General features: G+C 68.7%; 49 protein-coding genes and 1 pseudogene (2 of these 50 only partly in view). 24 read left to right on the top strand and 26 right to left on the bottom strand.

The genetic code is table 11. The features are described 5' to 3' along the window. Positions 1-1,224, bottom strand: partial view of an NAD(P)/FAD-dependent oxidoreductase gene (locus N7I30_RS12995; RefSeq protein ID WP_498639364.1) — the 5' portion only. 45 nt of this gene lie to the left of the window's left edge; the window shows 1,224 of its 1,269 coding nt (coding positions 1-1,224); its start codon is at positions 1,222-1,224; the stop codon falls past the left edge of the window. A gap of 114 nt (positions 1,225-1,338) precedes the next feature. Continuing rightward, on the bottom strand, positions 1,339-1,632 hold the full coding sequence (locus tag N7I30_RS12990) for a hypothetical protein (protein ID WP_498639362.1): 294 nt from the start codon (positions 1,630-1,632) through the stop codon (positions 1,339-1,341). A 161-nt stretch (positions 1,633-1,793) separates the two neighbouring features. Here N7I30_RS12990 and pabB point away from each other — a divergent pair, with 161 nt between their 5' ends. From pabB to N7I30_RS12975, 3 genes are read left to right on the top strand one after another with little or no spacing between them, the layout of a single operon-like run. Beyond that, a complete protein-coding gene (gene pabB / locus N7I30_RS12985) occupies positions 1,794-3,197 on the top strand; it encodes an aminodeoxychorismate synthase component I (RefSeq protein ID WP_498639360.1) in 1,404 nt (467 codons plus the stop codon). Beyond that, entirely contained in the window at positions 3,194-3,790 is a 597-nt protein-coding gene (locus tag N7I30_RS12980) for an anthranilate synthase component II (protein ID WP_498639358.1), read from the top strand. Before pabB ends, N7I30_RS12980 begins: the two co-directional genes overlap by 4 nt. Beyond that, positions 3,771-4,625, top strand: coding sequence for an aminotransferase class IV (locus N7I30_RS12975; RefSeq protein WP_498639356.1), 855 nt, complete (start codon positions 3,771-3,773; stop codon positions 4,623-4,625). Before N7I30_RS12980 ends, N7I30_RS12975 begins: the two co-directional genes overlap by 20 nt. 15 nt (positions 4,626-4,640) lie before the next feature. Here the strand turns inward: N7I30_RS12975 and N7I30_RS12970 are convergent, their stop codons facing one another. After that, positions 4,641-5,051: a dihydrofolate reductase gene (locus tag N7I30_RS12970; protein WP_228239159.1), complete on the bottom strand. Its 411-nt coding sequence runs from the start codon at positions 5,049-5,051 to the stop codon at positions 4,641-4,643. A 280-nt stretch (positions 5,052-5,331) separates the two neighbouring features. On the opposite strand from N7I30_RS12970, the gene N7I30_RS12965 reads away from it, so the two are divergent. The 6 genes from N7I30_RS12965 to N7I30_RS12940 all read left to right on the top strand — a co-directional run bounded on the left by N7I30_RS12965 (position 5,332) and on the right by N7I30_RS12940 (position 12,018). Beyond that, a complete protein-coding gene (locus N7I30_RS12965) occupies positions 5,332-5,820 on the top strand; it encodes a MarR family winged helix-turn-helix transcriptional regulator (RefSeq protein WP_029702777.1) in 489 nt (162 codons plus the stop codon). Positions 5,821-5,908: 88 nt separating this feature from the next. After that, positions 5,909-6,877 carry an aldose epimerase family protein gene (locus N7I30_RS12960; protein ID WP_498639353.1) on the top strand — a complete coding sequence of 323 codons (969 nt, stop codon included), beginning with the start codon at positions 5,909-5,911 and terminating at the stop codon, positions 6,875-6,877. Between the two features lie 178 nt (positions 6,878-7,055). Continuing rightward, positions 7,056-8,618: an OpgD/OpgG family glucan biosynthesis protein gene (locus tag N7I30_RS12955; protein WP_228239162.1), complete on the top strand. Its 1,563-nt coding sequence runs from the start codon at positions 7,056-7,058 to the stop codon at positions 8,616-8,618. Beyond that, positions 8,615-8,932, top strand: a complete 318-nt coding sequence (locus N7I30_RS12950; protein ID WP_498639350.1) for a hypothetical protein — start codon at positions 8,615-8,617, stop codon at positions 8,930-8,932. Before N7I30_RS12955 ends, N7I30_RS12950 begins: the two co-directional genes overlap by 4 nt. Positions 8,933-8,996: 64 nt before the next feature. Next, on the top strand, positions 8,997-10,790 hold the full coding sequence (mdoH, locus tag N7I30_RS12945; protein ID WP_277024637.1) for a glucans biosynthesis glucosyltransferase MdoH: 1,794 nt from the start codon (positions 8,997-8,999) through the stop codon (positions 10,788-10,790). Positions 10,791-10,854: 64 nt separating this feature from the next. Beyond that, entirely contained in the window at positions 10,855-12,018 is a 1,164-nt protein-coding gene (locus N7I30_RS12940; RefSeq protein ID WP_498639347.1) for an OpgC family protein, read from the top strand. Between the two features lie 70 nt (positions 12,019-12,088). On the opposite strand, the gene N7I30_RS12935 is transcribed toward N7I30_RS12940, so the two are convergent. After that, a complete protein-coding gene (locus N7I30_RS12935) occupies positions 12,089-13,588 on the bottom strand; it encodes a CoA-acylating methylmalonate-semialdehyde dehydrogenase (protein ID WP_188075211.1) in 1,500 nt (499 codons plus the stop codon). Positions 13,589-13,715: 127 nt separating this feature from the next. Between N7I30_RS12935 and N7I30_RS12930 the strand changes: the two genes are divergently transcribed. The 3 genes from N7I30_RS12930 to N7I30_RS12920 all read left to right on the top strand — a co-directional run bounded on the left by N7I30_RS12930 (position 13,716) and on the right by N7I30_RS12920 (position 17,885). Then, positions 13,716-14,603 (top strand): LysR family transcriptional regulator, encoded by an 888-nt coding sequence (locus tag N7I30_RS12930; protein ID WP_187389968.1) that lies wholly within the window; start codon positions 13,716-13,718, stop codon positions 14,601-14,603. Positions 14,604-14,781: 178 nt separating this feature from the next. Then, complete coding sequence (locus tag N7I30_RS12925) at positions 14,782-15,195, top strand: universal stress protein (protein ID WP_498639344.1); 414 nt, start codon at positions 14,782-14,784, stop codon at positions 15,193-15,195. Between the two features lie 263 nt (positions 15,196-15,458). Next, complete coding sequence (locus N7I30_RS12920; protein WP_498639342.1) at positions 15,459-17,885, top strand: EAL domain-containing protein; 2,427 nt, start codon at positions 15,459-15,461, stop codon at positions 17,883-17,885. Here the strand turns inward: N7I30_RS12920 and cobT are convergent. After that, entirely contained in the window at positions 17,882-18,898 is a 1,017-nt protein-coding gene (gene cobT, locus N7I30_RS12915) for a nicotinate-nucleotide--dimethylbenzimidazole phosphoribosyltransferase (protein ID WP_498639340.1), read from the bottom strand. The two genes, N7I30_RS12920 and cobT, sit on opposite strands and share 4 nt — an antisense overlap. 108 nt (positions 18,899-19,006) lie before the next feature. Here cobT and N7I30_RS12910 point away from each other — a divergent pair, with 108 nt between their 5' ends. After that, positions 19,007-19,783: an adenosylcobinamide-GDP ribazoletransferase gene (locus N7I30_RS12910; protein WP_498639338.1), complete on the top strand. Its 777-nt coding sequence runs from the start codon at positions 19,007-19,009 to the stop codon at positions 19,781-19,783. Positions 19,784-19,788: 5 nt separating this feature from the next. On the opposite strand, the gene cbiB is transcribed toward N7I30_RS12910, so the two are convergent. Genes cbiB through N7I30_RS12895 form a run of 3 tightly spaced genes read right to left on the bottom strand, consistent with a single transcriptional unit; the run spans position 19,789 to position 23,104 of the window. Beyond that, positions 19,789-20,778, bottom strand: a complete 990-nt coding sequence (cbiB, locus tag N7I30_RS12905; RefSeq protein WP_498639337.1) for an adenosylcobinamide-phosphate synthase CbiB — start codon at positions 20,776-20,778, stop codon at positions 19,789-19,791. Then, complete coding sequence (cobD, locus tag N7I30_RS12900; RefSeq protein ID WP_498639335.1) at positions 20,775-21,809, bottom strand: threonine-phosphate decarboxylase CobD; 1,035 nt, start codon at positions 21,807-21,809, stop codon at positions 20,775-20,777. Before cobD ends, cbiB begins: the two co-directional genes overlap by 4 nt. Continuing rightward, positions 21,809-23,104, bottom strand: coding sequence for a cobyrinic acid a,c-diamide synthase CobB (locus N7I30_RS12895; protein ID WP_498639333.1), 1,296 nt, complete (start codon positions 23,102-23,104; stop codon positions 21,809-21,811). Before N7I30_RS12895 ends, cobD begins: the two co-directional genes overlap by 1 nt. A 71-nt stretch (positions 23,105-23,175) precedes the next feature. Between N7I30_RS12895 and N7I30_RS12890 the strand changes: the two genes are divergently transcribed. Both N7I30_RS12890 and N7I30_RS12885 read left to right on the top strand, forming a co-directional pair. Beyond that, the gene (locus N7I30_RS12890; protein ID WP_498639331.1) at positions 23,176-24,303 is read left to right on the top strand and encodes a cobalt-precorrin-5B (C(1))-methyltransferase; all 1,128 of its coding nucleotides are present in this window, start codon (positions 23,176-23,178) and stop codon (positions 24,301-24,303) included. Further along, the gene (locus tag N7I30_RS12885; protein ID WP_498639329.1) at positions 24,287-25,039 is read left to right on the top strand and encodes a cobalt-precorrin-6A reductase; all 753 of its coding nucleotides are present in this window, start codon (positions 24,287-24,289) and stop codon (positions 25,037-25,039) included. The genes N7I30_RS12890 and N7I30_RS12885 overlap by 17 nt, the downstream gene beginning before the upstream one ends. Here N7I30_RS12885 and cobM read toward each other — a convergent pair. Genes cobM through N7I30_RS12855 form a run of 6 tightly spaced genes read right to left on the bottom strand, consistent with a single transcriptional unit; the run spans position 25,036 to position 32,409 of the window. Beyond that, the gene (cobM, locus tag N7I30_RS12880; protein WP_498639327.1) at positions 25,036-25,815 is read right to left on the bottom strand and encodes a precorrin-4 C(11)-methyltransferase; all 780 of its coding nucleotides are present in this window, start codon (positions 25,813-25,815) and stop codon (positions 25,036-25,038) included. The genes N7I30_RS12885 and cobM overlap by 4 nt on opposite strands. After that, a complete protein-coding gene (gene cobJ / locus N7I30_RS12875) occupies positions 25,812-27,656 on the bottom strand; it encodes a precorrin-3B C(17)-methyltransferase (RefSeq protein WP_498639325.1) in 1,845 nt (614 codons plus the stop codon). The genes cobM and cobJ overlap by 4 nt, the downstream gene beginning before the upstream one ends. Then, positions 27,653-28,396: a precorrin-2 C(20)-methyltransferase gene (gene cobI / locus N7I30_RS12870; protein WP_498639322.1), complete on the bottom strand. Its 744-nt coding sequence runs from the start codon at positions 28,394-28,396 to the stop codon at positions 27,653-27,655. The genes cobJ and cobI overlap by 4 nt, the downstream gene beginning before the upstream one ends. After that, positions 28,393-29,616, bottom strand: coding sequence for a precorrin-6y C5,15-methyltransferase (decarboxylating) subunit CbiE (gene cbiE, locus N7I30_RS12865; protein WP_498639320.1), 1,224 nt, complete (start codon positions 29,614-29,616; stop codon positions 28,393-28,395). Before cbiE ends, cobI begins: the two co-directional genes overlap by 4 nt. A gap of 3 nt (positions 29,617-29,619) precedes the next feature. After that, positions 29,620-31,182, bottom strand: coding sequence for a precorrin-8X methylmutase (locus N7I30_RS12860; protein WP_323133085.1), 1,563 nt, complete (start codon positions 31,180-31,182; stop codon positions 29,620-29,622). Between the two features lie 33 nt (positions 31,183-31,215). Continuing rightward, on the bottom strand, positions 31,216-32,409 hold the full coding sequence (locus tag N7I30_RS12855) for a sirohydrochlorin chelatase (protein ID WP_498639317.1): 1,194 nt from the start codon (positions 32,407-32,409) through the stop codon (positions 31,216-31,218). A 314-nt stretch (positions 32,410-32,723) separates the two neighbouring features. On the opposite strand from N7I30_RS12855, the gene N7I30_RS12850 reads away from it, so the two are divergent. After that, the gene (locus tag N7I30_RS12850; RefSeq protein ID WP_498639315.1) at positions 32,724-34,208 is read left to right on the top strand and encodes a cobyric acid synthase; all 1,485 of its coding nucleotides are present in this window, start codon (positions 32,724-32,726) and stop codon (positions 34,206-34,208) included. A gap of 10 nt (positions 34,209-34,218) precedes the next feature. Here the strand turns inward: N7I30_RS12850 and N7I30_RS12845 are convergent, their stop codons facing one another. From N7I30_RS12845 to N7I30_RS12805, 9 genes and pseudogenes are all read right to left on the bottom strand, one after another. Continuing rightward, positions 34,219-35,064 (bottom strand): SDR family NAD(P)-dependent oxidoreductase, encoded by an 846-nt coding sequence (locus N7I30_RS12845; RefSeq protein WP_498639313.1) that lies wholly within the window; start codon positions 35,062-35,064, stop codon positions 34,219-34,221. A 142-nt stretch (positions 35,065-35,206) separates the two neighbouring features. Beyond that, positions 35,207-36,490, bottom strand: a complete 1,284-nt coding sequence (locus tag N7I30_RS12840; protein WP_498639311.1) for an NAD(P)/FAD-dependent oxidoreductase — start codon at positions 36,488-36,490, stop codon at positions 35,207-35,209. 1 nt (position 36,491) lies between these two features. Then, on the bottom strand, positions 36,492-36,647 hold the full coding sequence (locus N7I30_RS12835) for a DUF3096 domain-containing protein (RefSeq protein WP_081451439.1): 156 nt from the start codon (positions 36,645-36,647) through the stop codon (positions 36,492-36,494). A 56-nt stretch (positions 36,648-36,703) separates the two neighbouring features. Next, complete coding sequence (locus N7I30_RS12830) at positions 36,704-37,483, bottom strand: 3-hydroxybutyrate dehydrogenase (protein ID WP_498639308.1); 780 nt, start codon at positions 37,481-37,483, stop codon at positions 36,704-36,706. Positions 37,484-37,679: 196 nt separating this feature from the next. Then, a pseudogene (locus N7I30_RS12825) lies at positions 37,680-38,810 on the bottom strand (methyl-accepting chemotaxis protein); the annotation flags it as partial. Positions 38,811-39,322: 512 nt separating this feature from the next. Beyond that, positions 39,323-39,643, bottom strand: a complete 321-nt coding sequence (locus N7I30_RS12820; RefSeq protein WP_155898396.1) for a hypothetical protein — start codon at positions 39,641-39,643, stop codon at positions 39,323-39,325. 278 nt (positions 39,644-39,921) lie between these two features. Next, a complete protein-coding gene (locus N7I30_RS12815; protein ID WP_024349410.1) occupies positions 39,922-41,793 on the bottom strand; it encodes a methyl-accepting chemotaxis protein in 1,872 nt (623 codons plus the stop codon). Between the two features lie 460 nt (positions 41,794-42,253). Then, positions 42,254-44,173 (bottom strand): methyl-accepting chemotaxis protein, encoded by a 1,920-nt coding sequence (locus tag N7I30_RS12810; protein ID WP_188075230.1) that lies wholly within the window; start codon positions 44,171-44,173, stop codon positions 42,254-42,256. A 198-nt stretch (positions 44,174-44,371) separates the two neighbouring features. Further along, positions 44,372-48,031, bottom strand: a complete 3,660-nt coding sequence (locus tag N7I30_RS12805; protein WP_498639306.1) for a hydantoinase B/oxoprolinase family protein — start codon at positions 48,029-48,031, stop codon at positions 44,372-44,374. Positions 48,032-48,139: 108 nt separating this feature from the next. Between N7I30_RS12805 and N7I30_RS12800 the strand changes: the two genes are divergently transcribed. The 5 genes from N7I30_RS12800 (at position 48,140) to folD (ending at position 52,710) form a co-directional block, all read left to right on the top strand. Further along, positions 48,140-49,120 (top strand): TRAP transporter substrate-binding protein, encoded by a 981-nt coding sequence (locus tag N7I30_RS12800; protein WP_051141514.1) that lies wholly within the window; start codon positions 48,140-48,142, stop codon positions 49,118-49,120. 82 nt (positions 49,121-49,202) lie between these two features. Then, positions 49,203-49,739, top strand: a complete 537-nt coding sequence (locus N7I30_RS12795; protein WP_188075233.1) for a TRAP transporter small permease — start codon at positions 49,203-49,205, stop codon at positions 49,737-49,739. After that, positions 49,739-51,046: a TRAP transporter large permease gene (locus N7I30_RS12790; protein WP_024349405.1), complete on the top strand. Its 1,308-nt coding sequence runs from the start codon at positions 49,739-49,741 to the stop codon at positions 51,044-51,046. Before N7I30_RS12795 ends, N7I30_RS12790 begins: the two co-directional genes overlap by 1 nt. A 2-nt stretch (positions 51,047-51,048) precedes the next feature. Next, a complete protein-coding gene (locus N7I30_RS12785; RefSeq protein WP_498639303.1) occupies positions 51,049-51,609 on the top strand; it encodes a winged helix DNA-binding protein in 561 nt (186 codons plus the stop codon). Between the two features lie 180 nt (positions 51,610-51,789). Then, complete coding sequence (gene folD, locus N7I30_RS12780) at positions 51,790-52,710, top strand: bifunctional methylenetetrahydrofolate dehydrogenase/methenyltetrahydrofolate cyclohydrolase FolD (protein WP_498639301.1); 921 nt, start codon at positions 51,790-51,792, stop codon at positions 52,708-52,710. 55 nt (positions 52,711-52,765) lie between these two features. Here folD and N7I30_RS12775 read toward each other — a convergent pair whose 3' ends face one another. The 3 genes from N7I30_RS12775 to hrcA all read right to left on the bottom strand — a co-directional run bounded on the left by N7I30_RS12775 (position 52,766) and on the right by hrcA (position 55,264). Continuing rightward, positions 52,766-53,224, bottom strand: a complete 459-nt coding sequence (locus N7I30_RS12775; RefSeq protein WP_024349402.1) for a DUF411 domain-containing protein — start codon at positions 53,222-53,224, stop codon at positions 52,766-52,768. 80 nt (positions 53,225-53,304) lie between these two features. After that, positions 53,305-54,033 (bottom strand): nucleotide exchange factor GrpE, encoded by a 729-nt coding sequence (gene grpE, locus N7I30_RS12770; RefSeq protein ID WP_024349401.1) that lies wholly within the window; start codon positions 54,031-54,033, stop codon positions 53,305-53,307. A 121-nt stretch (positions 54,034-54,154) separates the two neighbouring features. Further along, the gene (gene hrcA, locus N7I30_RS12765) at positions 54,155-55,264 is read right to left on the bottom strand and encodes a heat-inducible transcriptional repressor HrcA (RefSeq protein ID WP_024349400.1); all 1,110 of its coding nucleotides are present in this window, start codon (positions 55,262-55,264) and stop codon (positions 54,155-54,157) included. Positions 55,265-55,502: 238 nt separating this feature from the next. Here hrcA and rph point away from each other — a divergent pair, with 238 nt between their 5' ends. The 3 genes in view from rph to hemW are tightly spaced (each overlapping or abutting the next) and all read left to right on the top strand, a layout consistent with a single transcriptional unit that may run on beyond the window. Further along, positions 55,503-56,228, top strand: coding sequence for a ribonuclease PH (gene rph, locus N7I30_RS12760; protein WP_187389996.1), 726 nt, complete (start codon positions 55,503-55,505; stop codon positions 56,226-56,228). Further along, positions 56,225-56,869 (top strand): RdgB/HAM1 family non-canonical purine NTP pyrophosphatase, encoded by a 645-nt coding sequence (gene rdgB / locus N7I30_RS12755; protein WP_024349398.1) that lies wholly within the window; start codon positions 56,225-56,227, stop codon positions 56,867-56,869. Before rph ends, rdgB begins: the two co-directional genes overlap by 4 nt. Continuing rightward, on the top strand, positions 56,866-57,340 hold the 5' portion of the coding sequence (gene hemW, locus N7I30_RS12750; RefSeq protein ID WP_024349397.1) for a radical SAM family heme chaperone HemW. 722 nt of this gene lie beyond the right edge of the window; 475 of the gene's 1,197 nt are visible here — the first part of the coding sequence; the start codon lies at positions 56,866-56,868; the stop codon falls past the right edge of the window. Before rdgB ends, hemW begins: the two co-directional genes overlap by 4 nt.

Genomic DNA, 57,340 nt, shown 5'->3' with positions numbered 1-57,340 from the left:
CGGCGTGCCGGTGACGAGATCGGCGAGAATGCGCGCCGTCGCCGCCGACTGGGTCAGGCCGAGATGGCCGTGGCCGAAGGCATAGAACATGCGGTCGGTCGCGGACGCGGGCCCGATGACCGGGAGCGAGTCCGGCATGGACGGCCGAAACCCCATCCACTGCCGCCCGCCCGTGATGTCGAGTGCGGGCAGGAAGCGCTTCGCCTTCTCCAGCATGGTCGCCGACCGACGATAGTCCGGCGGGCGGTGCAGGCCGCCGAGCTCGACGGCGCCGCCCACCCGGATGCCGGATGTCAGCCGGCTTACCACGAAGCCGTGGCCGGGAAAGGTCAGTTGCCGCTTCAGGTCGAAGGCGCCCGGCGGCAGCGTGGTGTTGTAGCCGCGCTCGGTCTCCAGCGGCAGCCTGTCGCCGAGGGCGGCCGCCAGCGGCTTCGACCATGCGCCGCCCGCAACGATGGCGTGTCGTGCCAGGAGGTCCGCCCCGTCCGCCAGCTTCAGGCACACCCTGTCGGCGGCCGGCGTGAGGCCGCGCACCTCGGCGCGGACGATCCGCCCGCCCCGTTCGACGACGCGGTCGGCCAGCGCCCTGGCATAATCATAGGGATCGGCAATCGACTGCCAGCCGGGCACGAAGGTCCCGTGGGTGAAGCGCGGCGACAGGCCCGGCTGCAATTGCGCGATGCCGGCGGCGTCCAGATGGCGACAGGCGATGCCGGCGGCCTCGCGCGCCTGCCAGGCCCCCAGCGACGCCTCGAACTCGGCGCGGCTTTCGTAGAGTTCCAGCGCCCCGTCGAAGCGCAGCATCGCGTCGAGCCCTGCCGCCGCGATCAGCCGCCGGGTCTCGGTGCTCGCCAGTTCCATCATCGCCACCTGCGCCGCGAAGCTGGTCGCGAAGGCGGCGGGGCGGCTGGCGCGCCAGAAGCGGAACAGCCACGGCGCAATGGTCGGCAGATAGGCCGGCGGCACGCTCAAGGGACCCAGCGGATCGAGCAGCCAGCGCGGTGCCTTGCGCAGGATGCCCGGCGAGGCCAGCGGCATGACATCGCTGAACGCGAAGGCCCCGGCATTGCCGAAGCTTGCGCCGTGGGCGACCTCGCCCCGCTCGATCAGGACGACGCTTTGCCCGCGCTCCTGCAGGGCGAAGGCAGCGGTGATGCCGACGATGCCCGCGCCGACGATCGCGACATCCGCGTCGATTGTCCTGCCGTCACTGGTGGACGCCATCGCCTGTCCCCGCCACTGGTTCCTCGCAGCGATGCCGCAAGAACGACCGATGCACAAGGGGCGCGGCGGACGGCCTCCACGCGCCGTTCCGCCGGGACGTCCGTGCGGGCGGCGTCAGTCCGTGCGGCCGGCCCGGCAGCGGCGATAGGCGGCCTCGCCCTGGTCGAGCGCCCGCTGGCGGGTCAGCGCGCGCACACCGAACCCGTCCTCCCCGCGGTCGATGCGGTTCTCGTAGCTGTTGCCGGCGGTCTGGCGGGCATACTGGCGGCAGAAGGCATCGGAACCGCGGGGGTTCTCATTGGCCGACACCCGCGCGCCGACGATCGGCGAGCCGTTGGGATAGGGGGCGGTGCTGTTGCAGCCGGCAATGCCGGCAAGGACGGCAACCAGAAGAAGGGTGGATCGCATCCTGGATCTCCGAATCAGAGGCAAGCTGGCCGGATAGATGGCACCGATGGGCCGCCGCGCCAGTGGCCCGGTCCGAAGCCGGACGAGCTGCGACAGGGCGGCCGGGCCGAGGCGGCGAAACCGGTTTGACGAGGCCCCGGAGATCAGGGCATCTGCCGGGGATGGTGTATGACGAGATCGCTCCCCTTGCGCCGCAGATCGCAGCGGCCCGGCTGAGGTCCCTCGGCGGCCTGGCGTTTCTCGACAGCGCCATGCGCCACGAAACGCTGGGGCGCTATTCCTATGTCGCCGCCGCGCCCTTCGCCGCGTTCACGGTGGATGCCGACGGTGCGATGCTCGATGGACACCGCCTCGACGGCCCGCCGCTGGCGGCGCTCGACGCGGTCCTTGCCGCCCATCGCCAAGAAGCGCATCCCGATCTGCCGCCCTTTCAGGGCGGCGCCGTCGGCTTCATCGGCTACGAATTCGCCCGGCATCTGGAAACGTTCGCCGCGCCGGCTGATCTCGATCCGGCCAAGCCCAGCCTGCGCTTCGATCTCTACGACACGGTTCTCGCCTTCGATCACGAAGCCGACCGCGCCTTCGTGGTCGGCGCGCGCCGGGCCGGCGAAAGCGACGACGTGCCAGCCCGGGCGCGCATCGCACGCTTCCGTGCCGCGCTGGAGACTGAGGCGCCGGCGCTGGGTACTGGTGCCCGGCCGGGGGGCCTCGACTGGCGCTCCAATTTCTTTGCCGACGACTACCGGGCGGCGATCCAGAAGGTGCGCGACTACATTCTGGCCGGCGACATCTACCAGGCCAATGTCGCCCAGACCTTCACCGCCAGACTGCCCGCCGCCTTCGATCCCTTCGCGCTCTATCTGCGGCTGCGCCGGACCAATGCCGCACCCTTCGGCGCCTATCTGGAGCATGAGGGCCTCGCCATCGCGTCCTCCTCGCCGGAGCGCTTCCTGAAACGCGACGGCGACACGGTGGAGACCCGCCCGATCAAGGGCACGGCGAAGCGTTCTGCCGACCCGGAGGAAGACCGCTCGCTGGCCGAGGCGTTGCTGGCCTCGGAGAAGGACCGGGCCGAGAATGTCATGATCGTCGATCTCCTGCGCAACGACATCTCGCGCGTCTGCACCTCCGAATCCGTGGAGGTGCCGGTGCTGTGCGGCCTCGAAAGCTACGCCTCGGTCCATCACCTGGTCTCGGTGGTGACCGGAACACTTCGGCCCGGCCGGACCGCCGGCGACCTCATCGCCGCGACCTTTCCGGGCGGCTCGATCACCGGCGCGCCGAAGATCCGGGCCATGGACATCATCACCGAGATCGAGAACACCGCCCGTGGCCCCTATTGCGGCGCCATCGGCTATCTCGGCTTCGACGGGGCGATGGACCTCAACATCGCCATCCGCACCGTCAGCTTCGAGGCCGGCACGGCGCGGCTGTCGGCCGGCGGCGGCATCACCGTCCTGTCGGACCCGGCGGCCGAATACGAGGAGACCTTCACCAAGGCGACCCGCGTCTTCGCGGCCTTCGACGCGGACGACGGGAACGGCGCGAAGGACGGCCCGCGATGATCCTCGTCGTCGACAATTACGACAGCTTCGTCTTCAACGTCGCCCGCTATCTCGAACGGCTGGGCGGCGCCATCGAGGTCGTGCGCAACGATGCCGTCACACTGCAGGAGATCGACACGCTTGCGCCCTCGGCGGTGATCATCTCGCCGGGTCCCTGTTCGCCGCGCGAAGCCGGCATCTCGCTCGACCTGGTGCGGCACTTGTCCGGCCGCGTGCCGATCCTCGGCGTCTGCCTCGGCCATCAGGTCATCGGCGAGGCCTTTGGCGGCACCGTGACCCGGGCGCTCAAGCCCATGCATGGCCGTGCCTCGCGGATCGCCCATGACGCGGCGAACCTCTTCGACGGTTTGCCGCAACCGACCATGGTCGGGCGCTATCATTCGCTGATCGTTGAGGAGACGCCGGCAATGCGCGATCACCTCGCCATCGACGCCCGCTCGGACGAGGGCGAGATCATGGCCCTGTCGCACCACACGCACCCGACCTGGGGCATCCAGTTCCATCCCGAATCCGTGCTGACCGATCGCGGCGAACGGATCTTCGAGAATTTCCTGTCCCTGGCGGAGCGTTGGCGTGGACGAGATCTGGATTGACGGCGGCTTTGCGCCGGCCCCCGGCGCCGTTGCCGCGAACGACCGCGGCCTGACCCTTGCCGACGGGGTGTTCGACACGTCGCTGGTTCTGGGCGGCAGGGTGTTTCGCCAGGAGGCCCATCTCGACCGGCTGATGGCCGCGGCGGCCGGCCTCGCGATTCCGGCGGACCGCGCGGCGCTGGAACTGGCGATGACGGCGCTGGCCGAGCGACGCGGCGACGGGGCCATCCGCCTGACGCTGACCCGCGGCCCCGGCGCCCGCGGCCTCGCCTTTCCCGCCGATCCGCAGCCGACGCTGATCGGCACCACGGCGCCGCTTGCCCCCGGGATGATGTTCGCGCCGCTGCGGCTTCAGGTCTCTAAGATCCGCCGCAACGAGACCTCGCCGACGGCGCGGGTGAAATCGCTGGCCTATCTCGACAGCGTCCTTGCCAACCATGCCGCAAGGCAGGCCGGTGCCGACGAGGCGCTGTTCCTCAACGGGGCGGGTCGCGTCGCCTGTTCGGCGCTGGCGAATGTCTTCACCCTGGCGGGGACCGAGCTCGTCACGCCGCCACGCGACGACGGCGTCCTCGACGGCATCGTGCGGGGCTGGATTCTCGACAATGCCGGCGCGTTCGGCTTGTCGGCGGTCGAAAGGTCCCTGACGCTCCCCGATCTCGCGGCGGGCCGGATCGTCCTGACCAACAGCCTGCGCCTCATCGCCCCGGCCAGCCTCGATGGGCCGGTTAGGCCGGCCCCGCCGTTGCGCGCGCTGATGGAAGGGCTCTGCGCCGCCATCGCGGAGGAATGCGGGGTCGATCCGCGCGAGCGCAGAGCGGTGCTGCCCGGCTAAGCCGAGCCGCCCGCCTCAGCGCTGCGTCGTGCCGCCCGCCAGGAGCCAGGCGGGATCGAACCAGGTATCGGCCTCGCCGTCATAGGGCAGTGTGTTGATGTCCCAGTGGCGCACATAGCGCGCATAGACGTCCCAGACCGCCGGGCCGCCACCGATATAGACCACCCGCTCGCCGAAGCTCTCGAGCACCGCCTGCGGATCGTCGGACGAGCGGATTTCCACGATGGTGCGGTCCTTGCGGGCGAAATCCGGGAAGGACGCGACGGTCTTGGGCCCGGCGATCAGCACATGACCGCGGGTGATCTCGAAAAAGCGCTCGACATCCTCGGTGTAGACCCGCTCGGGACGCCCCTCCCACGGCATGCCGCCATCGAGGCCGAGTTGTCCGCTCCGGCCGATCGCGCAGATGACCCTGACGTCGGGCATGCGTCCCGCTCCTCTGTGCCGCACGTCGACCGACGACGCGCTCGGGTTGTGGTCTGATGCCAGATTCGGCGCGGCGAGGCCATTGTTCACCGGGAACCGATCGCGGAATTTCTCGTTCGACAAACACCGCGGACCCCGCGTCAGCAACGTTCGGGCCGTGCCGGCCGCCCGTCGCGCGCTACGAACTGCCAGCCTTGCGGATACTATGTATGGCTGTCTTTTTCGTGCGAAGAATATAGCAGTTTAAGGACCGGCCCTCGGCTAACGGTTAACCGGGATCATGGATACGAACACACAGACAACAGCATCGGTCCACACCGATCCTTCGACAATGATGACGCCGGTGATCGTGCCGTCGCTCCTGTCGATCGCCAAGTCCACCCGGGCCTTTCTTGCCCTGCTTCTTGCCGATATCGGACTGCATCCCGGCCAGGACCAGCTCCTCGACCGTCTCGATCCCCTCGCCCCGGTCAGCGTGTCGGCGCTGGCCGAACAGCTCTCGGTGCGGCCTTCCACGGTGTCCAAGATGCTGGACCGGCTGATCGAGAAGGGGCTGGTCGCCCGCTCGGCCAACAGTGCCGATGCGCGCCGCACGATGGTGCAGCTGACCCCGGACGGCGAGCGGGTGCAGGCGACCGTACGGAACGTCTGGCAGCGGCTCGAGATCGACCTCGCTCAGTCCCTGACGCAGGACGAACTGCAGGTGCTGCAGAGTTCCCTGACGCGCACCGGCGATATCCTGACCCAGAAGCTGCGACGCCTGCGCTAGGCGCGCGGCAGCCACGCGGGCGCTCGATTGACGCGCGCCCCGGCACTGCCTATTCCGCGATCGCCGGCTTGCGGCAGCGGAGGGGACAATGCCGATAAGCGAGTTCGTGACGATTGCCGGCAGCGGCCTCAGCGCCGAGATTGCGACAGCCGGCGCAGCGGTCCGGGCCGTTCACCTCGACGGATTTGACCATTCGCTGGTCGTCGGCGCCGCCGACCCCGAGCATTACACAACCGGCAACCGCGAATATCTCGGCGCCACCATCGGCCGCTTCGCCAATCGGATCGGCGAAGGTCGCTTCACCATTGACGGTCGAGGCTCCCAGCTCGCCCGCAACGACCCGCCCAATCATCTGCATGGCGGTCCGAAGGGCTTCTCGACGCGCATCTGGACCATCGTCGAGCGCGCCCCGGACGCGCTGACCCTGAGCCTCGTGTCGGCCGATGGCGACGAGGGCTATCCCGGGACCGTCGACATCACCGCCCGCTTCGCGATCCTACCGGACCAGACGCTGTCGGTGAGCTACGAGGCGACCAGCGATCGCCCGACCCCGGTGAATCTGACGACGCATTTCTACTTCAATCTCGACGGCAGCGACGACATTCGCGGCCACCGACTGACGCTGGCGGCAGATCGCTATCTGCCGATCGACGCCGCGGCGCTTCCGACGGGGGCGATCGCACCGGTCGCGGGCACGCCGTTCGACTTCGGCGCGGGCCGGCTGGTGGGCGAGGCCCCCGATCCGCTCGACCACAATTTCTGCCTGGCCGACACGACGGCACCGGAGCCGCGCCTTGCCGCCCGGCTCGAGGGCGAGGCCAGCGGCATCACCCTGACGCTCTCGACCACAGAGCCCGGCCTGCAGGTCTATGACGGCGCCAAGCTGGACGGCTCGATCCTGGGCCATGGCGGGGTGGCGATCGGCAGCCGCTCGGCCTTGGCGCTTGAGCCCCAGGGCTGGCCGGATTCGCCCAATCGGCCCGAGTTTCCCCAGGCGATCCTGCGGCCGGGCGAGACCTATCGCCATCACAGCCTCTACCGTTTTTCCGCCGGCTGACACACGCCCTGCCCTCGTCAGGAAGCGTTCATCATCCGGGCCTACAAGCCTGTGCGCGGCGGCTATGTAATCGCCGCAATTGTGCCTATGCTCACGCCTTCGTGTCTGTTCTCAAACTCACAAGCAGCCCGTGAATCACAAGAGTTTTGCGTCCCGCCGTACCGCGCTGAAGACAGGTGTGGCCCTCACCCTCGCAGCGCTTCTGCCCCGTCCCGGCTTTGCCCAGGAGACGGAGGCTCCCACGCCGCCGGCCCGCCAGCCGGCAACCGTCGGCGCGCCCGATGCGCCGTTCACCTTCGATGAGCTGGCCGCGCGCATGCAGCAGCGCGCCGGGGAATCCTACAGCGCGCCGGCCAACGACCTGCCGCAGGAAATCCTCGACCTCAATTACGACGAGCACCGGGCGATCCGCTTCCGGCCGGACCATGCCCTGTGGCGCGCCGAGCCGGTGGAGTTCCACCTGCAGGCCTTCTATCCCGGCTGGGTGTTCAAGGAGACCACCAAGGTCTTCGTCGGGCAGAACGGCGTCTACAATCGCCACGATTTCGCGCCCTCAGATTTCGAATACCGGCCGCCGCTGGATCCCTCGAAATTCCAGGACCTGCCGCTGGACGGCGTCGCCGGCTTCCGGATCCACGCGCCGATCGAACGGCCGGACTATTTCGACGAGCTGGTGACCTTCCTGGGCGCGAGCTATTTCCGCGCGCTGGGCACCGGCACCCGCTACGGGCTGTCGGCCCGCGGCCTCGCCATCAACACCGCGACCAGCGAGACCGAGGAATTCCCGCGTTTCAGCGCCTTCTACATCGACGCGCCGAAGCCGGGCGATTCACGCATCCGGCTGATGGCGGAGCTCGACAGCCCGAGCCTCACCGGCGCCTATTCCTTCCTGATCACGCCGGGCCCGCAGACCACGATCGACGTGACCACCCGGCTGTTCTTCCGCACCGACGTCAACCGCGTCGGCATCGCGCCGCTGACCTCCATGTACACCTTCGGCGAGAACGACCGCTTCGGCCGCGACGACTTCCGCCCCGAGGTCCATGACAGCGACGGCCTGTGCATTCGCCGGGCCGATGGCGAAAAGCTGTGGCGGCCGCTGAAGAACCCCGAAAACCTGGCGATGTCATACTTCCAGGAGACCAGCCCGCGCGGCTTCGGCCTCCTGCAGCGCGATCGCGACTTCTCCCATTACGAGGACATCGAGGCCCGGTACGAACTGCGACCCTCGCTGATGATCGAGCCGCTGGGCGACTGGGGCAAGGGCACCGTCGAGCTCGTCGAGATCCCGACGGATTCGGAAGCCAACGACAACATCGTCGCCTTCTGGGTGCCCGAGGCCAAGGCCGAAGCCGGCGGCGCGATGGAGTTCAGCTACCGGATGCACTGGGGCCTCGACGTCGAGCCCGAGGACAACCAGGCCAAGGTCACCGGCACCTTCATCGGCGTCGGCGGCAACGCCGCGGATGCCGACCTGTCGACCCATCGCATCGCCATCAATTTCGAGGGCGGCAGCATTGCCAAGCTGCCCGCCGATGCCCAGATCGAGCCCCTGATCGACGTGCCGGACAACACCCGGCTGATCCATTCGGGAATCGCCCGGCTGCCCAATGGCGGCTGGCGCGTCGCCCTGGAACTCGAGAAGACCGATTCACAGCCTGCTGAACTTCGCGTGAAACTTTCGATGCTGCAGCGCATTGTCAGTGAGACGTGGCTCTATCAATGGACGAACAGGACATGACCGTTTTTGCAACGGAAGACCGCCGCTCCATGCAGGAGACCAATGCCGGCCGGCTGATCGGCCGGGCCGATCTGGACGACGATGTCGTACTGGACGCCGTGCGCACGCGCCTTGCCGCGAGCGGACGCGCCGACGACGCCGAACGCGTGCTGGCCGCTGCCATGCAGGGCGATGCGGCGTCGCTGACCTTCGTGCGCACGGTCGCCGTGCCGCCGCCCGTGGCCCGGCTCACGATGCCGATCCAGCCGCTGACCGGCCGGCCGCTGCGCTTCCCGACGATCTCGCTCGGCCGCCTTTCCGCCGACCGCAATTGATCACCATGCCTGAACGGCCCGGTCTGATCCGGGCCGTGGCACCATCTCACCGACGGACACCGCGTTGATCACGGCTCAGCGTCTTCTCTTCGCCCTGGCCTCCGTCGTGCTGGCGGCGATCGCAGCTTCGCTGTTCTTCATCGTCGTGACGGTGAACGGGGTGACCTATCTGCACATCGTGCAGATCAGCCTGCTCGTGCTGTGCTGCCTCTGGCTCGCCTGGGGCTTCAACATGGCGCTGGCCGGCATCATGTCGTCCGGCGCGCCGCCGCGCCGCCGGGCGCTGCCCGGCCATGTCAGCCGCACCGCCATCCTCGTCCCTGTCTACAACGAGGACGCCGAAGCGGTGCTGGCGCGCGTCGGTGCCATGTATGAGGGCCTGCGCAGCATCGGCGGGCTCGACGCCTTCGACTTCTACATCCTCAGCGATTCCACCCGGGCCGAGAACGTCGCCGCCGAACGGCGCGGCGTCGACATGCTGCTGTCCGAACTCGGCGCGGCCGGCCGGCTCTACTACCGCAACCGCGAGAAGAATGTCGGCCGCAAGGCCGGCAACATCGCCGACTTCGTGACCACCAGCGGCGGTGCCTACGACTACATGCTGGTGCTCGACGCCGACAGCCTGATGCGGCCGGAGACCATGGTCGAGATGGTCGCCCGGATGGATGGCGACCCCGAACTCGGCCTGTTGCAGACCCAGCCGCTGATCATTGGCCGGCGCACCCTGTTCGGGCGTGCGCTGCAGTTTTCCGCAGCCCTGTTCTCGCCGGTCTTCTCGCGCGGCATCGCGGTGCTGCAGGGCCGCGAGGGGCCGTTCTGGGGCCACAACGCCATCCTGCGCGTGCGCGCCTTCGCGGCGTCCTGCGGCCTGCCCGACCTGCACGGCCGTCCGCCCTTCGGCGGCCATATCCTCAGCCATGATTCCGTCGAGGCGGCGCTTCTGGCGCGGGCCGGCTACAAGGTGCAGGTCGATCCGGATCTCGAGGGCTCCTACGAGGAAGCCCCGGCCAACATCATCGAATATGCCAAGCGCGACCGCCGCTGGTGCCAGGGCAACCTCCAGCACGGCAAGCTCCTCGCCGCGCCGGGGCTGAAGCTGTGGAGCCGCGTCTCGCTGGCCAGCGGGATCATGGCCTATGCCGCCTCGCCGATCTGGCTGATGTTCCTGATCGTCAGCCTGCTCGACCCGATCCTGGCGCCGGAGCCGAACTATTTCCCGGCCGATTCCCTGTTCCCGGTGTTCCCGCGCCCCGAAACCGGCAAGGCGCTGCTCCTGCTCTTCGGCATCTTCGTGCTGCTGCTCCTGCCCAAGACGCTGATCGCGGTCGGCAGCGCCTTCACCGCCCGGCGTCGGCGGTTCGGCGGAACGCTGGCAGTGCTGGCCGGCGCGACGGCGGAGCTGGTGATGACCAGCATCCTCGCCCCGGTGATGATGATGTTCCAGTCGAAGGCCGTGGCCGAGATCCTGATCGGCGCCGATGCCGGCTGGCCCTCGACCGAGCGCGCTGACGGCAGCCTGCCGCTCGACGCCGCCTTCAAGGCGAGCTGGTGGATGGTGCTGGCCGGCGGCCTCGTGCTGTTCGCCACGATCAACTACGCCCCGAACCTCGTCCTATGGACCTTGCCGATCGCGCTGCCGCTCGTTGCGGCGCCGGTCCTGATCAGCGCCACCGGCAACCCGGCGCTGGGCGACTGGGTGCGTCGCCAGCGCCTGTTCGAGACGCCCTTCGAGTCCGATCCCGAGCCGGTGATCCGCAGCTATGCCCTCTGGCAGGAGCGGCTGGCCCGTCTTTCGGCCGGTGCCGACCTTGAGAAAGCCACAGTGTCGGTGGCACCGGTGCTGCCCGATCCCGCATGAGGCTGCCCCCGAGACGATGACCGCTGTCACCCGTACTGCCTTTAAGTCACCCCGCGATTACCGGGTGGACTTCTGGCGCGGCATCGCGCTCGCGATGATCTTCGTCAACCACATCCCGGGCAATGTCTGGGAGAACTTCACCTCCCGCAATTTCGGCTTCTCCGACGCGGCCGAGCTGTTCGTCTTTTTGGCGGGTTTCGCCTCGGCCTATGCCTATGCCCCGCTGTTCCTGGCGGGCGAACGGGTCGCGGCGACGCTGAAAGCGTGGCGCCGGGCGGGCGTGCTCTACCTCGTCCACATCACCCTGACCGTGGCCGCCATCGGCATCTTCTCCTGGGCGGCGCTGGCGCTCGGCTATGGCGACATGATGCGCACGATCGGGCTGCGCTCCTTCATCACCATGCCGATGGAAACGATGATCGGCGTTGCCGGCCTCGGCCACCAGCTCGGCTATGTGAATATCCTGCCGATGTATTGCGTGCTCCTGTTGATGCTGCCGCTGCATCTGGCGCTGGCGCAGATCAGCCGCGGCGCGATGCTCGCCAGCGCCGTGCTGATGTGGATCGTCGCCTATGTCTGGGCGATCGACGTGCCGGCCTTCCCGCTGCCCGGCGGCTGGTTCTTCAACCCGTTCTCCTGGCAGCTGATCTTCGCCGTCGGCCTCTATTGCGGACTGAACCGCCGCGAGACGGGCGTCGCCGTGCCCTATCGGCCATGGCTCTACGCGCTGGCGCTCGCTTATGCGCTGCTGGCCTTCCTGACCATCCGCTTCGGCCTGTGGTGGGTCTGGGGCCAGAGCCCGCTGCCGGTGCTGATCACCGGCTTCGACAAGACCTATGTCAGCCTGACCCGGCTGCTGCACGTGATGGCGATCTGCTACCTCTTCGCCAATGCCGCGGCGACCTCGCCCTTCGCCAACATCTCGCGCGACAACATCTTCACCATGCTGGGTCGGCATTCGCTGCCGGTCTTCGCCGTCGGCACCGTTCTGTCGCTGTGCGGCCAGGTGCTCAAGCATGGTTCGGAGCCGTCGATCTGGTTCGACACGCCGATGGTGCTGGCCGGTCTCGCGATCCTCTTCGGCCTCGCGCGCTATCTCGACTGGTGGCGCGTTGCCCAGAAGGTCACGGTCCGCAGCAGCGAGGCGGCCAGCGAGAGCGCACGCGGCGCCATCGCCACGCCGGACGAGCCGCTGGCCCCGATCCTCAAGACACGCCGCCCGGTCTGACAATCTTTCCCGACATGCGAAAACGGGCGCCGATGGCGCCCGTTCTGCATTCGGTCGTCTGGGTCGGTCCTTACCGCATGACCGGCATGGCGAACTCGGCACCGTCCTTGATGCCCGACGGCCAGCGGCTCGTGACCGTCTTGGTGCGGGTGTAGAAGCGGAATGCGTCCGGGCCGTGCTGGTTGAGGTCGCCGAAGCCCGAGGCCTTCCAGCCGCCGAAGGTGTAATAGGCCAGCGGCACGGGGATCGGCACGTTGACGCCGACCATGCCGATATTGATGCGGCTGGCGAAGTCGCGGGCGGCGTCGCCGTCACGGGTGTAGATCGAGACGCCATTGCCGTATTCGTGGCTCATCGGCAGGTCGATTGCTTCCTCGTAGTCCTTGGCGCGCACCACCGACAGGACCGGACCGAAGATCTCGGTCTTGTAGATATCCATGTCCTTGGTGACGTCGTCGAACAGGCAGGCGCCGACGAAGAAGCCGTTCTCGTAGCCCTGCATCTTGAAGCCGCGGCCGTCGACGGCGAGCTTGGCGCCCTCTTCGACACCCCGGTCGATCAGGCCCAGCACGCGCTTTTGCGCCTCGCGGGTGACCAGCGGTCCCATGTCGACATCGTCGCCGGCCGTATAGGGCGCGATCTTCAGCGCCTCGACCCGCGGGATCAGCTTCTCCATCAGGCGGTCGGCGGTCTCCTTGCCGACCGGAACGGCCACGGACACCGCCATGCAGCGCTCGCCGGCCGCGCCGTAGCCGGCACCGATCAGGGCGTCTGCCGCCTTGTCGATGTCGGCGTCCGGCATGATGATCATGTGGTTCTTGGCGCCGCCGAAACACTGGACGCGCTTGCCGTTCGCGCAACCGCGCGAATAGATGTACTGGGCGATCGGCGTCGAGCCCACGAAGCCGATGGCCTGGATGTCCGGATCGTCGAGGATCGCGTCCACCGCGCCCTTGTCGCCGTTGACGACATTGAGGATGCCTTCCGGCAGGCCGGCCTCGATCATCAGCTCGGCCAGCATGATCGGCACCGACGGGTCACGCTCGGACGGCTTCAGGATGAAGGCGTTGCCGGCGGCGATCGCCGGGGCGAACTTCCACATCGGGATCATCGCCGGGAAGTTGAACGGCGTAATGCCGGCCACGACGCCCAGCGCCTGGCGGATCGAATAGAGGTCGATGCCGGGGCCGGCACCCTCGCTGAACTCGCCCTTCAGGAGATGCGGCGCGCCGATGCAGAACTCGGCGACCTCGAGGCCGCGCTGCACGTCGCCCTTGGCGTCGGGAATGGTCTTGCCATGCTCGCGCGACAGCACCTCGGCCAGCTTGTCCATGTCGCGGTTCAGAAGCTCGACGAACTTCATCATCACGCGGGCGCGGCGCTGCGGGTTGGTTGCGGCCCATGCCGGCTGCGCCGCCTTGGCATTCGCGACCGCCGCGGTCAGCTCGTCGGCGCTCGCCAGCGCGACCTGGGCCTGGACCTCGCCGGTGGCCGGATTGAAGACGTCGGCCGTGCGGCCGCTCGTGCCGGCGACGCGCTTGCCGCCGATGAAATGTCCGATCTGTTCCATCCGGTTTCCTCCTGTTGCGGGTGTTGCCCTCAGTCTTCGCGCAGGCAGCGGCGAAAGCCAATCCTTCTCTTTGCGCATCCGTTGTGCGTAGATTGAAGTCTTTGGCGCGGATTGGAGAGGATCGGACGTGAACTGGGACGATGTCAGGCTGTTTCTCGCGGTGGCGCGGGCCGGTCAGATCCTGGCGGCCGCGCGGCGGCTGGAACTCAACCACGCAACCGTCGGCCGGCGGCTGACGGCGCTCGAAACGGCCCTCGGCGCCCGGCTGCTCGACCGGCGCCCGAATGGCTGCGAGCTGACGCCCACCGGCCGCGACTTCCTCGAACAGGCCGAGCGCATGGAAGCGGCCATGCTGGCGGCGCGTGCCGATATCGGCGCCACCGAACTGGCGCTTTCCGGCACCGTCCGCGTGGGAACGCCCGACGGTTTCGGCACGGCGTTCCTCGCCCCCCGCCTCTGGCGACTGACCGAACGCCATCCCGACCTCACCGTCCAGCTCGTGCCGGTGCCGCGCGCCTTTTCGATCTCGCGCCGCGAAGCCGACATCGCGATCACCGTCGCCCGCCCCGAGGCCGGGCGGCTCGTCGCCGGCAAGCTCACCGACTATGCGCTCGGGCTCTATGCCTCACGCGGCTACATCGCCGCCCATGGCGCCCCGGCCTCGCTCGCCGAGCTCGGCCGGCACCGTCTCGTCGGCGCGGTCGAGGACCTCCTCTACAGCCCGCGGCTCGCCTACCACACCGACATCGTCGCCCACTGGCCGGCGCATTACGAGGTGTCGAGCGCGATCGGCCAGACCGAGGCCGTGGCCGCCGGCGCCGGGATCGGCATCCTGCACGGCTTCATGGCCGCCGATCGCCCCCAGCTCACGCGTATCCTGCCGGAGGAAACGATCCATCGCAGCTACTGGCTGGTCTACCATGAGAGCGTTCGCGACATCCGGCGGATCGCCGCCGTCGCCGACTTCATCCGCGACTGCGTCAGCGCCGAGCGCGCGGTCTTCGCCGCCGGCTGACCGGCGCCTCACCTCGCCGCGAGTTCGACGCGAGGGCCGCGGGTCTTATGTGACCTTGGACCAGCGGACGCACCTCCGGGTCATCGCGAGCATCCGGACGGACACTTGATCGCCGTCAATCCTTCGGCCGCCGCGCCATGCGCATATCGGTCGGAGCCCGAACGCGAAGGAGACCGCCATGTATGCCAGGATCATGATCCCCGTGGACCTCACCCATGCCGTCAAGCTCGACAAGGCGCTGAAGACGGCCGCCGGTCTCGCCAGCCTCTACAATATCCCCGTGCACTATGTCGGCGTGACCTCCAACGCGCCGTCCGGCGTCGCCCATACGCCGGAGGAATATGCCGGCAAGCTGGAGGCCTTTGCGGCGGGCCAGGCCCGCGACCACGGCGTCGAGCAGACGTCGAAGGCCTATGTCCGCCACGATCCGAGCGTCGAGCTGGGCCGCACCCTTCTGGACGCGATCGACGAATGCGGCGCGGACCTCGTGGTCATGGCCTCGCATGTGCCGGGGCTGCCGGACCATCTCTTCACATCCCATGCAGGCCATCTGGCCACGCACACCTCCGCATCCGTCTTCGTGGTGCGCTGACCGGAGCGCCCCGGCGCCGCATCCGCTGCAAACCGCCGCCGCAGTTTTGTGCAGTGGCGGCGCGTCGCACCGCCGATGCCGACACGTTCAGGGAAGAGCTCCGGGCGCCGGCCGGCACGACGGCCATCGCGCCTGACGACCTGTCATTACTGTCAATTTTACATTTCCTTCACGGAAGGGAGGGCAAAGTCCGGCCGTCTTAGTTTCAGCGTCGCGATCGGTTTGCCGATCCAAACGGCCGGATATCGGCGACAGGTGTTTCCTTGGCCGCATTTGGGCAGAACTTACTCGTCGACCATTCCCTTGGTTTCGTCGCGACGGCACTCGTCGTCTGCGCCATCATGGCCGCGATCGTCCTGACCGTTCTCGACCGCGCCAGTTCGGTCGAAGGCGGCCGGCGCTACAAGTGGATGGCGGTGAGCGCCGCGGTTGCCGGCCTCGGCGTCTGGACGACCCATTTCGTGGCGATGCTCGGCTTCCGGCCCGACGTCATTCTCGGCTACGATCCCATGGTCACGATCGTGTCGGTGTTCGTCGGCATCCTGTTCGTCGGCCTGCCCCTGGCGGCGACCGTCCTGGTGCATTCGCGGGCTGCCCGGATGGCGCTCGGCGCGATCGCCGGCCTCGGTGTCGGTGCCATGCACTTCACCGGCATGAGCGCGTTGCAGGGTTGCCTCGCCGCCTACGATCCACTGGTGACGCTGATCTCGCTCTTCGCCGGCGCCGGGTTCTTCGCCGCGGCGATGTCGATGCCGCCCCGTGGCAAGCAGCGCCTCGCCGTCGCCGCGCTGATGGTGCTGGGCGTCTGCTTCCTGCATTTCATCGCGATTGCGGGCCTGACCCTCAGCGCCGCCCCGGCCGCCGAGGTCTGGATCGTCGAACCGGTGACGCTGTCGGCCTTCGTCGCGCTCGCCGCGCTGATGATCTTCATCACCGCCTTCATCCTGGCCGTGAACGGCGAGAAGCTGGACGCCTCGTCGCGAGCGGCCGCTGCCGACGCGGCGGAGCATCTGCGCGTCCTGTCAGCAGCGCTCCAGAACATGTCGAACGGCCTCGTCATGGTCGGCCCGGACGGGATCATCACGCTGCACAACGAGCGCGCCTACGAGCTGCTCGGCATCGGCCCGAACGAATTACGCTCGGGGCTGGCGCTGTCGTCCTTCCTCGACAATTTCGGCCACAAGGCGGGCTGGGACGCCGCGCGGATCGACCGGGTGATCGACAATCACACCGTCTGGATGCGCCGCTCCACCATCACCCGGGTCGAACACCATCTCGCCGACGGCCGGGTCATCGGTGTCGCCTGCTGCCCGATGGCCGACGGCGGCGCGATCCTGACCTATGACGACATGACCGAGGCCCGGCAGGTCCAGGCCACGATCACGCACATGGCCTATCACGACGCGCTGACCGGACTGCCGAACCGCCGCAGCTTCCAGGACGAGCTGAAGGCGCGCTTCGATTCGGCCAAGCCGACCACCATCGTGATGATCGACCTCGATCGCTTCAAGGCGGTGAACGACACGCTCGGCCATCCGGTCGGCGACGCGCTGCTCATCCAGGTCGCGGACCGGCTGCGGGCCTGCTGCGATCCGAACGATCTGATCTTCCGCCTCGGTGGCGACGAGCTGGCGATCCTGCCGGGCGACGACGAACACAGCGATACGCTGGCGCGCCGCGTGGTCGAAGGCTTCGAGCGCCCCTTCACGGCCGACAAGCACCGCATCAGCATCGGCTGCAGCGTCGGCCTCGCCACGGCCGACGACGTGGACGACCCGGACCTGGTCGTCCGTCAGGCGGACCTTGCCCTCTACAAGGCCAAGAAGAACGGTCGCAACCGCATCGAGCGCTACGAAAGCGGCATGATGGAGGATGCGGTCAAGCGCCGGGACCTGGAAATGGACATGGTCCGGGCGTTGAAGGAGGGCCAGTTCTCGCTGAATTATCAGCCGCTGTTCAACCTGCCGACGCGCGAACTCGTCGGCTTCGAAGCGCTGATCCGCTGGACCCATCCGACCCTTGGCCTGATCTCGCCCGTCGACTTCATCCCCTTGGCCGAGGAGACCGGGCTGATCACCGAGATCGGCGAATGGGTGCTGAACGAAGCCTGCCGCGAGGCCAGCCGCTGGCCCGGCGAACTCTACGTGTCCGTCAACGTCTCCCCGGTCCAGCTGCACAAGACCGACATGCTGCGGCAGGTGACGAGGGCGCTGGCCGAGCACGGCCTGACGGCGCAACGCCTGGAGCTGGAGCTGACCGAGACGGCCATGGTCGACGACGGCCGCCGGATCAACGCAACCCTGACCGCCCTGCGCAGCCTCGGCGTGCGCATCGCGATGGACGATTTCGGCACCGGCTATTCGTCACTGGCGCATCTGCGCGAATTCGATCTCGACCGGATCAAGATCGACCGCAGCTTCATCGATTCCGCGCCCGACGATGTCAGTTCGCTGGCGGTGCTGCGGGCCGTCACCATGATGGCCAAGGACCTGTCGATCGCTACCACCGGCGAAGGCGTGGAAAGCGAGGAGCAGCTGGCCCGCCTGCTCGACCTTGGCTGCGGAACGGCCCAGGGCTATCTCCTCGGTCGCCCCATGACGGCCGAGGCCGCCCGGGCTCTCATGCAAACCAGCGACGCCATGCAGCAGGCCGTCGCCGGGATCGCTCCCGGCGAGCTGGCGCGCGCCTAGACCCGGTTCGAGACCGCCGCCTGTTCGAAGGTCGCCATGCCGGAATGGCATTCGGCCGCCGCCTTGACGATGCCGGCAGCCAGCGCCGCCCCGGTGCCCTCGCCCAGCCGCATGCCAAGGGCGAGCAGCGGCACCTTGTTCATCGCCTCCAGCGCCCGGATATGGCCCGGCTCGGCCGAGACATGGCCGAACAGGCAATGATCGAGGGCCTGCGGGTCCATGGCGTGGAGCACCGCCGCCGCCGCGGTCGAGACGAACCCATCGACGATCACCGGCACCTTCTGCATGCGCGCGGCGAGGATCGCGCCGGCCATCGCCGCGATCTCGCGTCCGCCGAGGCGCCGCAGCACCTCCAGCGGATCCGACAGATGCCCCGCGTGGCAGGCCAGGGCCCGGGCCACCACCTCGGCCTTCTTTTCCACCCCGGCCGAATCCTGTCCCGCGCCGGGGCCGACCCAGTCGCGCGGTTCGCCGCCGAACAGCGCCGTGAAGATCGCCGCCGCAACGGTGGTGTTGCCGATGCCCATCTCACCGATGCACAGAAGGTCGGGCTCGCCGGCCAGCACCTCCATGCCGAAGGCCATGGTGGCGGCGCAGGTGCGCTCGTCCATCGCCGCCTCTTCGGTGATGTCCTTCGTCGGCACTTCCAGCGCCAGGTCGAAGACCTTCAGGCCGAGATCGTAGGTCGCGCAGATCTGGTTGATCGCCGCGCCACCGGCCGCGAAGTTCGACACCATCTGAGCCGTCACCTCGGGCGGAAAGGGTGACACGCCCTGCCGGGTGACGCCGTGATTGCCGGCAAAGACTGCAACCAGCGGGCGCCGCACGGCCGGCTGGCGCCCCTGCCAGGCGGCGAGCCATTCCGACAGTTCCTCCATGCGGCCGAGGGCGCCCGCCGGCTTGGTCAATTGCGCCTCGCGCTCGCGCTTGGCGTTCACCGCGGCCACGTCGGGGCCGGGCATGCGGCGGACCAGATCGCGAATGTCGTCGAAGGGCAGTCCGGTGGTGGACATGGAGCGAATCCTCTAGGTTCCGGAACGTTGACGGCGCGCGGCGCCGCTCGGGAATGGAAAGCGTTGCCGCCGCAATGGCGCAGCCGCGCGCGGGGAGCAAGAGCCGCCATGGAGCGATATGTCGCCGCGACGCTGCGCAGCCTCGCCTTCCTCACCCGCATGCCGCCGGCCCCATGGGCCTTCTCCGGCCATCATCCCCTCGGCGACGACACCCACGCCTTTCCGGTGGCGGGCGTCATCGCCGCGCTGCCGGCGGCTCTGGTTCTCATGCTTGCCGCCGCGCTCGGCCTGTCGCCGCTGGTCGCCGCAACGCTTGCCGTCGCCGCGCTGGTGTTCACCACCGGCGCCCTGCACGAGGACGGGCTGGGCGACGTCGCCGACGGGCTCGGCGGCCATCACGAGCGCGAACGCGCGCTGGCGATCATGAAGGACAGCCGGGTCGGCAGCTATGGCGCGCTGGCGCTCGTCCTGTCGGTAATCCTGCGCATCGCCCTCGTCGCCGAACTCGCGGGCACCTACGGAGCCCCCAGCGCGGCGCTGGCGCTGGTCGCCGTCGCGGCGGTCAGTCGCGGCGCCATGGCCTGGCTGTGGTCGTCGCTCGTCTCGGCCGATCCCGGCGGCCTCGCCGACCGCGTCGGCCGGCCCGACACCCGCACCGGCCGGCTGTCGCTCATGATCGGCACGATCCTCTATCTCGCCGGCGGTCTTATCGCCTGTGGCATCGGCACGACACTGGCCGGCTACGCCTTCGGGGCGCTGACCCTTTTCGGCTTTCGTCGCTTCATCATGCGCCGGCTCGGCGGCCAGACCGGCGACTGCCTCGGCGCCGCGCAGCAGCTCGTCGAGCTGGCAGCCCTGACCGGCCTTGCCGTCTCCATCGGCTGAGAGGCTCACAGGCCGAGGGTCCAGGCCGCCAGAGCGAGGATCGCCGCGATCGACAGGAGAAGATTGGCCATCCCGCCGAACAGGCCGAGCGCCGCCGCGATGTCCGCGACATTCGCGCCACGCCGTCCCGCCGGATTGAGCATCGGCGCATCGACCACGAGCTCGCCGTAGCGCCGCGGGCCGCCCAGCGACAGATCGAGGGCGGCGGCGACCGCAGCCTCCGGCCAGCCGGCATTGGGCGAGCGGTGCCGCGGCGCATCGCGCCGGACGATACCCATCACCGCGCCGACCAAGGATGAGCGGCGGGCGCGAAAGGCGGCGGCGAGGGCGAAGAGCAGCGCGGTGAGCCGCGCCGCCGGCCAGTTCATGGCGTCGTCGAGCTTTGCCGAGGCGAAACCGAAGGCGCGGTAGCGGGCATTCATATGGCCGATCATCGAATCGGCGGTGTTAACCGCCTTGTAAGCCAGCAGCCCCGGCAGGCCGAAAACCAGATACCAGAGGAACGGCGCCACCACCCCGTCCGAGGCGTTTTCGGCGAGACTCTCGATGGCCGCCCGGCAGACCCCGGCCTCGTCCAGCGCATCGGGATCGCGGCCGACGATCATCGCCACTGCCCGCCGTCCCCCGGCCAGCCCCTCGCACTCCAGCGCGTCGGCGACGGCGCGCACATGGTCGACGAGGCTCTTCTGGGCGAGAAACACCGCCAGGACGAGGATCTCCAGCACCCAGCCGAGCGGTCCCGCCATGGCGAACACGCGAGACAGGACGAGGCCGATCGCGACCGCTCCGACGATGAGGATCGCAGCGGCGACAAAGCCGTTTCGTCGCCGGCGGGCCTGGGAAGAGCCCTCGCGGTTGAGCCTCGCATCCAGGGCATCGACGGCCTTGCCGAACAGCACCACCGGATGCGGCAGACGGCGCCAGAGCCAATCCGGGTCGCCCACCAGCCGGTCCAGCCCCGTCCCGGCAAGAAGCAGGGCGAAATGCAGGCTCATGGCGCGCCGTCGATTTCGGCGAGCGCCACGCGCAACGCCGCTTCAAGACGCGCGGCCTCTGCCCCATCCGCAGGATTGCCGAATCGCAGCCAGTCGCCGGGCGTCTGGAACGGTCGGGTGAGGATGCGGCGCCGACAGAGTGCAGCGAAGAGATCGTGGGCGCGCGGATGCGCGACGGTGGCGAATAGCCCCGTGCCGCCCACCAGCGGCAGGCCGACGGCGCCGAGCGTGGCCCTCAGGAACCGTTGCTGCTGCAGGATGCCGGCCCGCGTCTCCGCCACGAGAGCGTCATCGCCCAGCAGCGCCGCGCCGATGGCGAGCGCCGGTCCGGAGACCGCCCAGGTGCCGAGCCTCTCCCCGAGCTGCGCGGTCAGGGCCGGCGTCGTCAGTGCAAAACCGAGGCGCAGCCCCGCCAGACCGAAGAACTTGCCGAAGGAGCGATAGACCAGCAGCCCGTCGCGCCCGGTGCGAGACGCGAGCGAGCGGGACCCATCGACATCGGCAAAGGCTTCGTCGACGACCAGAAGGCCGTCCCGCGCCGCCAGCCGATCGGCGAGGGCGAGCAGTTCCGCCGGCTCGAAGATACGGCCATCGGGATTGTTCGGGTTGACGACCACCACGATCCGCGCCTCGGCCGACACTGCCTCCAACTGCGCGAAGCGGGTGACCCGGTGGCCAGCGGCGGCGAAGGTCAGGGCGTGCTCGGAATAGGTCGGCGCGAGGATCGCGACATCCGTCGGCGCGAAGAGATGCGGAAGCGCCGCAATCAGCGCCTGCGTCCCGGGGGCGGCGACGACGCCGGCCATGTCGGGCGCGCCGTAGCAGCGCCGCGCCGCTTCCAGCGCGTCGTGCTCGAGCCCGGCCTCGGGGAGCCGCTGCCAGAGCGTCGGATCGAGTTCCGGCAGAGGGGGCGGTGACGGGTTGATGCCGGTCGACAGGTCGAGCCAGTCGGCCCGTGCGCCACCATGGCGCACGATCGCCGCATCCAGTGCCCCGCCATGCTGGAGCGCTTTGGGATCGGGCGACGCCATCACGCCTCCCCATCGATGAGATGAAGGAAGGAGCCGAAGACGCTTCCCCGCCGCAGGCCGTAATCGCCCAGTGCCTCGCCGCGCGCATCCTCGGCGGTGAACAGCGGGTCGCCCGGCCCTTCCGAGACGATGGCCGTGTAGTGAAACTCATGCGCCCGCAGCGGTCCGGCCCAGGGACCCGGGCCGCACGGCGTCAGCCGACGATAGCCGAGATGCAGCCGGCGCTCGCGAAAGCTCGTGCGCAGCGGCAAGAGGCCGAGCATCGGATGAGTGTCGCCCTCCGCATCGGTCAGCGCCTCGCCGAGCACCATATAGCCGCCGCATTCGCCATAGATCGCAACGCCCCTCGCCGCCGCGGCCAGCATGGCTGCCTTGAAGCGGCTGGCCCCGGCGATCTGCCCGGCATGGAGCTCCGGATAGCCGCCCGGCAGATAGATCGCGTCGGCGCGGTCGTCGGGCGCCTCGTCGGCCAGCGGCGAGAAGAAGGACAGTTCGGCCCCGGCCCGTCGCCAGCCATCCATGAGATGCGGATAGGCAAAGGCGAAGGCCGCGTCGCGGGCGATCGCGATGTGGCGGCCGAGCGGGGCAAGCGGTGTCGCCTGCGGATGGCTGCCCTGCGGGTCGTCGCCGCCGGCCAGAGCGGCAAGGGCCGGCACGTCGCAGCCGGCGTCGATCCAGTCGGCGGCCCGGTCGAGAAACGCGTCGAGATCGGCGTGCTCGCCGGCCTGCACCAGCCCCAGATGGCGCTCGGGCAGGGCGAGATCACTCTGTCTCGGCAGTACGCCCAGGACCGGAATGCCGAGGGGGGCCAGCGCCTCGGTGAGCAGCCTGGCATGACGCGGCGAGCCGACACGGTTGAGGATCAGGCCCGCGATCCGGATATCCTCGCGATGGCTGGCGAAGCCCCGCACCAATGCCGCCACCGAATGGGACTGGCGGGCGCAGTCGACGACCAGCACGATCTTCAGCCCGAGCCGGGCCGCGAGATCGGCGGCCGAACCGCTGCCATCGGCCGCACCGTCGAACAGGCCCATCATCGCCTCGACCACAAGGCCGCCCGTCCCGCGGGCCTCTGCCGCCAGTTCGGCGAGCAGCGCCGGCCGCATCGCCCAGGGATCGAGATTGACGCAGGGCGCGCCGCTGGCGGCGGCATGGAAGGCGGGGTCGATATAGTCCGGCCCGGCCTTGGCCGATCCGACCGCGATGGCGCGGCGCCGCAGTGCTCGCAGGAGCCCGAGGGTCACGCTGGTCTTGCCGGCGCCCGAATGGGGCGCGGCGATCATCAGTCCGCTCATCACCCGGACCCCGGCCCCGCATTGGCAACCGGACGCTTTCCGCCGGCCCCCGCCCCGCCTATAAGGCGCCGATGGGCTTCAATCTCGGCGACGACAGCACGGACGGGTCCCGCGACAAGGGCGAAAGCCTGCGCCGGGGCTGGACCACGGGCGCCTGCGCCACTGCAGCCACCAAGGCCGCCCTCGCCGCACTTCTGACCGGCGACTTCCCCGATCCGGTGACGATCACCCTGCCCAAAGGCGAGACGCCCGCCTTCGCGCTGAACCGCGCCGATCTGGCCGGCGACCGCGCCATGGCGGCGATCATCAAGGATGCCGGCGACGATCCCGACGTCACCCATCTCGCCGAGATCATCGCGACGCTTCGCTTTGGCGCCCCCGGCTCCGGCGTCTCCTTTCGCGCCGGGCCCGGCGTCGGGACGGTGACCCGCGAGGGCCTGCCCATCGCGGTCGGCGAAGCGGCGATCAATCCGGTGCCGCGGCTGATGATGCGTGACGTCGTTACGGCGCTCTGCGGCGAACACGGCCGCTCGGCGGATGTCGAGATCACCCTGTCGGTCACCGATGGCGAGGCGCTGGCCGCCAGGACCTGGAACCCGCGCCTCGGTATTCTCGGCGGCCTGTCCATCCTCGGCACGACCGGGATCGTCCACCCCTTCTCCTGCTCGGCCTGGATCCACTCCATCCACCGCGGCATCGACGTGGCACGGGCGGCCGGGCTCGACCATGTCGTCGGCGCCACGGGCTCGGCCAGCGAGGATGCCGCGCGGGCGCTGCATCCCGAGCTGCCGGAAATCGCCTATCTCGACATGGGGGATTTCGCCGGCGGGCTGCTCAAATATCTGCGCGCCCATCCGGTGCCCCGCGTCACCATCGCCGGCGGCTTCGCCAAGCTGACCAAGCTGGCCCAGGGCGCGATGGACCTGCATTCTGGCCGCAGCCAGGTGGATTTCGCTTTCCTCGCCAGCCTGGCCGAGACGATCGCGCCCGAGCGCGGCGCAGCCCTGCGCGAGACGATCCTTGGCGCCAACACGGCCAAGGCCGTGCTGGACCTTTGCGCAAGCGAGAACATCGATCTTGCGGACGCGATTGCCGTACGGGCGCAGGGCAGCGCCGCCGCCATCCTGCGCGGCGCCCCCGTTGTGCCGCAGATCATCGTGGTCGACCGAGCCGGAGGCGTGGTTGCCCGCACCGGCTGAGACGATCCTGATCCTCGGCGGCACCGCGGAGGCGAACGCGCTGGTAAGCCGGCTCTGCGCGAGCGAGCCTGCGCCGCGGATCGTCCTGTCGCTCGCCGGGCGCACGGCCAGGCCGATCCTGCCTGCGGGCTGCGAGATCCGTATCGGCGGCTTCGGCGGCGCCGAGGGGCTTGCAGCCTTCCTGCGTGAGTCTGGCGTGAGCTGGCTGGTGGATGCCACCCACCCCTTCGCCGCCGGCATCTCGCGCAATGCCGCCAGGGCCGCCGCGCTTGCCGACGTCCAGCGGATCGCGTTCGTCCGCCCGGCCTGGGACAAGCAGGCGGACGACAACTGGATCGACGCCGATTGCCTTGGCTCTGCGCGGGACGCCCTGCCCGTCGGCGCAAGGCCGTTCCTCGCGCTGGGACGGCAGCATCTCGCGCCCTTCGCGCATCGGCCGGACCTGACGCCCGTCGTGCGGATGATCGATCCGCCGGAACCGCCCTTGGCGTTTGCCGCCGAGATCGTCCTCGGCCGGCCATCCTCAGACGCAGAGACCGAAGCCGCGCTGCTGCGCCGGCTCGGCATCACCCATCTCGTCTGCCGCAATTCCGGTGGCGCGACCTCATACGCCAAGATCGAGGCCGCGCGCCGGCTGGGCCTGCCGGTGGTGATGATCGCGCGGCCCCCGGCCCCGCCGCCGCCACTGGCCGGCTCGCTCGACGCGGTTCTCGCGCACCTCGGCATCGCCGCCTAGACCGCAGCCTGCTTGCGCCTCGGCCGCAGCACATGGACATGGCCCGCGTCGTAGAGCTTGGAATCGATGAAGTCCTCGGCGCCCAGCGCCCGGCCGACGAAGATCAGCGCGGTACGGGTCAGCTTGGCCTCGCGCGCCTTGCGGTGAAGGTCGCCCAGCGTGCCGTGGATGAACGCCTCGTCGGGCCAGCCGACGCGATAGGCAATCACCGCCGGGCAATCCTCGCCATAGGCCGGCAGCGGCAGAAGCTCGCGCTGGATATGCGGGATGTTGCGCACCGAGAGGTGGATCGCCAGCGTCGCCCCGCTCTGGCCCAGCGTCGACAGTTCCTCACCCTCCGGCATCTTCGACGATTTCATCGCCGTGCGCGTCAGGATCACCGTCTGGCAGATTTCAGGAACGGTCAGCTCCGTCTGCAGGGCCGCCGCCGCGGCGGCGAAGGCCGGCACGCCGGGGGTGATGTCGAAGGGAATGTCGAGCGCCTTCAGGCGGCGGATCTGCTCGGCGATGGCGCCGTAGAGCGACGGATCGCCGGAATGCACCCGGGCCACGTCCTCGCCGCGTTCATGCGCCGCCGCCATCTCGTCGACGATCTCGTCCAGCGTCATCGGCGCCGTGTCGAGCACCTTCGCACCCTCGGGTGCGGCCTTGACCACCGCCTCGGGCACCAGCGAGCCGGCATAGAGGCAGACCGGGCAGGATTCGATCAGGCGCAGGCCGCGCACGGTGATCAGGTCGGGCGCGCCGGGTCCGGCGCCGATGAAATGGACGGTCATGCCGCGTTGTCCTTTCGAGGGCTTTCCGCCATGCCGGTGCCGGCCTTCCCGGCATAGCCGCGGGGCGTATAGACCCACTCCCGCCCGTCGCCGGTGGTGACGGTGCGCGTGTCGGACGAGCCGACGATCACCACGGTCAGCATGTCGACATCATCGACGTCGAGGGCGTTCAGCGGCACGACACGCAGGCGTTCGCCGGTGCGGCCGAGATTGGTGGCGAGGATCACGGGGGTGTCGGCCGGCCGATGCTTCAGCAGTTCGTCGCGGGCGAAGGCGAGCTGGGTGCGGCGCTTGCGGGAGACGGGATTGTAGAAGGCGATGACAAAATCGCCCTCGCCCGCCGCGCGCACCCTGCGCTGGATGTCGTCCCACGGCGTCAAGAGATCAGAGAGGGAGATGGTGCAGAAGTCGTGGCCGAGCGGCGCCCCGGCGCGGGCAGCGGCGCCCTGCAACGCCGAGATGCCCGGCGAGCATTCGATGGCGATCCGCCTGGCATCGGCCGACACGCCGTCCTTGTCGAGGAGCTCGAAGACCAGCGTCGCCATGGCGTAGATGCCGGCATCACCCGAGCAGACCAGCGCCACGTCGCGGCCCTTACCGGCCAGCTCCATGGCGTGGCGCACCCGGGCCTCTTCCATACCAAGGTCGAAATCGTGACGCGTCTTGCCATCGGCCAGCGGACCGAGCAGGTCGAGATAGAGCGAATAGCCGACGAGATCGCTGGCCGCGGCGACCATGTCGCTGACCTCCGGCGAGCGCCATTCGGCGCCGCCCGGCCCGATGCCGACGACGGACAACCTGCCCCGTGCGCGGCCGATGCGGCCTGCGTCCAGCGGCCGTGGCGCCTCGGCGAGCGCGGCGGTGACCCGGCGGCTCTTGCGCTTGGCGAGCCGCAGGCGCCCGTCGGCGCCGACGGATGCCAGCGCCGCACCCTCGGCGACGCCGTGGCAGCCGGTCTCGGCAAAGACGATGTCCGAGGGCGTGGCAAGACGCGGCGCTTCGGCCTCCAGCTCGGCGGCGGCAAAGAACCGCGCAGGCACGCCGAAATGCGCAGCTACCGCATGAACCGCCGGCTCGTCCGCCTTCAGGTCGATGGAGGCGATGGCGGCCAGCGCCAGCGGGCTGACGCCGGCTTCGGCAAGCGTCGCCTCGGCCAGCGCGATCGCCTCCTCGGCCGGCGCATGGCGCTCGCTGCCGATGCCGAGAACGAGGCTCTGCGGCCGGTAGAGCAGTTCACCGGCATTCGGTTCCCCTGCTTCCATGCTGGCGCGCAGGCGCACCGCGCCGTCCGCGGCGAAGGGAATCTGCGAGGCGGTCAGCCAGTCGGCGGCGGGCGCGGCCTCGCCTTCCAGCCTGGCATGGACACCGGCGACGAGCGCTGCCATGGCCGGCTTGGCATCCTGCGGGTTCTCCAGCCGCCAGCCGGCCGGCGGCGCATCGAGCGCGACGCCGAAGCGCAGGTCGCCGGCGGTGGTGACGGCCGCGACGCCGCCGAGTTCGGCCGCGATCGCCCGGGCGAGATCATTGGCGCCGTGATGGCCGCCGAGCAGCGGCACGGCGGCCGAGCCGTCCTCGGCGACGGCGACGACGGGCGGCTCGGCGGATTTGTCCGACAGCAGCGGCGCGAGGATGCGGATCAGCGCGCCCGCCGCCATCAGCGCGACGATCGGCCGGCCTTCCCGGAACAGCGCCTGCAGATGCGGACCGGCGGCCTCGAAGCGAACGGGCGCGTCAAGGCAGCGACCGGCTGCACCGTGGATTTCGCCGCCAAGATGCGTCGCCAAGCGATCCGCGAGCGGCCGGGCCGCGTCGGAGAGAATAATGATGGCCGGGTTCGTCATTGCGCGGTCTTCCGGCGCTGGATGACCGCGTCCCGAATGCCGGGCTCGGCACCGCGATAGCCGAGGATCATCGAGAAATAGGGGGCGTCGCCGGTCACATCGGCCAGCGGCATGATGCGCTCCTCGGGCAGGGTCACGCGCTCGCAATAGGCGCAGGCGTCAGTCAGCTTCATCGCGCCGAGCAGCGCCTTCACGCGGCCGAAATGCCGCCCGAGCTTCATGATGGCAAAGGCGTCGGACGCTTCGATCCGCTGGCGCAGGGCATCGTCGTCGAGGGGCCCGGGGATCACCGTCAGGATGTCGTTGCGGGCGGCCAGCGGGCGGCGCGACGCGGCGGTGGCGGCCATCACCGAGGAGACGCCGGGCACGATCTCGACCGGAAAACGGCCCGACAGGCGCTCGAACAGATACATGAAGGAGCCGTAGAAGAACGGATCGCCCTCGCAGAACACCGCCACGTCCTGGCCGGCGGCCAGCCGGTCGCCGATCCTGGCCGCGGCCTCGTCGTAGATGGCGGCGGCGGGAAAGCGCTCGGTGCGCATCGGCACGACGATGGCGATCTCCTCCTGCGCGCCGGTCAGATAGCCTTCGACGATGGCGCGGGCAAAGCTCGTGCCGTGATCGGGCGCGGGATAGGCGATCACCGGCGCGGCCTTCAGGATGCGCAGCGCCTTCAGCGTCAGGAGTTCCGGATCGCCCGGCCCGACGCCGAGCCCGTAGAGGGTTCCCGGCGCGCTCACGGGCGGTCGCTCTTGGTCACATGCCAGTGGATGACCGGCATGGCCGGCCGGAAGCCGCGATAGGGCCCGACCTTTTCGGCCCGGTCGACCTGGATGCGCATCAACTCGCCGCCGAGCCGCGCATGCAGGTCGAGGAGGATTGCTTCGGATTCCAGCGTAACCGCATGGGCGACCATCCGGCCGCCCGGCTTCAGCGCCTCCCAGGCGGAGTCGAACACGCCGTCGGTCAGGCCGCCGCCGATGAAGATCGCGTCGGGGGCCGGCAGATCGGCATAAGCGTCCGGGGCGGCTCCCTCGACGATGCGAAGTTCCGGCACGCCCAGTGCTTCCGCATTCTCACGGACCATGGCCAGACGCTCCGCCACCGGCTCGATGGCGATTGCCGCCATGCCCGGCGCCGTGCGCAGCCATTCCACCGAGATCGAGCCCGAGCCGGCACCGACATCCCACAGGAGATGGCCCGGCAAGGGCTGCAAGGCCGAGATGGCGAGGCCGCGCAGCACCCGCTTGGTCATCTTGCCGTCATTGACGAAGGCGTCGTCGGCAAGCCCCGGCACCAGTGGCCGCGGTTCGGCGGCGCGGCCGGCGACGCACTCCACCGCGACGGTGTTGAGGTCGGCGATGCCCGTCAGGTCGAAATCGGCCGCGACCGTGGCGCGGATGCGCTCGCGGGTGCCGCCCAGATGCTCGCAGACGACGATCCGGCTGGGCCCGTAGCCGCGACCTGTGAGGAGCCGCGCAAGAGCCTGCGGCGAGCTGCCGTCCGCCGAATAGATCAGCAGCCGGGCGCCCGGCGTCAGATGCCGCGACACCGTCTCGAGCGGGCGTCCGTGCACGGTCAGGCACTGGCAGTCGGCCAGCGGCCAGCAGAGGGCGGCGGCGGTCAGCTGGAAGGCCGAGGGCGACGGCAGCACCCGCATTTCTGCCGGATCGACATGGCGCGTCAGCGTCGCACCGACGCCGAACCACATCGGATCACCGGTCGCCAGCACCACGGTCGGCGAGCCGGCGCAGGCCTGCAGCGCGATCATGGAATCGCCGAAGGGCTTTTCCCAGGCGATCTGCTGGGCGCTGAAATCGTCCAGCATCGCCAGATGGCGCGCGCCGCCGAAGATCGTCCGGGCGGCGCGCAGCGCGTCCAGCGCTTCCGAGGACAGCGAGTCGAGCCCGCCATCGCCGATTCCCACCACCGTCAGCCAGGGCTGGGCCGCGTCGGTCATGGCCTATTCGAGCCCCTGTGCCAGCGCATTGACCGCCGCCGCCGCCATGGCGCTGCCGCCGCGCCGGCCGGTCAGGGTCACGAAGGGAATGCCGCGCGGATCGCGCACCAGTTCGGCTTTGGATTCGGCCGCCCCGACAAAGCCGACCGGCAGGCCGACGATCAGCGCCGGCCGTGCCGCGCCCTCGTCGATACGCTCCAGCAGGCGGAACAGTGCCGTCGGGGCGTTGCCGATGGCGACGATGGCGCCGTCCATGACGTCGTTCCACAGATCGACCTGCGCCGCCGATCGGGTCGTGCTCTCGCGTTCGGCAATGCGGCGGGTTCGCGGATCGTTCAGCCGGCAAACGATCTTGTTCTGCTGGCGCAGCCGCGAGGAGATGATGCCGTGGGAGACCATTTCGGCGTCGCAGAGGATCGGTGCGCCCCGGTCGAGCGCCGCGCGTCCGGCCTCGATCGCGTCCTCCGACAGGACGAGGTCGGAGACGATGTCGGGCATGCCGCAGGCATGGATCAGCCGGATGGCGAGGTCGTGGGCGTTTTCCGGCAGGTTCGACAGGTCGGTCTCGGCGCGGATCTGCCGGAAGCTCTCGGCATAGATCGCGGCGGGATCACGCAGATAGTTGAGCCGCGAGCCCGGCGCGACATAGGCGTCCGGCTCCTCGGCCGCCGTTTCGGCCAGCCGGTGGCCGAGCCCGGCAATCCAGCCTTCCTCGGTCAGGACGCTGCCGCGCTCCGCCTCGGAGAGATCGGTCGGCGCCGCCAGAAGCTCGCCGAAGCGGCCCTCGGCATCGAAGCGGGCGAAGATGTCTGCCAGCCCTTCCACCTGCGCCTCGTCGAGACAGGATTTCTCGCCCTTCTCGATCGCCGCGAGGCTCGGATAGATCTCGGCGAGCACGATCGGCGCGCCGAGATCGTCGGCAAAGCGCGTCTCGAAAGGCCAGACCGACACGTGCTCGGCAAATTCGGGATCGCGGCGCAGATGCTCGAGCCGGGCAATGCCGGTAATCGCCTGGCTGCCGACGCTGCCGGCGAAGGCGAGTTTCCAGACCGGCTGGGCCTTGGCGGTGCGCTGCTCGGCGAGGCGCTTTTCGGGCAGCGCCGTCGGATAGGGCTCGGGCCGCGCAACCGGCAGGCCCGGCACCTCCTGGTGCATCGGACGGCCCCAGTACATTGGCGCGAAGGCCAGCGCCTCGCGGTTCAGCCGGCCGGTGACCTCGAAGCGGTTGGAGAAATTGTCGTCGCGGTCCTGCATCGCCTCGGCGAGAAAATGCCACAGGGCGCGCCAGTCCGGCGTCCCGGCGATCGCCGCGGCCGCGCCGGCGGGATAGCCGAAGGGGAAGTCGAAGCCGGCGAAGACGCGCTTGTTCTCGGCCAGCGAGTCCCGGAAGAACTGCCGCAGCATCGCCATCGCCGCCGAGCGGGTCGACGGGTTGGCGGTTTCCAGAAGCCGCGTCTCGGCACCCTCGCGCTCGGCAAAGGCGATCCAGATGGAATCCTTGCCGGTGGTCGGCGTGTTCGATGCGGACCAGTCGACGATCGCGTAGCGGTCGAACAGCGGCGTCATCCGATCCTCGTGAAGCTGGAGTGCGGCACTCCGTCAGCCCTTGCGCATGGAGCGCGGGCCGAGCGGGTGGTCGGCATGGGGATAGGGGTGGTGATGGTGGTCGGCACCGCCATGACCATGCGAATGGCCGTGACCGTGCCCGTGAGCATGATCGTGCGCCGCGTGGTGATGGTGGCCGTGGGAATCGGCGTGGGAATGGTCATGCCCATGGCCGTGCCCGTGATCGGCGGCTGTTTTATGGTCATGCGCGTGGTCATGGCCATGATCGTGGCCGTGGGCATGCGCTGCCCCAGCCGCTGCCGCGGCGGTCCGGCAGGCCCCGGTGCAGACCGTGTCGCAGAGCGTGCAGTCGGCCGACGAGCCGACGCCCTCGACGTGATGGTGATGGCTCTCCTGCGCCAGGCCCACTTCCGCCTCGAAGCCCAGCACCTGCTCGCGGTACTTGCACATCTGGCAGTTCATGTTGTTGGTGCCCTCGAGGATCTCGCCGAGGCGGTCGACGAAGGTCTCCACCACCAGATCATGGGCGCCGAGATAGGGTGCCTTGAGGAAGCGGATCTCGGGATGGGCGGCGGCGACGATGTCGGTCTGGTCGTAGATCCGCCGCACCAGGACGCCGGTGAACAGGAAATACGGGAAGACGACGATGCGGCTGTAGCCGAGGCGGCTGGCATGTTCGAGGCCCGGCTCGACCAGCGGGAAGGTGACGCCCGAATAGACCGTCTCACCCCAGCCGAAGCCGAGGCCCTCCCACAGCATCCGCATGACCTTGGCGACGTTGGAATTGGCGTCGGGGTCCGAGGCGCCGCGGCCGACCACCACCAGCATGGTGTCGTGCAGCGGCTCGCCGTCCTGCCAGCCATCGGCGCGCAGGCATTCCTTGATGCGCTCGCCGGCGGCGCGGATCATCTTGAGGTCGACGCCGAGCTCGCGGCCATATTCGATGCGCAGGCCATTGGCCGCGGCATAGGTGTTGAGGACGGAGGGGATGTCGTTCTTGGCGTGGCCGGCGGCAAACAGCATGCCCGGCAGCGCCAGCACCGTCTCGGCGCCGGATGCCTTCAGCTTGTCGAGGCCGTCGCGGATGACCGGCTTGGCAAATTCCAGATAGCCGTGCTCGACCGACCAGTCGGGCAGCCTTGTGCGCAGCTTCTCGGCGAGGCCGCCGAACTCGATCATGGCGCCCTGGTCGCGGCTGCCATGGCCGCACAGCATCAAAGCCTTCATCGCCCCCGTTCCTCTCATCTCGAAGCCGGAGGAGCCGCGGCGGCCGGAGCCGGTCTGCGGTTCGGTCCGACAGCTCCGTCTTGGCCCCCTGCTTGGGTCGGCCGCACCGGAATGATTTCAGCCCGTCACGCGGGCACCGTCAGTTCAAGCCATGGCCTAGACCGCAAGCCGCCCCGCCGTCAAACGAAGTGTTCGCGAGCTCCGCCGAAGCGCCCGGCAACGGTGCTTGGGTCGGCGGTCGCAGCAATGCTATTGCGGGGCAAGGACGCCGCATCCGTTCCTGCCGCCTGCCCGCCCCGCCAAGGATCTGCCGCATGCCCCGGACCCCCGCCATCATGCTCCAGGGCACCGGATCGGATGTCGGCAAGACCGTGCTGGTCGCCGGCCTCTGCCGGCTGTTTGCCCGGCGCGGCCTCTCGGTGCGGCCGTTCAAGCCGCAGAACATGTCGAACAATGCCGCCGTGGCGCTGATTCCGGAGACCGGCGGCTTCGGCGAGATCGGCCGTGGGCAATGGCTGCAGGCCCTGGCCTGCGGCACGGCGCCGACGGTCGACATGAACCCGGTGCTTCTCAAGCCGCAATCGGAGACCGGCAGCCAGATCGTCCTGCGCGGCCGGGTCGCCGGCGAGGCGAAGGGCCGCGATTACCAGCGGCTAAAGGCCGGCTTTCTCGATACGGTGCTCGACAGCTTCGCGCGGCTTTCCGCCGATGCCGATCTCGTCATCGTGGAAGGCGCCGGGTCGCCGGCCGAGATCAATCTGCGCGCCAACGACATCGCGAATATGGGCTTTGCCACTGCCGCCGACGTGCCGGTGATCCTCGTCGGCGACATCGACCGCGGCGGCGTCATCGCCTCGCTGGTCGGCACCCATGCCATCCTGCCCGAGGGCGACCGGCGGCAGATCGCCGGCTATCTGATCAACAAGTTTCGCGGCGACGTCTCGCTGTTCGACGACGGGCTTGCCGCCATCACCGACTTCACCGGCTGGCCGAGCCTCGGCGTCGTGCCGCATCTGGCGGCCGCGGCGAAGCTGCCGGCCGAGGATTCGGTGGCGCTGGAACGGTTGTCGGCGCCAGGCGCCGGACGGAAGCTGACCGTCGCCGTGCCGCTGCTCGGCCGGATCGCCAATTTCGACGATCTGGACCCGCTGAAAGCCGAGCCGGAAATCGACGTCGTCTTCGTGCGGCCCGGCGACCGGCTGCCGGATCACGCCGCGCTGGTGCTGATTCCGGGTTCGAAATCGACCATCGGCGATCTGGCCGCCTTCCGGGCGAATGGCTGGGATCGGGATCTTGCGGCCCATCACGCCCGCGGCGGCCATGTCGTGGGCCTGTGCGGCGGCTACCAGATGCTCGGCCGCGTGGTGCGCGATCCGCACGGCATCGAGGGGCCGGTGCGCGAGGCGGAAGGGCTCGGGCTGCTGGATGTCGAGACGGTCATGGAGCCGGAAAAGACCGTGCGCGAGGCGCGGGTCACCGCGCCCGACGGCGCCCCGCTCGAAGGCTACGAGATCCATCTCGGCCGCACCGCCGGCCCCGACTGCGCCCGGCCGGTCTGCCTGATCGACGGGGCGCCGGACGGAGCGTCATCGCCCGACGGCCGGGTCTTCGGCACCTATCTGCACGGGCTGTTCGGCGCCGATGGCTGGCGCCGCAGCTTCCTCGCCCGCTTCGGCCTCGACGCCGCCGAAACCGGCTACCGTGCCGGCGTCGAAGCGGCGCTGGATGCGATCGCGGACGAGCTGCAGCGGGTGATCGCCGTCGACCGCCTGCTAGCCTTCGCCCGCAACCGCGATTGAACCCGGCGCCTTAGCGCCCCGCAGACCAGGCCTTGAACTTCTCGGCCCAGTCGCTGTGCCAGCGCGACAGCGGCGGCCGGTTCTCGACGATGTCGCCCGCCGCCCAGGCGATGCGCTTCTCGTCCATCTCGCGGGTCACCTCGCCATCCGGGCAGAGGATGTAAAAGTCGTCGGTGCCGAGCTTCTCCAGCATGAAATCGGCGGTCTGTTCGGGCGTCCAGGCACCGTCGGGCTTCTCGACCCGATCGCGGCGCGTCAGCGGGGTGAAGACGAAGCCGGGGATCATCAGCCGTGCCTCGACCCGGCCGCCCTCGCGGTTGCGCAGATCGTGCTGCAGCGCCTCGGTAAAGGCCTTCAGCCCGGCCTTGGAGACGTTGTAGGCCGGGTCTCCCGGCGGCGTGGTGATGCCCTGCTTGGAACCGCTGACGACGATCAGGCCGGGCTCGCCGCCGGCGACCATGCGCTCGCCGAAGATCTGGGCGACCTGGATGGCGCCGTGCAGATTGACCCGCAGCACCGCGTCCCAGTTGGCCTGCGGCCCGAAGATGCTGCTGCCCGGCTGGATGCCGGCATTGTCGAACAGAAGATGGATCGTGCCGAAGCGGCCGAAGAGGTTCTTGGCCAGCGCCTCGACCGCGGCGCGGTCGCCGACATCGGTGTTCGACGTCAGAACCGTGCCCGACGGGCTCTCGGCTGCGACGGCCTCCTTGGCGGCGGCGAGCCGCTCCTCGATCCGGTCGACCAGGCAGACGGTCATGCCGGCGGCGGCAAAGCGCTTGGCGGCGGCAAGGCCGATGCCGGACGCGCCACCGGTGACGACGGCGACATTGCCGTCCGCAATGACGGGATGGGTCATTGTTGGTTCCTTCTCACGGGGCATGGCTTGTGGAAATGATCCGACGCCGGGGGCGTGCGACGGACTAACATCGGCATTTCGCGTCGATCCGCAAGGGGTTTGCGTGCCGCCCGCCGCCAGGAGGCAGCGGCGGGCAACAGCTTCAGCCGTGCAGCTTCAAGGCGGGCCCGCGCGCCGGACTGATCACGTCGGCGACGATCGCCACCGTGCCCCTGAGCGGCCCCAGCACCGCCCATTGATGCTGGCGCTGCAGGGCGTGATAGGCGGCGGTGGCGAACTGGCCGGCGACGTAGAAATCGTCCTTGCGGGCAAAGCCGATCAGTCCGACCGAACCGGCCCGGCCCAGCGACACCAGCTTGCCCTTGTCGCGGAAGACGAAGGGGCCCGGCGTTTCGGCCAGTGCCTTCGGGATCGCCGAGGCGAGATAGTCGGCCTGCTGGCTGGCGCATTGCGCCGTCGGCGGCAGCGGCATCGCGGCGCCGGCCGGCGTATGGCTGGCCGCGTCACCCAGGACGTAGATCGCCGGATCGACGGTGGTGCGCAGCCGGTCGTCGACGACGATGCGGCCCTTGCGGTCCATCTCGAAGTCGGCGAGCCCCTTCAGGCAGGGATGGCCGACGAGCCCGGCCGCCCAGACGGCGATGTCGGCGGGCCAGCTCTTGCCGTCGGCGGACCGGACCTCGCTGGCCGTGACCGCTGCGACCCTGGCGCCGGTCTCGACCGAGACGTCGAGCGCCTTCAGCCGGTCGGCGACACCGGTTCGCAGCTCGCCATTCGCCCCCGGCATCAGTTCGGGCGCCGCCTCCAGGATCGTCAGGTCGAGCAGCTTGCGGCGCGCATTCTCGTCCTCGGGCTCGAAGAAGGCCTGTTCCGACAGGCGCAGATGGGCGGCCAGCTCGGTGCCGGTCGCACCGGAGCCTATGATGACGATCCGCGCCGGATCGGCACCCGCCCGCGCCGCGATCATCGCCGCGATGAACAATTCGCGGAATTCGTCGGCATCGGTCTTGGTGTCGAGCCGGATAGCGTGTTCGGCGACACCCTCGGTGCCGAAATCGGTGGTGACGCCGCCCAGCGCGACGACGCAGACATCGTAGGAGAGATTGCGCGCCGGGGTCAGGAGCCGGCCGTGGTGGTCGTGCATGTCGCCAAGCCGCACGGTCTTCGCCGCCCGGTCGATCGTCTCGACCCGGCCCTGCTCGAAGCGGAAACCGCGCATCTTGGCCAGCATGTAGAAGCTGATCTCGGCAAGGGTCGAATTCACCGTGCCGGCGGCGAATTCATGCAGCCGCGGCTTCCAAAGATGGGTGCTGACCGCGTCGACCAGCGTCACGGCACAGCTTTTGTCGGCGGCCAACTCGGCCGCCAGTTCCAAGCCGCCGGCGCCGCCGCCGAGGATCAGGACGCGCTTGCGTTGCGTCGGCATGTCAGCCGGCCAGGCGGGCGAGCGCGTCGGGGAACAGCCCGGTCAGACCGATGAAGATCAGATAGAGCGCCACGATGATGTTCAAAAGCCGCGGGATGACGAGGATGAGAACCCCCGCGATAAGCGCGACGATCGGCTGAATGCTGATGATTTCCACGATGTGGTCCCTTCCAGTGCGGTTGTCCCGCGACGGGAGATAGGACCGGCGTCGCGTCAGGCCATGTACCAGCCGTGACTGGGGACGATGGACTGGCCGGTGAGCGCATTCGACCGGAAGCTGGCGAGGAACACCGCGATCTCGGCGACGTCCTCCATGGTGGTGAATTCCTGGTCGACGGTGCCGCCCAGCATGACCCGATCGACCACCTCCTTCTCGGAAATGTTCAGCCTGGCCGCCTGTTCGGGGATCTGCTTCTCGACCAGCGGCGTCTTCACGAAGCCGGGGCAGATCGTGTTGGCGCGCACGCCGTGCTTCGCGCCCTCCTTGGCCATCACCCGGGAGAGGCCGAGAATGCCGTGCTTGGCCGCGACATAGGCCGATTTCAGCGCCGACGCCTCGTGGCTGTGCACCGAGCCCATATAGATCAGCGAGCCGGATCTCTGCGGATACATGTGCTTCACGCAGGCCTTGGTCAGCAGGAACGAGCCGTCGAGATGGATGGCCAGCACCCTGCGGAAATCGGCATAGGGAAAGTCCTCGATCGGATGGACGATCTGGATGCCGGCATTGGAGACCATGGTGTCGATCCGGCCGAAGCGGCGCGCCACCGCGTCGACGCCGCTGTTCACCGCCTCCTCGCTGGTGACGTCCATCTCCACCGCCATCGCCTCGGCGCCGGCCTCTTCCAGTTCGCCGACGACGCGACCGGCAGCCGCCATGTCGATGTCGCAGATCGCCAGACGCGCGCCCTCGCGGGCGAAACTCAATGCGATCTGCCTGCCGATCCCCGATCCGGCGCCCGTGACGACCGCGACATTGCCCTGCATCTGCATGTGATCTCTCCACCGTTCTCGCGGCAGTTAAGAGAGGCAACGCGTGCAGTGCAACACAAACGATCGAACCGGCTTCGGGAACCGTCTCCGACCCCTGAACGCCAGAGCCCGAAGCAGTCTCCTGCCCCGGGCTCGATCTACGCGTTTATCGCTTTCGGATCCGCTGTGGCGCGGCTCCGAATGGCCTCCCCTCGGGTCAGGCTGCGCGGCGGGGCGAAGCCGGGCGTCCTGCATGATGCGTGCGGTCGTCCCACCGGGCGCCCGCATTGCCGGCACCGGTGCTGAACTTGGCCATGGCATGGGCTAGCTCGTCGGTCTCGTTGGCCAGCGTCTGGCTGGCCGCCGTCGCCTCTTCCACCATGGCGGCGTTCTGCTGGGTCACCTTGTCCATCTGGTCGGCCGCGCCGGAGACTTCCCGCAGGCTCGTCGCCTGTTCACGGGCCGAGGAGGCAATGGTCGAGATGAGTTCGGCCATGGCGCTGACCTCGGTGACGATCTCTTCCAGCGACTTGCCGGACGCGGTGACCAGTTCGACGCCGGTGCCGACCTGCTCGCGGGACGTCGCGATCAGGGTCTTGATCTCCTTGGCCGCTTCCGCCGAGCGCTGGGCGAGCCCGCGCACTTCCTGGGCGACGACCGCAAAGCCCTTGCCCGCCTCGCCGGCCCGCGCCGCCTCGACGCCGGCATTCAGCGCCAGCAGGTTGGTCTGGAAGGCGATCTCGTCGATGACGGAGATGATCGAGTTGATCTTCTCCGAAGACTGCTCGATCTGGCCCATGGCCGCGACCGCCTTGCCGACGACCTCGCCGCCCTTCTGGGCCTTCTCGCGGGCACCGGACGCGACCTGCTGCGCCTTGCCGGCACCCTCGGCGGTCTCGTTGACGGCCTGGGTCACTTCGCCCAAAGCCGCGACGGTCTCTTCGAGGCTCGCCGCCTGCTGTTCGGTGCGGTGGGCGAGATCGTTCGAGGCGGTGTTGATCTCGCCGAGACCGGTGCGGATCGAGGCGATCGAGGTCACGACATGGCCGATGGCCTCTTCCAGCGAGGCGACACTGGCGTTGAACTTCGCCCGGATCGGCTCGAATTCCTCGGCCACCTTGTCCTGCATGCGCACGGTCAGGTCACCGGCCGACAGGCGCTCGAAGCCCACTTCGACGACACCGACGAAGGCGCGCAGGTCCTCGGCCTTGGCATTGTCGAGGGCGGCGCGCCGGGCTTCCTTCTGGGCGTCGGCGTCGCGCAGTTCGGCCGCCTGCCGGTTCAGCCGCTCGGCCCGCTCCTGCTCCTCGCGGGCCGCGATGCTTGCTGCGGAGACCGCTGCGAACATGCCACTCACCTTGATCGCCAGCCAGGTGAGGACGCCTGCCTCGACCAGGAGGATCACCGCATGGAGGCTGACCCGGCCGAGATCGGTGCCGCCGGGATAGATCGCCGCGGGAATGAGGAAGTTCAGCAGGATGTGATGCAGTGCCGTGGCCACGGTCGCCCCGGCGATCACCCGCCAGTCGAACAGGGCGCCGATCACCGCAAGGCCGGCGAAATAGGCCATGTGCATGTCGACCTGCAGGTAGCTGCCCGACATGGTCGCCACGACGATGGAGATGTTGGCGACCAGCGCCACCGCGACCGCCATGCGGGCCGCTGCCGCAAATTCCGGCCGGGCCGACAGGACGAGGCAGACGATGCCGAGACCCGCCGACGTCAGCGCCGGCATGAAGGCCGCACCGCTGCCCGAGGCCAGGGAGATCAGCAGCAGCAGCGGCGCAACGGCCAGCTGCACCAGCGCCAGGAGACGGACGAGACGGCTACGATGACGGTCGAGATCGACGAGGGCATCCATCAAAAACTCCTGTTGGGCGGGGGCGCGCAGCCGATCGTGGCGGCGTCGACGAGAAGGATCGCGCCGGCATTTCGCAGGCGGCGCGCAAGATCGGGGTCGGAAAAGGCGAACACGGCGACGGACGACCATCCGCCGACGTCGAGAAGGCTGCCGGCGGAGGCGGCCGTGCGGATCACGCGGGCCTGCGACCACCAGGGCGGGAAGAAGGCCGCAACGCTCCGTGAGCCGGCGAAGCTCGGCTCCGGCAGGCTCGCCACGATGCCGGCCAGCGCGATGACCATCGCCCCGATCCAGACAGTGAGCTGAGAGTTGAGGACCACGACAATGCCCGATCAGGTGCGCGAGGGGCCGTGGCGCGTTCGCCGATGACCGTTGCCGGGACTATGGTGGTGCTCGTTTACGAGACGGTTAAACTACGTGAACCATAGGGTTCACAGGGGCGTGAGACGGTCGCTTCCCGCGACCGGATCGGGCCCCGGCGCGCTGCCGTATCGTCTCGATCCGGCCCCGATCGCGGCCCCCCGGACGAACGTCACCCTCAAACAGACATGCCGGCCCGAAGGCCGGCATGATGCATTTTCAGCGGTGGAAGCCGGGATCAGAACTCTTCCCAGCTCTCCTCCTGGGCGCGCGGGGCGCGGGCCGCACCGCCCGCACCGGTCGGGCGAAGCTGGGTCACTGCGGCACTGCGACGCGGCGCCTGCGCAGGACGGGCCGGGCTGCGATTCAGGTCACCGGCACTGGTGCGGAACTGCGCCATGGCATGGGCGAGTTCGTCGGTCTCGTTGGCCAGCGTCTGGCTGGCCGCCGTCGCCTCTTCCACCATGGCGGCGTTCTGCTGGGTGATCTTGTCCATCTGATCGGCCGCGCCCGAGACTTCGCGCAGGCTCGTCGCCTGTTCGCGAGCCGAGGAGGCAATGGTCGAGATGACCTCCGCCATGGCGCTGACTTCGGTGACGATCTCCTCCAGCGACTTGCCGGACGCGGTGACCAGTTCGACACCGGTGCCGACCTGCTCGCGCGACGTGGCGATCAGGGTCTTGATCTCCTTGGCCGCTTCCGCCGAGCGCTGGGCGAGCCCGCGCACTTCCTGGGCGACGACCGCAAAGCCCTTGCCCGCTTCGCCGGCCCGTGCCGCCTCGACGCCGGCATTCAGCGCCAGAAGGTTGGTCTGGAAGGCGATCTCGTCGATGACGGAAATGATCGAGTTGATCTTCTCGGACGACTGCTCGATCTGGCCCATGGCCGCGACCGCCTTGCCGACGACCTCGCCGCCCTTCTGGGCCTTTTCGCGGGCACCGGACGCAACCTGCTGCGCCTTGCCGGCGCCCTCGGCGGTCTCGTTGACCGCCTGGGTCACTTCGCCCAGCGCTGCGACAGTTTCCTCGAGGCTCGCCGCCTGCTGCTCGGTGCGGTGGGCGAGATCGTTGGACGCGGTGTTGATCTCGCCGAGGCCGGTGCGGATCGAGGCGATGGACGTCACGACGCCGGAGAAGGCGGTCTCGAGCTTGGCGATCGCATCGTTGAAGAGGCCGCGGACGCCCTCGTAATCCTTGGTGAATTCCTGGTCGAGACGCGCGGTCAGGTCGCCGCTGGCCAGTCGCTCGAAGCCTTCGGTCATCTCGGCCATGAAGAATGCATGCGCCTTGACGTAGCCCTCGCCCAGCTCGGCCTGGCGGATCCGCTCGGCTTCCTCGTCGGCGGCAGCGGTGGCGGCCTGCTGCTTCAGCTGATGCTGCTCGATGACCGCGTGACGCAGATGCTCCACCGAATTGGCCATCCGGCCGATCTCGTCGGAGCGATCAAGCCCGACGACCTCGACGTCGGTCTTGCCGTCGGCCACTTCCGCGACGGTTTCGGTCAGCTTCTGCAGCGGCGCGAACATGCGCTTGGAGATCCACAGGACCGCCAGGCCGATCAGCACCGCCCCGATGACAGAGATGACGCCAAGCCGGATTTCCAGCGCCTTGACGGCGGTGAAGAACTCGGCCTCGGGCACGCCGACATAGAGGACGCCGATGGTCTTGCCGGCGGCGTTCTTGATCGGGTCATAGGCGGTGAAGAAGGAGGTGCCCAGAATGTCCGCCTGGCCGCGGAACGGCCGGCCCTCGATGAACAGCGCGTCATGCACCGGGCCACGGGCGAGAACCGTGCCGACGGCGCGGCCACCGTCGGGCTTCATGACGTTGGTGGAGACGCGGGTATCGTTCATGAACACGGTGGCGGTGCCGCCGACCAGTGCCTTGACCTTGTCCACCGGCTCGAAGAAGTCGTTCAGCGGCTGGTTGCCAGCGTAGAGCGTGTCACCCTCGAGACGGAACTCGCCGCCATAATTGCGCAGAACCTCCCATGCGACCCGCATGTTGCTTTCCTGACGCTCGACCGCGCGCTGACGTCCTTCTTCCTGCAGGAGAACGACACCGGCAATGCCGAACATGGCAGTCAGGATCGCCAGGCAGGCGACCACCATGAGGGAGACTTTTGCTGGAAGGGACATTCGCGACAACATCGGCATCGAACCTTAGCTGGGATGCGTCGCCACCGCCGGGCGAACGCCAGTATCCGCGCAATCGGCGGGGTTTCGTGACGGACAGGGGGCCTTGTCGCGGAACGGTTTCCGGAAGGGCCAATCGGGCCGTCAGAAATTTCTAGCCGCGGCTGCTGAAATTTCCGTTACCGCGAAGTCCCTCGCGCCGGATAGTCCATGCCAAAGCTTGCGCGACGCCGGATCAGCACTTCTGCATGGCAGGCTTATTACTTCTCACGCATGTACAGCGGTATTCCGGGCAGTATCGCCGTCCGCATGGGACGCTGCACGATACCTGCCAATGTCGTCCGGCCGACGCAGAACGGCCCGGGGCGGCATCCCGCCCCGGGCCGTTCTGATCATGTTGCTTCGCCGATTGCCGTGAGGGCGCCGGCGGGGCCGGTCAGAATTCTTCCCAACCATCTTCCTGTGCCTGCGGCGCGCGGGCGGCACCGCCCGAACCGGTCGTGCGCATCTGTGTCACGCCGCGGGACGGCGCATGGCGCTGCGGCTGCGCCCGGCCTTCGCTGCGGCGCGCACCGGCATTGCCGGCACTGGTGCTGAACTTGGCCATGGCATGGGCCAGTTCGTCGGTCTCGTTGGCCAGCGTCTGGCTGGCCGCCGTTGCCTCTTCCACCATGGCGGCGTTCTGCTGGGTCACCTTGTCCATCTGGTCGGCAGCGCCCGAGACTTCGCGCAGGCTCGTCGCCTGTTCGCGGGCCGAGGAGGCAATGGTCGAGATGACTTCGGCCATGGCGCTGACTTCGGTGACGATCTCCTCCAGCGACTTGCCAGACGCCGTGACCAGTTCGACGCCGGTGCCGACCTGTTCGCGGGACGTCGCGATCAGGGTCTTGATCTCCTTGGCGGCTTCCGCCGAGCGCTGGGCGAGGCCCCGCACTTCCTGGGCGACGACCGCAAAGCCCTTGCCCGCCTCGCCGGCCCGCGCCGCCTCGACGCCGGCATTCAGGGCCAGCAGGTTGGTCTGGAAGGCGATCTCGTCGATGACCGAGATGATCGAGTTGATCTTCTCGGACGACTGCTCGATCTGGCCCATGGCCGCGACCGCCTTGCCGACGACCTCGCCGCCCTTCTGGGCCTTTTCGCGGGCACCGGACGCCACCTGCTGAGCCTTGCCGGCGCCTTCCGCGGTCTCGTTGACGGCCTGGGTCACTTCGCCAAGCGCTGCAACAGTCTCTTCAAGGCTCGCCGCCTGCTGCTCGGTGCGATGCGCCAGATCGTTGGACGCCGTGTTGATCTCGCCGAGACCGGTACGGATCGAGGCGATGGACGTCACGACATGGCCGATGGCCTCTTCCAGCGAGGCGACGCTGGCGTTGAACTTCGCCCGGATCGGCTCGAATTCCTCGGCCACCCTGTCCTGCATGCGCACGGTCAGGTCACCGGCCGACAGGCGCTCGAAGCCCACTTCGACGACGCCGACAAAGGCGCGCAGGTCCTCGGCCTTGGCATTGTCGAGGGCGGCCTGGCGCTTCTTGGCGTCTTCCTGGCTGATGCGGGTGGCTTCGGCTTCCTGAGCCAGTTCATCGCGCTCGATCGCGGCCTTCTTGAAGGCCTCGACGGCACCGGCCATCTCGCCGATCTCGTCCTGGCGTCCGGCACCCGGGATCGCCACGGTCTTGTCGCCGGCGGCGAGCGAACGCATGGCTGCGGTCATCTGGGTCAGCGGACGGGAAATGCTGCGGGCCAGCGGCCAGGCGCAGGCGATCAGCAGGCCGAGCAGCGGCAGCGACCAGGCCAGCGACTTGGCGACCTCGCTCATGAAGATCGCGTTGAGGTCGTCGACATAGACGCCGGTACCGATCACCCAGCCCCACTGCGGCACGGACGCCGAATAGCTCAGCTTGGCAATCGGCTCCTCGCCCTTGGTACGCGGCCACAGATAGGGGGTGATGCCGCCGCCCTGGGCGGCCCTGGCGATGATTTCCTGGAACAGCGGGAAGCCGCTCGGGTCGCGGCTGTCCCAGAAGTTCTTGCCGACCAGCGCCGTGTTCGGGTGAACCAGCATGTTGGCCTTGGTATCGGTGACGAAGAAATAGTCGTCCTTGCCGTAACGCATGGACTCGACCACTGCCGCCGCCTGGGCGCGTGCCGCATCCTCGGTGAGGACGCCATCGGCGACCATCGTCTGGTAACGCTCGACGATAGCGACGGCCGATTCCACCTGCGTCTTGATGAGTTCGCCGCGTTGGGCTTCCACGACGTTGCGCAGCGACAGGAGCTGCGCGCCGGTAACGACGAGGCAGATGACGATCGACAGCGCGATCAGCGCGGCCAGTTTCTTCGATATGGTCAGAGGCATGTGAACGATCCCAAAAACGTGATCGTTCGAATTGACACGAAATCCTTTAACGGAACCTATCCGTGTGCCGCACGTTCGCGATTTCGCGACATACGCGACCGATATACTTCCATTCCCCTGGCAGAGTTCCCGCCGTCGGCCCGGCGATCGTGAGGACCGGGCCGACGGCGATGGCGATTGCTGCGTAATGACCGCGGCTTAGGGCCGGCCGTAGCCGCCCGGCGTCGGCGTCGTGACGATTACCGCCTCGCCGGCCTGCAGCACGGTCTGGTCGCAGCCTTCGAGCCGTTCGACGCTGCCATCCGCGCGGCGGATCTCGGTTTTGCCCATCTGGCCGTCCTCGCCGCCGGCGATACCCCGCGGCGGCAGGGTCCGGTGCGAGGACAGGATGGCGCAGTCCATCTCCTGCAGGAAGCGGATGGTGCGTTCGGTGCCGTCGCCGCCGGCCTTCTCGCCGCCGCCGCCGGATCCGGCCCGGATATGGAAGTCCTCCAGCACGACCGGATAGCGCATCTCGAGGATCTCCGGATCGGTGAGGCGCGAATTGGTCATGTGGACATGCACGCCCGACGTGCCGGCGAAGCTGGTGCCGTCGTTCATGCGGCCGGCCGGCGAGCCCGAGCAGATGGTCTCGTAATACTGGTAGCGCGCATCCCCGAAGGTCAGGTTGTTCATCGTGCCTTCCGAGTTCGACAGCGCGCCGAAGGCGCCGAACAGCGCATTGGTGACATGCTGCGAGGTCTCGACATTGCCGGCGACGACGGCGGCCGGATAGACCGGCTTGAGCATCGAACCGTCCGGCACGACGATGCGGATCGGGCGCAGGCACCCGGCATTCATCGGGATCGGCTTTTCCACCATCACGCGGAAGACGTAGAGGACCGCGGCCCGCGTCACCGGCTCGGGCGCGTTGAAATTGTTGGCCATGGACGGCGACGTGCCGGTGAAGTCGACGGTCGCCTCGCGGGCCTCCCGGTCGATGGTGATCGCCACCTTGATGATCTGGCCGGAATCGGTCGGATATTCGTAGGAGCAATCCTCCAGCCCGTCGATGAGCTGGCGCACCGCCTCGGCGGCGTTGTCCTGGACGAAGCCCATATAGGCCCGGGCCGTGTCGAGGCCGAAGGTCTCGACCATCTTGCGCAGTTCGGCGACGCCCTTCTCGTTGGCCGCGATCTGCGCCTTCAGGTCGGCGACGTTCTGGTCGGGATTGCGGGCCGGATAGGGATGGTCGGTCAGGACCCGGCGCAGCTCCTCCTCCTGGAAGATTCCGCCCTCGACGAGGCGCAGATTGTCGATGAGGACGCCCTCCTCGTCGACCCTGGTGGCGCGCGGGGTCATCGAGCCCGGCGCGATGCCGCCGACATCGGCATGGTGGCCGCGCGAGGCGACATAGAAGAGGATCGTCCGCTTCGCGTCGTCGAAGACCGGGGTGACGACGGTGATGTCCGGCAAATGGGTGCCGCCATTATAGGGAGCGTTCAGGGCGAAGACGTCGCCCGGCCGGATCGCGTCCTTGTTCTGGGCGATGATCGTCTCGACCGAGCGGTCCATGGAGCCCAGATGCACCGGCATGTGCGGCGCGTTGGCGACGAGCGCGCCGGTGGCGTCGAAGACGGCGCAGGAGAAGTCCAGCCGCTCCTTGATGTTCACCGAGGAGGCGGTGTTCTGCAGCGTCACGCCCATCTGTTCGGCGATCGACATAAAGAGGTTGTTGAACACCTCCAGCAGCACCGGATCGGCGCCAGCCTCGCCGGAACCGGCTTTGGCCGTGCCGAGCGCGGCATGGCGGGCCTTCTTCTCGGTGCGGGTCAGGAGGACGTCGTTGTGGACGGTGATCCCCGCCGACCAGCCCGGCTCGACGACGATGGTCTGGTTCGGCTCGACGATCAGCGCCGGCCCGGCAATGCGGGCGCCCAGTTCCAGCGCCTCGCGGCGGAAGATACCGGCCTCGCGCTCGGCCCCGCCGGTATAGATGCGCCCGGTCTCGGAGGCTTCGGCGTCGTAAGCCGCGACATTGCCCTCGCTCGCGTCGACGACCGTCTCGCGGCGCTCGGCGCCCTCGACCGAGACGTTCTCCACGACGATCGGGCGGTCCTCGTAGACGAAGCCGAACTGCGCCCGGTGGGCGTCCTCGAAGGCTGTGCGCGCGGCCGCGAAATCGCCGGTATGGACGACCGGCAGCGTCGTGTCGGTGCCGTCATAGCGCAGTTGCAGCAGCAGCGTCGTGTCGACGCTCTCGTCGGCAACGCCCTGGGCCGCGAGTTCGGCGGCCACGGCCTTTCCGAGCTCCGCCGCCAGCGCGTCGATGGCATCGCGGGACGCCTCTTCCAGCGGCGCGACCAGCGCTTGGCTGCGGGAGGAGAACAGCGAGGACAGGCCGATACCGTAGGCCGACAGGAGGCCGGACATGGGGTGGATCAGCACCCGCTCCATCGACAGGGCGTCGGCGACGAGGCAGGCATGCTGGCCGCCGGCGCCGCCGAAGGAATTGAGCAGGTAGCGCGAGACGTCGTAGCCGCGCTGCACCGAGATCTTCTTGATGGCATTGGCCATGTTCTCAACGGCGATGGTCAGGAATCCCTCGGCCATCTGCCGCGGATCGCGATCCTCGCCGAGCGTCGCCGCCATGGCCTTGAACTTCTCGGCGACGATGCCGGCGTCCAGCGGCTGGTCGCGGCCCGGCCCGAACACGGCCGGGAACAGCTCCGGCTTCAGCTTGCCGAGCATGACATTGGCATCGGTCACCGTCAGCGGCCCGCCCTTGCCGTAGGCCGCCGGTCCCGGATGCGCGCCGGCCGAATCCGGGCCGACCTGGAAGCGGCCCTGGTCGAGATGCAGGATCGAGCCGCCGCCGGCGGCCACCGTGTGGATGCGCATCATCGGCGCGCGAATGCGCACGCCCGCGACTTCCGAATCCAGCGCCCGCTCATAGGAGCCGGCATAGTGGGTCACGTCGGTCGAGGTGCCGCCCATGTCGAAGCCGATGACCTTTTTCTCGCCGGCCAGTCGCGCGGTTTCGGCCATGCCGACGACGCCGCCGGCCGGGCCCGACAGGATCGCATCCTTGCCCTGGAAGAGATCGGCGGCGGTGAGCCCACCCGACGACATCATGAACTGCAGGGACGGCGCGGCAGCATCCTGCGTGCTGGCGCCGAGCGCGCCGGCGACGCGGCTGACATAGCGCGACAGGATCGGCGTCAGATAGGCGTCGACGACCGTGGTGTCGCCGCGCCCGACGATCTTGACCAGCGGCGAGACCTCGTGGCTGACCGAGATCTGCGAGAAACCGGCTTCTTCCGCCAGGGTGCGGGCGCGCTGCTCGTGGGCCGGGTAGCGCCAGGAATGCATGAAGACGATGGCGACGGCATCGATGCCGTCGGCTCTGGCGGCCGCCAGCGCGTCGCGCGTGCCGGCCTCGTCCAGTTCGCGCTCCAGCGTGCCGTCCGCCAGCACCCGCTCGCCGACTTCCGCCACCCGCTCGTAGAGCTGCTCGGGCAGGATGATCTCCTTGGCGAAGATGTCCGGCCGCGCCTGGTACGCGATCTTCAGCGCGTCGCGGAAACCGCTTGTGATAAGCAGCAGCGTGCGGTCGCCCTTGCGCTCGAGCAGCGCATTGGTGGCCACCGTCGTGCCCATGCGCACCGTGCCGACGCGGTCCGAGACGATCGGCGCGTCGCTGGCGAGGCCCAGGAGGTCGCGGATGCCTTCGAGGGCGGCGTCCTCGTAGACGCCGGGATTTTCGGAGAGCAGCTTGCGCGGATGCAGGCCCCCGTCGGGATCGCGGCCGATGATGTCGGTGAAGGTGCCGCCCCGGTCGATCCAGAAGTCCCACTTGCCGCTGTTGACTGCACTCATCTTCGGCACTCCGCTCAAGATTTCATCTTTATCGGCGATTTATCGACAGATTATCAGTGTGTTTGACGGAGGGCAATTTTCGTGGAAGTCTTTCTCTCGGAAACAGCCATGGAGACTGCGATGAAGCATCTGTCGACGATTACGCTTGCCGCCACTCTGGTTCTGCCGGGCGCGGCCCTTGCCCAAACAGCCTGGGACATGCCGACCCCCTATGCGGAAGGCAATTTCCACGAAAAGAACATCGCCACCTTCATCGAGGAGGTGAACGGCGCCGCCGGCGACGCGGTCCAGATCACCCAGCACCCGAACCAGTCGCTGATCAAGCATCCCGACATCAAGAACTCGGTCCGCGACGGCATCGTGCCGATCGGTGAGCTGCTGGTCTCGCGGCTCGAGAACGAGAACCCGATCTACGGCGCCGATTCCGTGCCGTTCCTGGCCACCAGCTACGACGAGGCGAAGAAGCTCTACGACGCCCAGAAGCCGATGATGGAAGAGGCGCTGGCCAAGGACGGCCTGAAGCTTCTGTTCTCGGTGCCGTGGCCGCCGCAGGGCCTCTACACCAAGCAGGCGGTGGATTCCGTCGCCGAGCTCGGCGGCAAGTCGTTCCGTGCCTACAACACCTCGACCGAGGCGATCGCCAACGAGGCCGGCATGGTGCCGACCCAGATCGAGGCCTCGGACGTGCCGACGGCCTTCTCGACCGGCCGCGTCGAGGCGATGATGACCTCGCCCTCCACCGGTGTCGACACCAAGGCCTGGGACTTCCTGTCGAACTACTACGTCCTCAACGCCTGGCTGCCGCGCAACATGGTGATCGTCAACCAGGCGGCCTTCGACGCCCTGCCGCCGGAGGCCCAGACCGCCATCACCGAGGCGGCGGCCGCCGCCGAGACCCGCGGCTGGGAGGCTTCGGTGGCCGAGACCGAAAGCGCCACCAAGACGCTGTCGGAGAACGGCATCACGGTCGAGGAGCCGTCCGAGCAGATGAAGGCGGACTTCCAGAAGATCGGCGAGACGCTGACCGAATCCTGGAAGCAGTCGGCGGGCGAGGCCGGCGCGGCCCTGATCGAGGCCTATCGCAACTGATCATTGCTCCCGTGAGACGGGCGGCGGCCATCGCCGCCCGTCTTCTGCCCCGAGCCTGCCCGTCAACCCGCCCGGAGCACCGATGCGTCGCGTTCTCGATACGATCTACAGCGTGGCCGGCGGCATCGCCGCCCTCTGCCTCGTCGCCATTCTTGTCCTCGTCGCACTGCAGGTGGGCGCCCGGCTCCTCGATTTCGTGCTGATCAGTCTCGGGGCGACGCCGACCCGCTTCGCCGTGCCCTCGCTCGCCGAGATCGCCGGCTTCCTCCTGGCGGGCGCCACCTTCCTGGCGCTGGCCGACACGCTGGCCAGGAACGTCCACATCCGGGTCGACCTCGTCACCCAGCGGCTGCCCGAGCGGGTGCGCCAGAATGTCGACGGCATCGTCGCACTGCTCGGCGCCGGGATCGCCCTGTTCGGCGCCTATGCCACCGGCGGACTGGCGCTGAAGAGCTTCAGCTACGGCGACGTCTCCTACGGCATGATCGCCGTGCCGCTCGCCTTGCCCCAGGCGACGCTGGCGCTGGGCCTCTTCATCCTCGCCATCGCCCTCGTCGACGAAGCCGTGCTGGCCTTTCGCGGCATGGATCGCATCGCCGGCAGCGGAGGCAGCGTCTGATGGGCGTGTTCGAAGTCTCGCTGCTGCTCGTCGTCGTCCTCTTCGGCGCGCTGGCGTCGGGCCTGTGGGTCGCGCTCGCGCTGACGCTGACGGCGCTCGCGGCGCTGCTCACCCGGCCGGCGCTGCCCGACGCGCAGATCCTTGCCACCTCCTTCTGGTCCGCCTCGACGTCGTGGGACCTCACCGCCCTGCCGATGTTCATCTGGATGGGCGAAATCCTGTTCCGCTCCAAACTGTCGGAGGACCTCTTCGCCGGGCTCGCGCCGCTGATGCGGCGGCTGCCGGGCCGGCTGATTCACGTCAACATTGTCGGCTGCGCCATCTTCGCGGCGATCTCCGGTTCTTCGGCCGCCACCACCCAGACCATCGGCAAGATCTCGCTGCCGGAACTGAAGGAGCGGGGCTATGACGAGCGCATCGCCATGGGTTCGCTGGCCGGCTCGGGCACGCTGGGCCTGCTGATCCCGCCCTCGATCATCCTCATCGTCTATGGCGCGGCCGTGGAGGAATCGATCGCCCGGCTGTTCATCGCCGGCGTCGTGCCGGGCATCGTGCTGGCACTGTTGTTCATGGGCTATGTGGCGCTCATCACCACGCTGAAGCCCTCGCTGATCCCGGCTGCGGCCGACGTCATCGTCGAGGAAAGCGCCTTTCGCTCGCTCGGCCGCATCCTGCCGACCATCCTGCTGATCGCCGGCGTCATCGGCTCGATCTATGGCGGCATCGCCTCGCCGACCGAGGCGGCGGTGATCGGCGTCATCCTGGCGCTGGTCATCGCAAGGGCCCAGAACGCGCTGAACTGGCAGAGTTTCCGCGAGGGCCTGATGGCGGCGACGCGGGTGTCGGCGATGATCGCCTTCATCCTCGCCGGCGCGGCGGTGGTCACCACCGCCATGGGCTTCACCGGCCTGCCGCGGGAACTGGCCACCTGGATCGGCTCGCTCGACCTGTCCCCCTTCGCGCTGCTGGCGGCGCTGACGGTGTTCTTCATGGTGCTCGGCTGCTTCCTCGACGGCATCTCCATGGTGGTGCTGACCACTTCGGTGATCATGCCGCTGGTAACCCAGGCCGGCTTCGACCTCGTATGGTTTGGCATCTATCTCGTCATCGTCGTGGAGATGGCCCAGATTACGCCGCCGGTCGGCTTCAACCTCTTCGTCATCCAGGGCCTGACCGGTCAGAACATCTTCAGGATCGCCGCCGCCACGGCGCCCTTCTTCGGCCTCCTGGCGCTGATGGTGGTGCTGCTGGCGGTGTTCCCCGATCTCGCGCTCTACCTGCCCCGCACGATGTTCTCCGGAGGCTGACCATGGCCGCGGACACCGACGACACCAGTCCCGAAGTCACGCCGCCAACAGGACCGGCCGGTTTCGGGCCGATCGTCTCCTCGGCGCACCTGGCCGACGGCGCCATGCCGGCGCTGTCGGAGGTCGAGTTCGGGATGATCCTCGCCAACCATGCCTTCGAGCGCTGGATGATCCGCTGCATGACGGCGGCCGGCCAGCCCGGCCTGACGGCGACGGAAATCCTCGTCCTCCACACGGTCACCCATCGCGGCAAGCCCAAGCGCCTCGCCGACATCTGCCTCGTCCTGGGCATCGAGGACACGCATCTGGCGACCTATGCGATCCGCAAGCTGGAGGCGAAGGGGCTGGTGGCGCGCGAGAAAGCCGGCAAGGAACGGCTGATCACGATCACCCCCGAGGGCGAGACCGCCTGCCGCCGCTACAAGGACCTGCGCGAACGCATCCTCGTCTCCGGCGCCGAGGAACTCGGCATTTCCCCCGAGGCCATGACCAACGTTGCCCGCCTTCTGCGCGTCCTGTCGGGCCATTACGACCAGGCGGCCCGCACCGCGGCGAGTTTGTAGAAGGACCGAAGACCGGTCTCGGCTCGGCGTTCACCGCTTGCCAATGCGATAGACATCGCCGCCGGACTGGACTGCTCGCGCCGCACCGCGGGACGCGTGCAGCGATGCGGGCCTTTTCCCATCGCTGCCTTCTGCCATAAGAGACCCTGACGGCACCGCGGACAGGAAGGATACGGCACCATGGCCGAAGCACGGCGGATCGACGGCAAGGCGCGCGCGGCGCGGATCATCGAGGAGGTCACGGCGGCAACGACGTCCCTGACCGCCGAGACGGGCCTTCAGCCCGGACTGGCCGTGGTGATCGTCGGCGAGGACCCGGCCAGCCAGGTCTATGTCGGCTCCAAGGCCAAGCGCGCGGTCGAATGCGGCTTCAAGTCGGTCAAGCACGTGCTCGATACCGACACGTCCGAAGCGGCGCTGCTCGAGCTGATCGCCGAGCTCAACGCCGATCCCGAGATCCACGGCATTCTCGTCCAGCTGCCGCTGCCGCAGCAGATCGACGAGGGCAAGGTGATCCAGGCCATCGACGCCGACAAGGACGTCGACGGTTTCCACCTCGTCAATATCGGGCGGCTGTCCACCGGCGCGATCGACGAGGCCTTCGTGCCCTGCACGCCGGCCGGCTCGATGATCCTGATCCGCGACGTTCTCGGCGACGATCTGTCGGGCCTCAACGCGGTGATCGTCGGCCGCTCCAACATCGTCGGCAAGCCGATGGCGCAGCTTCTCCTCGCCGCCAACGCCACCGTGACCATCGCCCATTCGCGCACGAAGGACCTGCCCGCTCTTTGCCGGAACGCGGATATCCTGGTCGCAGCCGTCGGCCGGCCCGAGATGATCGGCGCGGACTATGTGAAGGAGGGTGCCGTGGTCATCGATGTCGGCATCAACCGGATTGATGCCCCCGAGAAGGGCAACAATCCGGACGGCTCGGCGAAGACCCGGCTGGTGGGCGATGTGGCGTTCGAGGCCGCCTCGCAGAAGGCCGCGGCGATCACGCCGGTGCCGGGCGGCGTCGGGCCGATGACCATCGCCATGCTGATGGCCAACACGCTGGTGGCGGCCTGCCGCGCCGCCGGTCGCACGCCGCCGCGCTTCTGAGCCGGGCCACCAGGATCAGGCGCGACGCCCTGTCCTGTCAGAAATTGGCGGCCGGTCAGCGGGCGCCGACAGCCTGATAGACGGTCGGACCGCCTTCGCCGCCGAAGCCGTAGACGTCGTAGCGGGCATCCGGATCGTCGCCCATGCCGGGCGAGCCCATCGGCATGCCCGGCGCCGACAGGCCGGCCAGGGCGGGACGCTCGGCGAGGAGCCGGTCGATCGCATCCATCGGCACATGGCCCTCGATGACATAGCCGTCGATCCTGGCCGTGTGGCACCCTTCCATCGCCGCCGGTACCTTCGCCGCACGCTTGATCGGGGTCAGTTCGTCGGTGTTCGTGACGGTAACGTCGAAGCCATGGGCGCGGGCAATGTCCGTCCAGGCCTCGCAGCAGCCGCAGCTCGGCGACTTCCAGACCGACATATGCCGATCGGCGTGATCGGCCTTGGCCGCCAGCGTGCCGAGCACGAGCAGTCCGGCCGAAACCGCGAGCGGGAGGATCGTCTTCGTCATAAGTCGCCTGTTCTTGCCTGGCATCCGTATCGCGAACTGGTCCCCGCGATACGGAAAAGCGTCGGCCGGCTTTGTGGCGATCAGATGGTGTCGCCGGCGTCCTGCGGGGCGGCGTCCGCCTCGGCCTTGGCGGCAGAGGCCTTCGGCCCGCCCTTGGAGACGCCGACCATGGCCGGGCGCAGCACGCGCTCGCCAATGGCATAGCCCGCCTGCACGACCTGCAGGACGGTGCCGTTCGGCACTTCGGTGTTCGGAATCTCGAACATCGCCTGATGGAAATTCGGGTCGAAGCGCTGGCCTTCCGGGTCGAGCTTCTTGACGCCGTGCTTCTCCAGCGTGCTGAGCAGCGACCGCTCGGTCACCTCGACGCCGTCGATGAGACCGGCCAGACCACCCTCGCCATCGGCCTTGGCTTCGGCCGGCACGGCTTCCAGCGCGCGGCGCAGATTGTCGGCGACCGACAGGATCTCGCGGGCAAAGCCGGTCACCGCATAGGTGCGCGCATCCTTGACCTCGCGCTCGGTCCGCCGGCGCAGGTTTTCCATGTCGGCGGCCAGCCGCAGCAAGCGATCCTTGACGTCGGCGTTCTCGGCTTCCAGCGCGGCGATGCGTTCGGCATCGGCGCTGGCGGCCGCATCGGCGTCGGCAAAGCCGCTGGCGGCGTCCGCATAGCCGCTGCCCTCGGCATTGGCATTGGCCGCCGCGCGCCGCGCCTCGGCCTCGCTCGCCGGGTCGGCGCGATCGCGGGCGGCCGGGTCAGCCGCCCGGTTGCGGGCTTCGTCGTGTTCGCGCTTGCCGGTATCGCTCATGCGTCATCACCTCGTGTCGGGGCCTGGCTGCGCAAGTCCGGCGGTGGGAGTTCCCATGCGAACCGCGCAGCGCGGCGGAAAATCGTTGTCGCGCCGCATATCGAATTGACGGGACGGAAAATCAAGCCTCGCGGGCAGCCGCGCCCGAGGTCAGAAGCCGCGATACGATGCGCGCGGTATAGTCCACCATCGGCACAATGCGCTTGTAGTTGAGCCGGGTCGGACCGATCACGCCCACCGCGCCGATGACGCTCTCGCCGCCGCCCTGATAGGGGGCGACCACCAGCGAGGATCCGGACAGAGAGAACAGCTTGTTCTCCGACCCGATGAAGATCCGCACGCCATTGCCCTTCTCGGCAAGGCCCAGAAGCTCGATGATGCCGCTCTTGGTCTCGAGGTCGTCGAAGAGCAGGCGCAGCCGCTCGATGTCCTCGGATGCGGTGACGTTCTCCAGAAGATTTGCGCGACCGCGCACGATCAGCCGCGCCGGCTGGTCGGCCGAGGCGCCGGACCAGACCGCCAGCCCCTTTTCGACGAGCTGGCGCGACAGGAGATCGAGGGCGCTGGACGTGTCGTCCTTCAGCCGGGCAATTTCCTCGCTCGCCTCGCCCAGCGTGCGGCCGACGATATGGGCGTTGAGGAAGTTTCCGGCCTCGACGAGCTGCGAGGCGGTGACGCCGGCCGGCAGGTCGAGAATGCGGTTCTCCACCTCGCCATTGGCGCCGACCAGCACCGCCAGCGCCCGCGTCGGCTCCAGCCGGATGAACTCGATATGCTTGAGGCGCAGATCGGCCTTGGAGGTGAGCACGATGCCGGCGCCGCGCGACAGGCCGGACAGAAGCTGGCTCGCCTCGGTCAGAAGCGATTCGAACGGGCGGCCGTCACCCGACACGCGCACCTTTTCCTCGATCTCCTCGCGCTCGGAGGAGCCGAGATCGCCGACTTCCAGAAAGGCGTCGACGAAGAAGCGCAGGCCCAGTTCGGTCGGCATGCGTCCGGCACTGACATGCGGCGCGTAGATCAGGCCGAGCGCTTCCAGATCGCTCATCACGTTGCGGATCGAGGCCGGCGACAGCGCGTTGGTCAGGAGCCGCGACAGCATGCGCGAGCCCACCGGCTCGCCGATGTCGAGATAGCTTTCGACGATCAGCCGGAAGATCTCCCGCGAGCGCTCGTCCAGCGGCAGTGCTCCGGAAGCCAAATCGCTGACAGGCAAACGGAATTCAGTCATGGCGTCGCATCGTTTCCCGCATGACCGGACTATAGGGAATGCATGGGCCCTCGCCAAGCCGTCCGGCCGCGATCCCCCTCCGCGCAAGCACGTTTCCAGGCGATCTTCCGCCATGGCGCGGCGCCCCGCCATGACGGCGACGCGAAAATCTTTGATCCGCCGGGTCATCGCCGATACAAGCCCGGCGCAACCCGAAGCATCTATTCCCTTCTCCAGGACCGATTGTCAGGACCTCATCATGCGGCCATCCAAACGCGCCTTCGACGAATTGCGGCCCGTCAGCCTCGAGCGGAACTACTCGCGTCACGCCGAAGGCTCGTGCCTCGTCCGGTTCGGCGACACCCATGTCCTGTGCACGGCGAGCCTTGAAGAGCGCGTGCCGGGCTGGCTGAAGAATTCCGGCAAGGGCTGGGTGACGGCCGAATACGGCATGCTGCCGCGCGCCACGGGCGACCGGATGCGCCGCGAGGCAGCGTCCGGCAAGCAGTCGGGCCGCACCCAGGAAATCCAGCGCCTCGTCGGCCGCAGCCTGCGCGCCGTCGTCGACCTGCAGGCGCTGGGCGAGCGCCAGATCACCGTGGATTGCGACGTCATCCAGGCCGATGGCGGCACCCGCACGGCGGCGATCACCGGCGGCTACGTGGCACTGGCCGACTGCCTCGCCTGGATGGGCCAGCGCGCCATGGTCGATCCGGCCAAGGTGCTGAAGGACCACGTCGCGGCGATCTCCTGCGGCATCTACAAGGGCGAGCCGGTGCTCGACCTCGACTACCCGGAGGATTCCACCGCCGAGACCGACGCCAATTTCGTCATGACCGGCTCCGGCGGCATCGTCGAGATCCAGGGCACCGCCGAAGGCACGCCGTTCTCGCAGGACGAGTTCCTCAAGCTCCTCGATCTCGCCCGCAAGGGGATCAACGATCTCGTCGGCATGCAGCGCCAGGCCATCGAGGCCGCGCAATGAAACGTCTCGACCCGAAGGACGGCCCGCTTCTCGTCGCCAGCCACAACATCGGAAAGATCTGGGAAATCCGCGAGCTGATGGAGCCCTTCGGCTTCGAGGTGACCTCGGCGAAGGACAAGGGCCTCGAGGATCCCGAAGAGACCGGCACGACCTTCGAGGCCAATGCCGAGCTCAAGGCACTGGCCGCCATGCGCGCCACCGGTCTCGTGTCGCTGTCGGACGATTCCGGCATCGCCATCGACGCGCTGAACGGCGATCCCGGCATCTATTCGGCGCGATGGGGCGGCCCGGATCGCGATTTCGCCATGGCAATGCGCAATGTCGAGGAAAAGCTGCAGGCGGCCGGCGCCACGACGCCGGAGCAGCGCCGGGCGAAATTCGTCGCGGTTCTGTGCCTTGCGGATCCGGCCGGCGGCACGCATCTCTTCCGCGGCGAGGTCGAGGGGACCATCGTCTGGCCGCCGCGCGGCGAGCTCGGCTTCGGCTACGATCCGATCTTCCTGCCCGACGGCAGCGACCGGACCTTCGGCGAGATGATGTCGGCGGAAAAACACGCCTGGAAGCCCGGCCAGCCGACCGCCATGTCGCATCGGGCCCGGGCATTCCAGAAATTCGCGCGCGACGCACTCGGAGTCGAATGACGATCCATTCCCGCCCAGGCCGTGACGTTCTCGCCTTCGAGCCGCAATCGCGCGCGCCGGGGTTCGGCGTCTATGTGCATTGGCCGTTCTGCGCGGCCAAATGCCCGTATTGCGACTTCAACAGCCATGTCCGCCACAAGCCGGTGGACCAGGAACGCTATGCGGCGGCCTTCGAGCGGGAACTGGCCGAGATGGCCCGCCGCTCGGCGGGTGAAACGGTCACCTCGGTCTTTTTGGGCGGTGGTACGCCGTCGCTGATGGAGCCGGCGACGGTCGGCCGGATCCTCGATGCCGTGGCCGCCAACTGGACGATCGCCGACGGCGCCGAGATCACGCTGGAGGCCAATCCGTCGAGCGTCGAGGCGGAGCGGTTCCGCGGCTATCGCGAGGCCGGCGTCAATCGGGTGTCGCTCGGCGTGCAGGCCTTGAACGACCGCGACCTTAGACTTCTCGGCCGGCTGCACAGCGTCG

This window comes from Aurantimonas litoralis, from assembly GCF_026153195.1.
Lineage (GTDB): Bacteria > Pseudomonadota > Alphaproteobacteria > Rhizobiales > Rhizobiaceae > Aurantimonas > Aurantimonas coralicida.
This window is presented reverse-complemented; position numbering and strand designations above follow the sequence as displayed.

Excerpts from the sequence above, each read along its gene's own strand:
- N7I30_RS12810 (WP_188075230.1), bottom strand. The coding sequence starts at position 44,173 with ATGCCTCTGACCATATCGAAGAAACTGGCCGCGCTGATCGCGCTGTCG.
- N7I30_RS12855 (WP_498639317.1), bottom strand. The coding sequence starts at position 32,409 with ATGAAGGCTTTGATGCTGTGCGGCCATGGCAGCCGCGACCAGGGCGCC.
- cobJ (WP_498639325.1), bottom strand. The coding sequence starts at position 27,656 with ATGACGAACCCGGCCATCATTATTCTCTCCGACGCGGCCCGGCCGCTC.
- N7I30_RS12800 (WP_051141514.1), top strand. The coding sequence starts at position 48,140 with ATGGAGACTGCGATGAAGCATCTGTCGACGATTACGCTTGCCGCCACT.
- rdgB (WP_024349398.1), top strand. The coding sequence starts at position 56,225 with ATGAAACGTCTCGACCCGAAGGACGGCCCGCTTCTCGTCGCCAGCCAC.
- pabB (WP_498639360.1), top strand. The coding sequence starts at position 1,794 with ATGGTGTATGACGAGATCGCTCCCCTTGCGCCGCAGATCGCAGCGGCC.
- grpE (WP_024349401.1), bottom strand. The coding sequence starts at position 54,033 with ATGAGCGATACCGGCAAGCGCGAACACGACGAAGCCCGCAACCGGGCG.
- N7I30_RS12970 (WP_228239159.1), bottom strand. The coding sequence starts at position 5,051 with ATGCCCGACGTCAGGGTCATCTGCGCGATCGGCCGGAGCGGACAACTC.
- N7I30_RS12910 (WP_498639338.1), top strand. The coding sequence starts at position 19,007 with ATGGAGCGATATGTCGCCGCGACGCTGCGCAGCCTCGCCTTCCTCACC.
- cobM (WP_498639327.1), bottom strand. The coding sequence starts at position 25,815 with ATGACCGTCCATTTCATCGGCGCCGGACCCGGCGCGCCCGACCTGATC.
- N7I30_RS12965 (WP_029702777.1), top strand. The coding sequence starts at position 5,332 with ATGGATACGAACACACAGACAACAGCATCGGTCCACACCGATCCTTCG.
- N7I30_RS12895 (WP_498639333.1), bottom strand. The coding sequence starts at position 23,104 with ATGAGCGGACTGATGATCGCCGCGCCCCATTCGGGCGCCGGCAAGACC.
- hrcA (WP_024349400.1), bottom strand. The coding sequence starts at position 55,264 with ATGACTGAATTCCGTTTGCCTGTCAGCGATTTGGCTTCCGGAGCACTG.
- N7I30_RS12805 (WP_498639306.1), bottom strand. The coding sequence starts at position 48,031 with ATGAGTGCAGTCAACAGCGGCAAGTGGGACTTCTGGATCGACCGGGGC.
- N7I30_RS12925 (WP_498639344.1), top strand. The coding sequence starts at position 14,782 with ATGTATGCCAGGATCATGATCCCCGTGGACCTCACCCATGCCGTCAAG.
- N7I30_RS12815 (WP_024349410.1), bottom strand. The coding sequence starts at position 41,793 with ATGGTGGTCGCCTGCCTGGCGATCCTGACTGCCATGTTCGGCATTGCC.
- N7I30_RS12980 (WP_498639358.1), top strand. The coding sequence starts at position 3,194 with ATGATCCTCGTCGTCGACAATTACGACAGCTTCGTCTTCAACGTCGCC.
- folD (WP_498639301.1), top strand. The coding sequence starts at position 51,790 with ATGGCCGAAGCACGGCGGATCGACGGCAAGGCGCGCGCGGCGCGGATC.
- cbiE (WP_498639320.1), bottom strand. The coding sequence starts at position 29,616 with ATGACCGACGCGGCCCAGCCCTGGCTGACGGTGGTGGGAATCGGCGAT.
- N7I30_RS12790 (WP_024349405.1), top strand. The coding sequence starts at position 49,739 with ATGGGCGTGTTCGAAGTCTCGCTGCTGCTCGTCGTCGTCCTCTTCGGC.
- N7I30_RS12850 (WP_498639315.1), top strand. The coding sequence starts at position 32,724 with ATGCCCCGGACCCCCGCCATCATGCTCCAGGGCACCGGATCGGATGTC.
- cobT (WP_498639340.1), bottom strand. The coding sequence starts at position 18,898 with ATGTCCACCACCGGACTGCCCTTCGACGACATTCGCGATCTGGTCCGC.
- N7I30_RS12860 (WP_323133085.1), bottom strand. The coding sequence starts at position 31,182 with ATGACGCCGCTGTTCGACCGCTACGCGATCGTCGACTGGTCCGCATCG.
- rph (WP_187389996.1), top strand. The coding sequence starts at position 55,503 with ATGCGGCCATCCAAACGCGCCTTCGACGAATTGCGGCCCGTCAGCCTC.
- N7I30_RS12775 (WP_024349402.1), bottom strand. The coding sequence starts at position 53,224 with ATGACGAAGACGATCCTCCCGCTCGCGGTTTCGGCCGGACTGCTCGTG.
- N7I30_RS12890 (WP_498639331.1), top strand. The coding sequence starts at position 23,176 with ATGGGCTTCAATCTCGGCGACGACAGCACGGACGGGTCCCGCGACAAG.
- cbiB (WP_498639337.1), bottom strand. The coding sequence starts at position 20,778 with ATGAGCCTGCATTTCGCCCTGCTTCTTGCCGGGACGGGGCTGGACCGG.
- N7I30_RS12990 (WP_498639362.1), bottom strand. The coding sequence starts at position 1,632 with ATGCGATCCACCCTTCTTCTGGTTGCCGTCCTTGCCGGCATTGCCGGC.
- cobD (WP_498639335.1), bottom strand. The coding sequence starts at position 21,809 with ATGGCGTCGCCCGATCCCAAAGCGCTCCAGCATGGCGGGGCACTGGAT.
- N7I30_RS12830 (WP_498639308.1), bottom strand. The coding sequence starts at position 37,483 with ATGCAGATGCAGGGCAATGTCGCGGTCGTCACGGGCGCCGGATCGGGG.
- N7I30_RS12840 (WP_498639311.1), bottom strand. The coding sequence starts at position 36,490 with ATGCCGACGCAACGCAAGCGCGTCCTGATCCTCGGCGGCGGCGCCGGC.
- N7I30_RS12845 (WP_498639313.1), bottom strand. The coding sequence starts at position 35,064 with ATGACCCATCCCGTCATTGCGGACGGCAATGTCGCCGTCGTCACCGGT.
- N7I30_RS12795 (WP_188075233.1), top strand. The coding sequence starts at position 49,203 with ATGCGTCGCGTTCTCGATACGATCTACAGCGTGGCCGGCGGCATCGCC.
- N7I30_RS12935 (WP_188075211.1), bottom strand. The coding sequence starts at position 13,588 with ATGGAACAGATCGGACATTTCATCGGCGGCAAGCGCGTCGCCGGCACG.
- N7I30_RS12950 (WP_498639350.1), top strand. The coding sequence starts at position 8,615 with ATGACCGTTTTTGCAACGGAAGACCGCCGCTCCATGCAGGAGACCAAT.
- N7I30_RS12785 (WP_498639303.1), top strand. The coding sequence starts at position 51,049 with ATGGCCGCGGACACCGACGACACCAGTCCCGAAGTCACGCCGCCAACA.
- N7I30_RS12960 (WP_498639353.1), top strand. The coding sequence starts at position 5,909 with ATGCCGATAAGCGAGTTCGTGACGATTGCCGGCAGCGGCCTCAGCGCC.